46 protein-coding genes (1 of these 46 running past the window's edge) are annotated in these 57671 nt (G+C 64.6%); 26 read left to right on the forward strand and 20 right to left on the reverse strand.

Features of this window, described 5'->3' with window-relative positions:
• Positions 1-425 carry the 5' portion of an LPS export ABC transporter ATP-binding protein gene (lptB, locus tag ACLIMP_RS05550; protein WP_054436622.1) on the reverse strand. The gene continues 361 nt to the left of window position 1, outside the view, so the window shows 425 of its 786 coding nt (coding positions 1-425); the start codon lies at positions 423-425; its stop codon lies beyond the left edge, outside the window.
• A gap of 227 nt (positions 426-652) precedes the next feature.
• Here lptB and ACLIMP_RS05555 point away from each other — a divergent pair, with 227 nt between their 5' ends.
• The 4 genes from ACLIMP_RS05555 (at position 653) to ACLIMP_RS05570 (ending at position 4031) form a co-directional block, all read left to right on the forward strand.
• Positions 653-1090: a hypothetical protein gene (locus tag ACLIMP_RS05555; protein WP_324698059.1), complete on the forward strand. Its 438-nt coding sequence runs from the start codon at positions 653-655 to the stop codon at positions 1088-1090.
• A 131-nt stretch (positions 1091-1221) separates the two neighbouring features.
• Positions 1222-2568, forward strand: a complete 1347-nt coding sequence (locus ACLIMP_RS05560) for a TldD/PmbA family protein (protein ID WP_054436620.1) — start codon at positions 1222-1224, stop codon at positions 2566-2568.
• 87 nt (positions 2569-2655) lie between these two features.
• The gene (locus tag ACLIMP_RS05565; RefSeq protein ID WP_324698061.1) at positions 2656-3060 is read left to right on the forward strand and encodes a hypothetical protein; all 405 of its coding nucleotides are present in this window, start codon (positions 2656-2658) and stop codon (positions 3058-3060) included.
• Positions 3061-3344: 284 nt separating this feature from the next.
• Positions 3345-4031, forward strand: coding sequence for a hypothetical protein (locus ACLIMP_RS05570; RefSeq protein ID WP_324698063.1), 687 nt, complete (start codon positions 3345-3347; stop codon positions 4029-4031).
• A 31-nt stretch (positions 4032-4062) separates the two neighbouring features.
• Here the strand turns inward: ACLIMP_RS05570 and ACLIMP_RS05575 are convergent, their stop codons facing one another.
• Both ACLIMP_RS05575 and ACLIMP_RS05580 read right to left on the reverse strand, forming a co-directional pair.
• Positions 4063-6234: a GumC family protein gene (locus ACLIMP_RS05575; RefSeq protein ID WP_185998061.1), complete on the reverse strand. Its 2172-nt coding sequence runs from the start codon at positions 6232-6234 to the stop codon at positions 4063-4065.
• Between the two features lie 36 nt (positions 6235-6270).
• On the reverse strand, positions 6271-7323 hold the full coding sequence (locus tag ACLIMP_RS05580; protein WP_443478091.1) for a glycosyltransferase family protein: 1053 nt from the start codon (positions 7321-7323) through the stop codon (positions 6271-6273).
• Positions 7324-7486: 163 nt separating this feature from the next.
• On the opposite strand from ACLIMP_RS05580, the gene ACLIMP_RS05585 reads away from it, so the two are divergent.
• Positions 7487-8611 carry a glycosyltransferase family 4 protein gene (locus tag ACLIMP_RS05585; protein WP_443478092.1) on the forward strand — a complete coding sequence of 375 codons (1125 nt, stop codon included), beginning with the start codon at positions 7487-7489 and terminating at the stop codon, positions 8609-8611.
• Here ACLIMP_RS05585 and ACLIMP_RS05590 read toward each other — a convergent pair.
• The 5 genes from ACLIMP_RS05590 to ACLIMP_RS05610 all read right to left on the reverse strand — a co-directional run bounded on the left by ACLIMP_RS05590 (position 8602) and on the right by ACLIMP_RS05610 (position 16095).
• The gene (locus ACLIMP_RS05590; protein ID WP_132469417.1) at positions 8602-9642 is read right to left on the reverse strand and encodes a hypothetical protein; all 1041 of its coding nucleotides are present in this window, start codon (positions 9640-9642) and stop codon (positions 8602-8604) included. The two genes, ACLIMP_RS05585 and ACLIMP_RS05590, sit on opposite strands and share 10 nt — an antisense overlap.
• Positions 9643-9783: 141 nt before the next feature.
• Positions 9784-11127 (reverse strand): O-antigen ligase family protein, encoded by a 1344-nt coding sequence (locus ACLIMP_RS05595; RefSeq protein WP_324698071.1) that lies wholly within the window; start codon positions 11125-11127, stop codon positions 9784-9786.
• A gap of 45 nt (positions 11128-11172) precedes the next feature.
• A complete protein-coding gene (locus ACLIMP_RS05600) occupies positions 11173-12303 on the reverse strand; it encodes a glycosyltransferase family 4 protein (protein ID WP_324698073.1) in 1131 nt (376 codons plus the stop codon).
• Positions 12300-13451 carry a glycosyltransferase gene (locus ACLIMP_RS05605; RefSeq protein ID WP_132469416.1) on the reverse strand — a complete coding sequence of 384 codons (1152 nt, stop codon included), beginning with the start codon at positions 13449-13451 and terminating at the stop codon, positions 12300-12302. The genes ACLIMP_RS05600 and ACLIMP_RS05605 overlap by 4 nt, the downstream gene beginning before the upstream one ends.
• A gap of 181 nt (positions 13452-13632) precedes the next feature.
• Positions 13633-16095 (reverse strand): mechanosensitive ion channel family protein, encoded by a 2463-nt coding sequence (locus tag ACLIMP_RS05610; RefSeq protein ID WP_324698075.1) that lies wholly within the window; start codon positions 16093-16095, stop codon positions 13633-13635.
• Positions 16096-16454: 359 nt separating this feature from the next.
• Here ACLIMP_RS05610 and ACLIMP_RS05615 point away from each other — a divergent pair, with 359 nt between their 5' ends.
• Complete coding sequence (locus tag ACLIMP_RS05615; RefSeq protein ID WP_443478093.1) at positions 16455-17354, forward strand: glycosyltransferase family 2 protein; 900 nt, start codon at positions 16455-16457, stop codon at positions 17352-17354.
• The gene (locus tag ACLIMP_RS05620) at positions 17351-18835 is read left to right on the forward strand and encodes a lipopolysaccharide biosynthesis protein (protein ID WP_443478094.1); all 1485 of its coding nucleotides are present in this window, start codon (positions 17351-17353) and stop codon (positions 18833-18835) included. Before ACLIMP_RS05615 ends, ACLIMP_RS05620 begins: the two co-directional genes overlap by 4 nt.
• A 5-nt stretch (positions 18836-18840) precedes the next feature.
• Here ACLIMP_RS05620 and ACLIMP_RS05625 read toward each other — a convergent pair whose 3' ends face one another.
• The 4 genes from ACLIMP_RS05625 to ACLIMP_RS05640 form a co-directional block, all read right to left on the reverse strand.
• Positions 18841-19773, reverse strand: a complete 933-nt coding sequence (locus ACLIMP_RS05625; protein ID WP_324698081.1) for a glycosyltransferase family 2 protein — start codon at positions 19771-19773, stop codon at positions 18841-18843.
• A 133-nt stretch (positions 19774-19906) separates the two neighbouring features.
• Positions 19907-20077 carry a hypothetical protein gene (locus ACLIMP_RS05630; RefSeq protein WP_324698083.1) on the reverse strand — a complete coding sequence of 57 codons (171 nt, stop codon included), beginning with the start codon at positions 20075-20077 and terminating at the stop codon, positions 19907-19909.
• A gap of 121 nt (positions 20078-20198) precedes the next feature.
• Complete coding sequence (locus ACLIMP_RS05635) at positions 20199-21182, reverse strand: autotransporter outer membrane beta-barrel domain-containing protein (RefSeq protein ID WP_324698085.1); 984 nt, start codon at positions 21180-21182, stop codon at positions 20199-20201.
• On the reverse strand, positions 21182-23332 hold the full coding sequence (locus ACLIMP_RS05640; RefSeq protein WP_324698087.1) for an ATP-binding protein: 2151 nt from the start codon (positions 23330-23332) through the stop codon (positions 21182-21184). Before ACLIMP_RS05640 ends, ACLIMP_RS05635 begins: the two co-directional genes overlap by 1 nt.
• A 698-nt stretch (positions 23333-24030) precedes the next feature.
• Here ACLIMP_RS05640 and ACLIMP_RS05645 point away from each other — a divergent pair.
• From ACLIMP_RS05645 to ACLIMP_RS05655, 3 genes are all read left to right on the forward strand, one after another.
• Complete coding sequence (locus tag ACLIMP_RS05645; protein ID WP_082370278.1) at positions 24031-24804, forward strand: response regulator; 774 nt, start codon at positions 24031-24033, stop codon at positions 24802-24804.
• A 151-nt stretch (positions 24805-24955) separates the two neighbouring features.
• The gene (locus tag ACLIMP_RS05650; protein ID WP_324698090.1) at positions 24956-25897 is read left to right on the forward strand and encodes an intradiol ring-cleavage dioxygenase; all 942 of its coding nucleotides are present in this window, start codon (positions 24956-24958) and stop codon (positions 25895-25897) included.
• Positions 25898-25962: 65 nt separating this feature from the next.
• Positions 25963-29121, forward strand: coding sequence for an autotransporter outer membrane beta-barrel domain-containing protein (locus ACLIMP_RS05655; protein ID WP_443478095.1), 3159 nt, complete (start codon positions 25963-25965; stop codon positions 29119-29121).
• Between the two features lie 93 nt (positions 29122-29214).
• Here ACLIMP_RS05655 and galE read toward each other — a convergent pair whose 3' ends face one another.
• On the reverse strand, positions 29215-30219 hold the full coding sequence (gene galE / locus ACLIMP_RS05660; protein WP_054436580.1) for a UDP-glucose 4-epimerase GalE: 1005 nt from the start codon (positions 30217-30219) through the stop codon (positions 29215-29217).
• A gap of 255 nt (positions 30220-30474) precedes the next feature.
• Here galE and ACLIMP_RS05665 point away from each other — a divergent pair, with 255 nt between their 5' ends.
• Together ACLIMP_RS05665 and ACLIMP_RS05670 are read left to right on the forward strand one after the other, a co-directional pair.
• A complete protein-coding gene (locus tag ACLIMP_RS05665) occupies positions 30475-31488 on the forward strand; it encodes an SDR family NAD(P)-dependent oxidoreductase (protein WP_185998046.1) in 1014 nt (337 codons plus the stop codon).
• A 51-nt stretch (positions 31489-31539) separates the two neighbouring features.
• Positions 31540-32850 (forward strand): UDP-glucose dehydrogenase family protein, encoded by a 1311-nt coding sequence (locus ACLIMP_RS05670; protein ID WP_443478096.1) that lies wholly within the window; start codon positions 31540-31542, stop codon positions 32848-32850.
• Between the two features lie 63 nt (positions 32851-32913).
• On the opposite strand, the gene ACLIMP_RS05675 is transcribed toward ACLIMP_RS05670, so the two are convergent.
• Positions 32914-33876: a PDZ domain-containing protein gene (locus ACLIMP_RS05675; RefSeq protein ID WP_443478097.1), complete on the reverse strand. Its 963-nt coding sequence runs from the start codon at positions 33874-33876 to the stop codon at positions 32914-32916.
• A 69-nt stretch (positions 33877-33945) separates the two neighbouring features.
• Between ACLIMP_RS05675 and ACLIMP_RS05680 the strand changes: the two genes are divergently transcribed.
• From ACLIMP_RS05680 to ACLIMP_RS05720, 9 genes are all read left to right on the forward strand, one after another.
• On the forward strand, positions 33946-34203 hold the full coding sequence (locus ACLIMP_RS05680) for a hypothetical protein (protein ID WP_054436577.1): 258 nt from the start codon (positions 33946-33948) through the stop codon (positions 34201-34203).
• Positions 34204-34367: 164 nt separating this feature from the next.
• Positions 34368-35804: an O-antigen ligase family protein gene (locus ACLIMP_RS05685; RefSeq protein WP_443478098.1), complete on the forward strand. Its 1437-nt coding sequence runs from the start codon at positions 34368-34370 to the stop codon at positions 35802-35804.
• On the forward strand, positions 35801-36931 hold the full coding sequence (locus ACLIMP_RS05690; RefSeq protein WP_324698100.1) for a hypothetical protein: 1131 nt from the start codon (positions 35801-35803) through the stop codon (positions 36929-36931). Before ACLIMP_RS05685 ends, ACLIMP_RS05690 begins: the two co-directional genes overlap by 4 nt.
• Positions 36932-37306: 375 nt before the next feature.
• Complete coding sequence (locus ACLIMP_RS05695) at positions 37307-38143, forward strand: polysaccharide biosynthesis/export family protein (RefSeq protein WP_443478099.1); 837 nt, start codon at positions 37307-37309, stop codon at positions 38141-38143.
• Positions 38144-38196: 53 nt separating this feature from the next.
• Positions 38197-40362, forward strand: coding sequence for a GumC family protein (locus tag ACLIMP_RS05700; protein WP_054436568.1), 2166 nt, complete (start codon positions 38197-38199; stop codon positions 40360-40362).
• A gap of 2 nt (positions 40363-40364) precedes the next feature.
• Complete coding sequence (locus ACLIMP_RS05705; protein WP_221937021.1) at positions 40365-41675, forward strand: hypothetical protein; 1311 nt, start codon at positions 40365-40367, stop codon at positions 41673-41675.
• Between the two features lie 27 nt (positions 41676-41702).
• Positions 41703-42803 carry a glycosyltransferase gene (locus ACLIMP_RS05710; RefSeq protein ID WP_185998040.1) on the forward strand — a complete coding sequence of 367 codons (1101 nt, stop codon included), beginning with the start codon at positions 41703-41705 and terminating at the stop codon, positions 42801-42803.
• Between the two features lie 16 nt (positions 42804-42819).
• Positions 42820-44004 carry a cytidylyltransferase domain-containing protein gene (locus tag ACLIMP_RS05715; protein ID WP_443478100.1) on the forward strand — a complete coding sequence of 395 codons (1185 nt, stop codon included), beginning with the start codon at positions 42820-42822 and terminating at the stop codon, positions 44002-44004.
• Complete coding sequence (locus ACLIMP_RS05720; protein WP_324698108.1) at positions 44004-44996, forward strand: hypothetical protein; 993 nt, start codon at positions 44004-44006, stop codon at positions 44994-44996. The genes ACLIMP_RS05715 and ACLIMP_RS05720 overlap by 1 nt, the downstream gene beginning before the upstream one ends.
• Here ACLIMP_RS05720 and ACLIMP_RS05725 read toward each other — a convergent pair.
• Positions 44963-46234 carry a glycosyltransferase family protein gene (locus ACLIMP_RS05725; protein WP_132469404.1) on the reverse strand — a complete coding sequence of 424 codons (1272 nt, stop codon included), beginning with the start codon at positions 46232-46234 and terminating at the stop codon, positions 44963-44965. The two genes, ACLIMP_RS05720 and ACLIMP_RS05725, sit on opposite strands and share 34 nt — an antisense overlap.
• Before the next feature lie 32 nt (positions 46235-46266).
• Here ACLIMP_RS05725 and ACLIMP_RS05730 point away from each other — a divergent pair, with 32 nt between their 5' ends.
• The 4 genes from ACLIMP_RS05730 (at position 46267) to ACLIMP_RS05745 (ending at position 50673) form a co-directional block, all read left to right on the forward strand.
• Positions 46267-46392, forward strand: coding sequence for a hypothetical protein (locus ACLIMP_RS05730; RefSeq protein WP_255351627.1), 126 nt, complete (start codon positions 46267-46269; stop codon positions 46390-46392).
• 357 nt (positions 46393-46749) lie between these two features.
• Positions 46750-47634 (forward strand): N-acetylneuraminate synthase family protein, encoded by an 885-nt coding sequence (locus ACLIMP_RS05735; RefSeq protein WP_054436556.1) that lies wholly within the window; start codon positions 46750-46752, stop codon positions 47632-47634.
• Positions 47635-47888: 254 nt separating this feature from the next.
• Positions 47889-49145, forward strand: coding sequence for a glycosyltransferase family protein (locus tag ACLIMP_RS05740; protein WP_324698112.1), 1257 nt, complete (start codon positions 47889-47891; stop codon positions 49143-49145).
• Entirely contained in the window at positions 49138-50673 is a 1536-nt protein-coding gene (locus tag ACLIMP_RS05745; RefSeq protein WP_185998035.1) for a lipopolysaccharide biosynthesis protein, read from the forward strand. The genes ACLIMP_RS05740 and ACLIMP_RS05745 overlap by 8 nt, the downstream gene beginning before the upstream one ends.
• 22 nt (positions 50674-50695) lie before the next feature.
• Here the strand turns inward: ACLIMP_RS05745 and ACLIMP_RS05750 are convergent, their stop codons facing one another.
• The gene (locus ACLIMP_RS05750) at positions 50696-52480 is read right to left on the reverse strand and encodes a right-handed parallel beta-helix repeat-containing protein (protein ID WP_324698115.1); all 1785 of its coding nucleotides are present in this window, start codon (positions 52478-52480) and stop codon (positions 50696-50698) included.
• A 159-nt stretch (positions 52481-52639) separates the two neighbouring features.
• On the opposite strand from ACLIMP_RS05750, the gene ACLIMP_RS05755 reads away from it, so the two are divergent.
• Complete coding sequence (locus ACLIMP_RS05755; protein WP_324698117.1) at positions 52640-53053, forward strand: hypothetical protein; 414 nt, start codon at positions 52640-52642, stop codon at positions 53051-53053.
• Positions 53054-53059: 6 nt separating this feature from the next.
• On the opposite strand, the gene ACLIMP_RS05760 is transcribed toward ACLIMP_RS05755, so the two are convergent.
• The 4 genes from ACLIMP_RS05760 to otsB form a co-directional block, all read right to left on the reverse strand.
• The gene (locus ACLIMP_RS05760; RefSeq protein WP_231635786.1) at positions 53060-53356 is read right to left on the reverse strand and encodes a hypothetical protein; all 297 of its coding nucleotides are present in this window, start codon (positions 53354-53356) and stop codon (positions 53060-53062) included.
• Between the two features lie 162 nt (positions 53357-53518).
• A complete protein-coding gene (gene otsA / locus ACLIMP_RS05765; protein WP_054436544.1) occupies positions 53519-54934 on the reverse strand; it encodes an alpha,alpha-trehalose-phosphate synthase (UDP-forming) in 1416 nt (471 codons plus the stop codon).
• A gap of 58 nt (positions 54935-54992) precedes the next feature.
• A complete protein-coding gene (locus ACLIMP_RS05770; protein ID WP_132469400.1) occupies positions 54993-56807 on the reverse strand; it encodes a glycoside hydrolase family 15 protein in 1815 nt (604 codons plus the stop codon).
• Entirely contained in the window at positions 56804-57616 is an 813-nt protein-coding gene (gene otsB / locus ACLIMP_RS05775) for a trehalose-phosphatase (protein WP_324698122.1), read from the reverse strand. Before otsB ends, ACLIMP_RS05770 begins: the two co-directional genes overlap by 4 nt.
• Positions 57617-57671: the final 55 nt, after the last annotated feature.

Consider the following 57671-nt stretch of genomic DNA (forward strand, 5'->3'; position numbering starts at 1 on the left):
AGCAGGCGTTCCAGTTCGCTGGCGCGGACGTGCTTGTCGGGCTCGTTCAGTTCGAGCACGGCGCCGATGTTCTGTTCGACAGTCAGCCCGCGGAAGATCGAGGTTTCCTGCGGCAGGTAGCCGAGACCGAGAACCGCGCGGCGATACATCGGCAGCCGGGTCACGTCGACGCCGTCCATCAGGATGCGGCCCGAGTCGGGACGAACGAGGCCCATGATCGAATAGAAGCAGGTGGTCTTGCCCGCGCCGTTCGGCCCCAGCAGCCCCAGCACTTCGCCCTTGGCGACCGACAGCGAGATATCGGTCAGCACCGCGCGCTTGTCGTAGCTCTTGGCGATCGAAATGACTTCGAGCCCGCCGGCTTCTGCGACGGTCGGGATGTGGTGGGCCGCTTGGTCCTGCGGAAGTTCGGTGGTTCCGGTCATGTTCAGAGCGGTTTACGCACGCTCCCGGCTGTCGGCAAGTCGGCAATTCCCGGATATGGTGTCGATTGGCAGGTTTCCTGCATGGTTCGGCGCAGTCCGGGAACAGTGCACTAATATTGCGCATTTCGGGGGTGTGCTTGAAATCCGGGCCGCTGCGTGGTCTAGTGGACGCACAAAGAGACACGAGGTCGCAACAAAAGACCGGGTTGCTAAGACAGGAAGGCACCATGGACAGGATCGGCAAGCAAGGCGTCGATACGAAGGGCATGATCTCGGCAGCGCTGCCGGACAAGCCGGTGCCCCCGGAAGGCCGTTCGATGAAGGATTGGGCGAAGGCCGACTGGCGCCGCAAGATGAGCGACAACATCGCCTATGCCCTGCTCGTCTATACCGCCCTGCAGATCTTCGTGACGGTCGGCGCGCTCAAGACCGGGGGCGAATCGCTCCTGCCCTATCTTGCACTGGTGATCCTGGTGGTGGCGATCATCCCCGCCTGCCGCCGTTTCGAGGCGCGCTGGAACCGGCTTGACGACGAACAGGCCCATGACCCGGCGCTCGCTCCTTATTATCGTAGGGACCGCATCATGCTGTGGCTGCTGGCGATCGGCCTGCCGTTCGCGCTGACGGGGCTTTTCAAGGGCCTTGCGCTGCTGCTGAAGCACTGAAAGCGCGCGCCGGTTCGCGTGGGCCCCGCCCCTTGAACGGGCTTGGGGAACGATAGCGCATTTGCGCTTGGCGCTCGCGGCGATTAGGGCTGCGCTCCCGCGTCGGTAACGCGGCCAGTGGAGACCCGAAGATGCTCAGCCCCCAGGAAGCGCTCGACCGCGCTCAGGATCTCGTCGCCCGTGCCCGCAAGGCAGGTGCCGACGCCGCCGATGCGGTGTTCGGTGCGAGCTCCTCGGAAGGGATCCAGGTCCGCCTCGGCAATCTCGAGGATGTGGAACGGTCCGAAAGCGAGCATATCGCGCTGCGCGTCTTCGTCGGGCGTCGTTCGGCGAGCATCGGTTCCTCGGACCTGTCTTCGCAGGCGCTCGACGAACTGGCGCAAAGGGCGCTGGCGATGGCCGGCGCTGCGCCGGAAGATGCCTATTCCGGGCTCGCACCCGAGGAATTGCTGACCCGTTCACCCTGGCCCGAACTCGATCTCGTCGATCAGGCTGAGCCCAGCCCGCAGGAACTGCGCGCCATGGCGCTGGAAGCCGAGGACGCCGCACGGGCCGTTGCCGGGATCACCAATTCGGATGGCGCCACCGCCAGTTCCGGCACGGGCGTGTTCGCGCTTGCCACCAGCCATGGCTTCGCGGGCGCCTATGGATCGACCAGCCATTCGATCAGTGTCTCCGTGGTCGGCGGGGAAGGTGCGGGCAAGCAGCGCGATCACGCCTGGCGCTCGGCCCATCACCGCAGCGACCTGCCACCGCCGGCCGAGATCGGCACCCGCGCGGGCGAGCGGACCGTGGCACGTCTCGATCCGGGCAAGCTTTCCAGTGGGCCGATGCCGGTCGTATTCGATCCGCGCGTCGGCGGTTCGCTGGTGGGGCACCTGATCGGCGCCATGTCCGGAAGCGCGATCGCCCGGCGTTCGAGCTTCCTGCTCGACCGGTTGGGAGAGCAGCTCTTCGCGCCCGGCATTTCCATCGTCGAAGACCCGCATACGCTGCGCGGACTGCGTTCGCGTCCGTTTGATGGAGAGGGGCTGCCGACGCGGGCGGGCCATCTGGTAGAGGACGGCAGGATCACCGGGTGGCTGCTGGACAGCGCTTCGGCGCGCCAGCTCGGCCTAGCGCCGACCGGACATGCGGCACGCGGCGGCGGCGGAGCGCCCGGCGTATCCGTGGGCAACCTGCACCTCGAACCCGGAGAGCAGACGCCCGCTGAACTCATGGCCGACATCCGGGACGGCGTGTATGTAACCGAACTGATCGGCCACGGCGTCAATGCCGTCACTGGCGATTACAGCCGGGGCGCTTCCGGTTTCCGTATCGTCAACGGCGAGATCGCAGGCCCGGTTGCCGAGTTCACCGTTGCCGGCAACCTGCTTTCCATGTTCGCGGCGCTGCGGGCGGCGAACGATCTGGAATGGCACCGCGCCATCAACGTGCCGACGCTTAGGGTCGATGGGTTGACGATCGCGGGCGATTGATCGCCGGCAGCGCGCGCGGCTTTCACGACTTTTCAATTCATCGGGTGCTGCTATCCGGTTTTCGACAATCTATCTGGATTTGATTTGATGATCCCTTGGGGTGGCGACAGGGCGCCGGGAAGCCGGCAGGACGGTATCGGCCTGACCGTTGCGGTGGACGAACTGCGCCCGGCCGCGAGCGATGACGGCGTTCGCCGGTTCGAGATGTCCGGGACCGTTGCCGGCGATCTGCCGTTCCTGTCCTGGGACACGCTTGGGGCTGAAGTGGCGATCTTCGTCAACCGCGCGGGCACCGCCTTTGGCCAGGACGGCGCAGTGATCGGCAATGGGCGGCTTTACGAGGACCGGATCGAAATCGACCTCGTCCTGGACCGGGCTGCTGCCGGGGAACTGGCCGCAAGCGTCGAAGGGCCGGGCGGTAAAGCGATCTGGCTGAATGCCGAGCCCGTGACGGAAACGATCTTCCGCATCCTGTCGGTCGGGAAGGGCTGAGCGCGAGCCTTCTGTGCGATGAAACGCGCGGCCCTTGCGAAAAAGAGGTAGCCTCCGGCTCGCAATAGCCGGCACGGCGGCGGCCATGCGGGTTACCCTATGCCGATGTTGTTGCACGAGGTTTGGGGCGGAACGCCTTGATGGGCCCAGCGATTTCTCGCGCCTTGAAGCGGATGCGAAGGGAGCGGCGCTCGCCTGAATCGTACTGGCCTGCGCGCCGACAGGACCGGATCCACCGCCCTTTCCTGTTCCTTCTCGCGCCGCCCGGCGCCGGTTCCACCACGATGGCAAGCTATCTTGCGGACCATGTCAGCCTTGCCGGGCTTCATTCCAGCTACGAAGGACAGCGGCTCGTCAGGGGGCTGATGGATGTCGATCGCTGGTTTCCGGAAAAGTTCGTCGATTTCGAGGCGGTGATAGGGGCCTGGGCTGCGCGGGTCGCGGAAATAGAGCAGTCCCGCCCGGTGGCCTACTTTCTGGAAAAGAGCCCGCCGAACCTCGTGCGCCACGACGAATTGCTGCGGCATTTTTCGGCGGCGCGCGTAGTGGTGACCAATCGCGAGCCCATTGCGAACATCGATGCCCGGCTGCGGCGTCCGCTGCCTTCGGTCTATGACGGTGTGGATCGCCGGGATGTGGTGGGCCATCTTGCCAGGCTGTGGGTCTGGCAGAGCGGGCTCCTGCGCGATGCCGTGGAGCGCGGGGGCTATCCGCTCGTGACATACGAGGCGTTTCGCAGCGACCCCGCCTCGCTGGCTTCCGCATTTGGAATCGAGAACGCAGCGCCGGTTTCCGATGAGCCGGGGGAGGCCTCGGGCGATCGTTCCAAGGGACATGGATCGTCTTCGCAGCGCGCACAGGTCAAGCTGCTGACCACGGTAGAGCGCAGGATCGTGCACGAGACTGTCGCGGCCAAGCCGGACCTGCTGGCGTTCTTCGGCTACGCGGCAGCGGGTTCGCCTTCCGCCTGAGCGGACACTGGCCGGGCCTGTTGCAGCGATCTCAGTTCGACCGGCTCTCACGCGAATAGTAGTACTGGTAATAGGCCATTTCCTCGCTCAGCACTGCCGAGGAGCGGGTGTCCACTTGCGTGAGAATGATGCCGAAGATCCGCGCACCGGCGCGATCGAGTTCGCGGATCGCCGTCTTCACGACCTTGCGCTGTGTGGTCCGCCACCGCACGACCATGAGCGTGAGATCCGCCATCGTGGCGATGGCGCGGGCTTCGGCGACGGGGATGGCCGGTGCGATGTCGAGCACGACGAAGTCGTATTCCTGCCTGAAGCGGTCGAACATGGCGGCCGTGGCCTGGGAATGCATGATGTCCGACTGGGCGGTGAGTTCGGTGTTGAGCGGCAGGACATGGGCGCCGGATGCCTCATCGAGCACGATCACATCCTCGATGCGGGCCTGACCGTTGAGGACTTCGACAAGGCCCGGGCGGTTGCGGAGACCCAGCGCAAGCGTGGTGCCCATGCGGCGCATGTCGCAGTCTACCAAGAGGGTCCGCCTTCCCGCGAGCGCGGTGGACCGGGCGAGGGCGATGGCCGTGCTGGTCTTGCCTTCTCCCGGTATCGAGGAAGTGACGCCCACGGAACGGGCGAGTTGTCCCTTGTGTCCGATCTTCAGCGCCGTCCAGATGGCCCGGACGGATTCGGAGAACGGGGATTCCCGGTGTTCGACCACGAAATCGGGAACGCCCAGGGCATCATTCCTGCGGAAGTCGGGTTCGTCCATCGTCCCGATATCCGGCAGGCTGCTGACCACTTCGTAGCCGGTGAACTCCTCGGTTTCGGCGCGGGTGCGCAGGCCGCGCTCGCGCCATTCCAGCGCCATGGCCAGGAGCACCGCCGCGATGATCCCCGCGATCAGGCCCCCCAGCATGTAGACCAGCAGGTCGGGCGAAGAGGGCCGCACCGGCACCTGAGCCCGGGCGATGACCTGGGCCTTGCTCTTTTCCGTGCCGCGCGTCGCCAGTTCCACCCGGTAGCGATCGAGGAAGGTCTGGTAGAGCTGGCGCGAACTTTCCGCGACGCGCTCCAGTTCGTTCAGGCGCACCGAAGCGTTGTTGCCCGCCAGCAGCCTGCCCTTGGCGCTGCCGATCGCCGACTGGATCGCGCCGACGCGCTGGCTGTCGACGCTGATGTCCGACCTGACGCCGGAACTGGCGCGCGAGACTTCGCGGCTCAGCGCCTGCCGGGCCGTCGTCAACTGGGCCTGGGTCTTGACGCGGTCCGGGTGGTTGGGGCCGTAGACGGACGATTGTTCCGCCAGCTTGACTTCGAGGCGGGACACGTCGGTTCGCAGGTCGCGGATCACCGGGCTGCTGTTGACGGCGGTGCCGTTCTCCCCGGCGTTGGCGCTTGCGCGTCCCTGCGAGGCGGCAAGTTCCGCCTTGGCGGAGGCCAGTTCGGTGTTCAGCGTTGAAAGTTCCTGCTGCGCGATCGTGCTGTCGTTGCTCACGCTCACGAGGTCGGACTTGGCGCGGTAGGCGGCTACGGCGGCCTCGGCCTTGATGACGTCGCCGCGAAGCTGGTCGAGGCGGGTCCGCAGCATGTTGATGTCCTGGCTGCGGGCGGACTGCTCGCTCTGGACGTTGCCGCTGACATAGGCGTCGGCCACGGCATTGGCCACGGAAGCGGCAACCGCCGGATCGCGGGACTTGTAGCCCAGGTTGATCGCATAGGAGAGGCCCTGTCGGCCCACCGTCAGGTTGGACCTGACGATCGCCGTCGCTGCCGGGATCGAAAGCGGACCTGCGATGTCCGGCGCGCCGGCGGCGATGAAGGCGGGGTTCGTGTTCAGCCGGGCATTGCGCACCGCGGCGGTCGCCACTTCAGGGGAGAGGAGCACCTGCACTTCGGTATCCACGGTCGGCGAATCGACAGCGGTGTCCTTGTCGGTCTGCGCCGTCCGCACCAGTTGCTGGTCGTTCCGGTCGAGCGCGAGCACGACGTTCGCGTCGTACTGTTTCACTGCGAGCATGTAGGCCGCCAATGTCGCGGCAAGGGCGCAGCCGATGACCGCCAGCATGGCCCATTTGTGCCGCCAGGCGAGCATCGCCAGCCAGGACAGGTCGATGAGTTTGGAACCATCGGGACCGGACGTGGTCGAAGGGGCTGCGTCCACGCCGCGCAGGTTGGAAACGGGGAGCTTTTCGAAAGCTGCGGACAAGTCGCTCTACCTTCCGGAGGACGTGGAAATCGACTGTCATCTTGGGAGTTTTCTGCCCCCTGAATCCATCAGAAACAGGTAGTAATTCGAAATCTCTGCAACCACTCTCTCGGGCGAACGCCGGGCCACGAAATGCAGCGGCACTGCCCCTGCCACGGCGGCGGCCGCCTGGGCGGCCTCGGCGATCTGCCGGTGCGACAAAGGCTCGTTGATCGCCGTCACCCGCGGCGGCCCCAGTTCGTCGAGAAGGCCCGAGAAGGCGGAGATTCCAGACACCATCACCGGCGTGCCGCGCTCGGCTGCCAGGATGGCGAGGCCGCTGTTCTCGCCCCGGCGATAGGGCAGGAGCAGGATCAGCGTCTCGTTGAGCCGGTCCGCCATCTCCTGGTCGCTGAGCCGGGTAAGCACCCACTCCATTCTCCAGCCGCGCCCGGAAAGGGCGGCGAGCCGGGCCTCCAGCGCGGCGGCTTCGGCGGGGCTCTCCGGCAGGCCGTGGACCAGATAGCGGCGACTGTCCGGTTCAGCGTTCTCCAGCGCGGCGAGCATGTCGTCGAGGCCCTTGTAGCCCTTGATGTCGCCGAGGAATGAGACCGTATCGCGGCGCAGGCCGATGGTGGCGGCAGGCGGCGGATAGGCGCCGGAATAAGTCCAGTGGGGCGCAACCAGAGCCGGAATGCGGGTCAGCACCGGGTGACGGAGCCGGGCCTGCGCGAGGCTGCTCTCCGACATGGCGTGGATACCGTCGAGCAGGGCCATGAACCGCGCCATCCAGAACCTTTCGAGCCTGGGGCGCAACTGTTCGTGAGAGACGGCATTGTGCATGGTCCAGACGATCTTCGCGCCGCGCGCCTTCTGGAGCGCGAGAAACACCGCCCAGGCTGCGATCGTCCGCAAGCTGCGCAGGAGGCCCGGCTGTATGACCTTTTGTGGCCAGTGCAGGTGCAGGATGTCGCAGGTGCCGGTGAAGCGTTCCTTCCAGCCGGGCGATGAAGGTGAATGGCCCAGTCGGCGAAGCTGTCCGATCAGGATCGCCGTGTAGGGATTGCTGTGGCGGTTCTCTTCGCCGGGAAAGCACCAGACTCGTGCCATGAATCCTTCTGGATCGCTGCCATATACCTAATTGCATTGGCTAGTTTCATGGGCGCCGCTGCACAATTGCGATTAAGTCTTAGGGCATGGCCCGCCCGAACCGCGGCGGCGCCGCGCTCTTGGCGATGATGGGCGACACCAGGAAGGCAGGGAACCGATGCGCGTGGACAGGGTGGTCTTTCCGTTCACCAATGAGAAGATCGGCGGCAGCCACGTTTCCTCCTTCACGCTCGGCAGGACGCTTCAGCAGGACTACGGGGTGGAAGTGGTGGTGGCCGCGCCGCGAGACAGCCTGATAGAGCAGGTGGCGCGCGAACGCGGTTTCACCATCTGGCCGCTCGGCGAATCCCCGAGCTTCCGGCACGGCCTGGCGACGGAGGCCCGGTTGCTGCCGCGCCGGCTGTCGCTGCTGTCAGGCCAGCCCGAGGGTACGTTCGTGCACTGCAATGACCTGTCGGCACTCCAGAGCTGGGGACCGGCGGCGCGGCTTCGCGGGATTCCGGTGGTCTACCACAACCGCGCCTTCAACCGTCCGGTGGCCCCGAACCTTGCCGTGATCGCCACGGCCCAGCGCATCATCTGCATCTCGCAGGCCGTGGAGCAGCGGCTGCCGCAGTGGCTCAGGAGCCGGTCGGTTCTGATCGACAATCCCGTGGAACTGGCCGAGGACGTGGATGGCAAGGCGCTCAGGAATGCCTTCGCTGCTTGTCACAGGGTTGCCGGGGAAGGGCCGCTGATCGGCTTCATCGGCAATTTCGCGCACCGCAAGCGGCCGCGCTTCTTCCTGGAGATGGCGCGCGCGGTGCTGATCGAGCTTCCGCAGGCGGCTTTCGTGATCTTCGGCCGCGAGGTCGATGAAACGCAGCAGGACCTTGAAGATTTCGCGCGGCAGCTCGGAATTGCCGACAGGGTCGTCTTTGCCGGTTTCCGCCTGCCGGTGGAGGAGAACATCGCCATGCTCGATCTTCTCGCCATCCCCGCCATCGACGAGCCCCTGGGGCGCACGCCGCTGGAGGCGCTGATACTGGGCGTGCCCTATGTGGCCACCGACGATGCGGGACTGGGCGAGACCGGCCGCCGTTTCGGCGGCGGGTTGCTCGTGCCGTTGGACGCGGGGCCTGAAGCATTCGCCCGGAGCGTTCGCGGCGCGCTGGCGGGTTCGGATCCAATCGCCTTCGCCGATGCACGTGGCCGCGCCAGGGAAACCCTGTGCGCGGCCAGCCATGCGAAACGGGTCATGGAAGTCTACCGCGGCCTGTCTGGCCGGCGGGGATCCGATCAGAAATAGACCCGCTGCCCGACCGTCACGGTGGACCCGGAATAACTGCTGGAACTGTTGAGCACCTGCCCGGTCTTGGAAACGAGCCTGCCGATCCGCAGGTTCACTACACCATCCTCGGCACGGAAGAGCGGAACCGAAGGATCGCCGGATGCGATGAGCACGTCGATCGTGATGGTCCGGGTCTTGGTCTTGGTGCCCTTGCCGATGATGCCCACGAAGCGGTTCGTGCCCAGTTCGACCAGGCCGTGGCTCTGGTCGGTCCATGCCTTGATGCCCTGGCGGCAACCGGCAAGGTAGACATTGTCCACCCTGACCTTGCCCTTGATGTCCAGACAGGCATCGCTGGCATTCAGGACGCGTCCGTTGGAGATCGTCCCCGAATAGCCCGCCTCGGTCGAGATGCCGTCGACGTTCTGATAGTAACTACCGGACTTCATGAACAAATTCTGGAAGTCGAAATTGCTGATCGCAAAGGAGCCGATGTCGTTGGCGTCCTTGCCCTTTAGTGCGATGGCGGCCCATGCATCGTCGCTGTTGATCGACGGGTAGTTCTTGTCGCCGATCCACACGAGATCGCGGAACACCGCCTTGCCGATGCCATTGCTGACGTTGACCAGACCGAGGCCGAGCACCGAATCCGCGCGGGCCGCCGTTTCGGAAACCCGCTGGACCTGGATGTTGGGGACGTTCTCGCCCCGCAGGAGCGGCCCGTAGCGCAGGGATTTGACGTCCTCCATCGCAAAGCCGGTGGCGTTCTTGCCGTTGACGAGAATCTTGCCGTCAACCGCGCAGACCTTCTTCAGGCTGGCGGAAGTCGGCCCGAGGCGCAGGGTGGTCATGGCCTTGCACGAGGTGCCGGAGGAGAGTTGCGGCGCGGTGATTGCGGGCATCCTGAAGGCCGTGGCCGTGGAGGATGCCTGGGCGAACATGACCGGAGCGGCGGCAAAAGGGCTGAACCGGGCGATCGATTCGCCGATGTCGGAACTGGAAAGACCTGCGAAAAGCAGGGAGAGTGCGACGACCGAAGTTTTTATCATCTTTTTACTCAATGACTTGGCGATTTTTTCGGCTCTTTGCGAGCACACGAGAGTATATCTCCGCAGGGATTGCGAAGAACGACGCGCGAAATCTTATCCCGGGCAAGGCGCAGGGCAACGCCGGAACCGGCGGTTATCCGGTCAAACGGGATGGGGCGCAGCAAGATTTGCGACGGGCCGAGGCGCGGGCCGGGTCATGAGCGAGGCGTGGACAGTAAAACCGCAAAGCAGGCTGTAGAACAGCAGCCCCTCGATCATCCAGAACGGCATCGTCGCCATGTTCAGCAGGAAGAAGCCGAGATGCGCCATGATGAGGACGAAGCGGGCCGGCGTGCGCGCGGTCAGCGCCAGCCAGAACATCCACAGCCACAGGAACAGCATCGCCGCGACGCCGAGCAAGCCCAGTTCGTAGAGCGTCGAGATCAGCGTGTTGTGGGCATAGTAGCGATAGCGCCCCTCCCAGGCATTGGCGCCGTATCCGAACATGTGCTGGCGGGGGGTGCTTTCCTCCCAGGCGGTGACGTACTGGCTCCAGAGCAGCAGCCGGCCTGACAGCAGGGCCTGGTCGTCGCGGCTGAATTCGGCGGGCGCCTTGGTGAGGATTTCCGGGTGCGAGGCGATCGTGCTGATGGCATCGAAACGATCGCCGGCCACGATGGGAAGCACGGGAAGGCAGGCCAGCACCAGCAGCCCGCCAAGGATGGTGGCGACGGGGCGCTGGCTCGGCCGGACGGCGGAGGTCAGGACCGAGACCAGCAGGCCAAGAGTGATCGGCGCGGCGGTTATGATGGCGGTCCGGTAGTTGGCGGCCGCGATCCCGCCGATGCAGACGACCGCGATCGCAAGCTTCACCAATCGCCGGAGATCCGGGTTGAGCACGGCCGCGAGAAGCGCGGTGAGCAGGATGATCGAGAAGCTGGCTTCGTGGTTGTAGCCGCCGATGTAGGACGCCGAACCGTCGCTCTCGGTCGCCTTGGCGATGCCCAGGACGAGGCTGTAGGACTGGAGCAAAAGCGGCAGCAGGAAGGTGAACAGGACCCGGATCAGCACCTTGCCGGCGCCGTCAGCAACGAAGGCGTCGTAGGCCGCGAGCGCGATGACGGTGAAGTAGGCATATTTCACCAGGCTTTCCGTGCTGCCGGATGCATCGTCGTTGAAGGTCGCGCTCAGCAGGATCACGAGGAGCAGGGGGGCGATCGCTCCCACTACGATCGGGACCGCGCGGCTTCGGCGCAATTGCAGGATGCCCAGGCCCACGACCAGCACCGAGACCAGCGCGTTCCAGCTCAGCCCCGCAGGCGATGCGGAGAACGAGAAATGGGGCAGTGCTGACATGGCGAGGCGAACGGCGCAGGCGATCACCAGGAACTGCGCGGACCTGCCGATCCTGAGGCACAGCAATGCGACCAGGACGCAGTAGAGCATCATGGTCGGGACCATCAGGAACTGCGGTATGGGAGGGCTTCCGACGGTCAGCGCCAGCATCGAATTCTCCCGGAAGGAAGGGCGGCGCGTGCCAATGCCTTGCCTTCAGCGTGCAGGTTTGAGGGCTGAATCTTGGTGGCTCCTGCTCAGGATTTCACGGTAGCGAACGGCGGTGCGCTGGGCGACTTCGTCCCAGTCCATCAGGGCTTCCACGGGCAGTTCGGCGCGGCGCGGACTGTCGCGGCGGGAAAGGCGCGCAGCCAGGACACCGACATCGCCAACCGGAAAGTAGCAATCGGCCGGAAGGCCAAGGTCGAGGTTCGGCTGGATATCGCTGAGCAGGACCGGGCAGTTGCTGGCCAGCGCCTCTAGCGCGGCGATAGGCAGTCCCTCATGGAAGGAGGGCAGCACGAAGAGCGAGGCATTGCGGAGCAGGACGCCGAGCTGCGCGCGGGGCACCATGCCGAGGAAGCGGACATTGGCCCCGGCCATCTGGGCCAGTTTCTGGGCATACCGATCCGATTTCTTCGCGGCTCCGGCAATGACCAGCGTGCGCGGGTCCCCGCTGCGGGCATGCGCTTCGATCAGGTAGTGGATGCCCTTCTCGGGAACCAGCCGGGCGACGCAGCACAGATAGTTTCCGGGCTGGAGCCCCATTTCGGCCAGCAGGACGTCGTCGGGCTGGGGGCATGGCGGCAGCGCGCTGACGCCGTTGGGGATGAAATCGACATGTTCGGCCCTGCCCGGATAGCGCTCCTTCATTCGGGCGGTGAGCGAGGGGGATACGCAAACGACCGTATTGGCGAACTGGACGCCCAGCTTTTCGCCCATCCGCAGCATCCACTTCGCTCCGCGTCCCCACTTCTCGCGCTCGTAGTCGGCACCGTGATGCGTGAGCAGGACCTTCAGGCCGAGCAGGCGGGCGAGCGGCGCCAGCAGGCCGGGGCCGACCGCGTGGATATGAATCGCCGTCGCCCCGTGGGTGCGGGCGTAAAGGATGCTGAACAGCGTGGAGATGATCGCTTCGCTGGAACGGCCGGTGGGGCAATAGAGCGCCTTGAGCGCAACGCCCCGAAAGCTGGTCATCGCCGGATCGACATAAGGTGCGCGGCAGCAGACCTCGATCTCGGTATCGACCAGCGTGGCGGCGATACGCGGCAACAGTTCCTCGCAGTGAGTCTCGACCCCTCCCATGACGCCGGGGATCCCGCGCAGGCCGGTGACGCAGATCTTCATGTCGCCGCCATCCGGTTCGCGGCGACCGCCTGGATCAGCGATTTCCGGAAATCGCCGACGGCCTGGTCGAGCGAGAACGATTCCGCGCGTCTGGCCGCCGCTTCGGAAAAGGCGGGGCGATCCTGCGCGATCAGCCGGCCCATGCAGGTCGCCATGGCCTGCGCATCGTCCATCGCCACCAGCGCGCCGCCGGAACCGAACACCGCAGGCGCATCGCCAAGCGTGACTTCGAGAATTTCGGCCGGACCCGAGGGGCAGTCCGTCGCCACTACGGGAAGCGCCAGGGCCATGGCTTCCAGCATGGCATTGGGAAAACCTTCGGCATTGGACGTCAGCAGATAGCATCCGGCGCGGGCCAGCACGGCATGGGGATTGGCGAGGAAGCCGGCGAAGCGCACTCTCCTTTCAAGGCCGAGCGAAGCTGCCAGATGCGCGAGTTCCTCCCGCAGCGGGCCCTCGCCCAGCACGATCAGGTTGCCGCGTGCGGGTGCCGTGGCCAGGGCCCGGATGGCCATGGCGGTATTCTTGTTGTCCACGAGGCGTCCCATCGTGACGAAATCGTCGCGCGTGACCTCGATCGCCGGTTCGAGCGCGGCGCGGGCGCGAATGCGGTCCACATCCACGGGGTTGTGGATGACGCGAATCCTGTCGGGCGAAATGGCGAAGTCGGTTTCCAGCGTCCGGGCGACCCCCTGGGACACGGCGATGACCTGCCGGGCCGCCGGGTAGGTCCTGCGGATCAGCAACCGGCTGACGAGGCCGGACAGGCCGTGCTTCAGGTGGGCGGTGGTATTCACCCTTTCGCTGATGACGGTTGCGCCGCCGGTCTGCCGCATCGCCGCCAGCGTCGCGACGTTGGCTCTCGACAGGAACGACAGAGCGACGTCGGGCCGGGAGCGGCGCACCAGCCTGCGCATGCCCCGGACGCTGCGCAGCAGGCCGCCCTTCGCATCGAGGCGTTCGATCGGTACGTTCTCGGGCAGGAGGTAGGCTTCCTCGGCCTCGTTATCGAGCAGGGCGACGGTTATCGCGAAGTCGCTGCGGGGGCCGCTGAGCTGTTCGACCAGCGTGGTGAAGACGCGTTCCGCCCCGCCGCCAGCAAGTGAATTGATGACGAAGAGCGCGCGGAGCGGCGGGTCTGGCCTCATGCGTTCTCCTCTGGCGACTTGCCGGTGGAGCGTAGCGTTCAGGCCCGCCAAGAGCGATTCACCATAATTGGGCAATCGATGCCTCAATAGGGTGGAGAGGGCGATCCAGATGATTGAGCAGAAGGGATATCCGGCGGTAGCGATGCGCCGGATGCGTGGCCCAAGCTCTTCAAATGGGGCATCAATCCCTGCGGATTCGCACTTCGCGCTGCGGGAAGGGCAGCTCTATCCCTTCCTTGCCGAACCGTTCGGCAATGGCGAACCGGACTTGCGAGGCGATGGATGCGCCATCGGTCGCGTCGGGCACGAACAGCAGCAGGCGCATGTTGATCGAGCTTTCGGCAAATGCGTCCAGCGTCACGCTGGGTGCCGGCGACGGAAGCACGCCTGGGTTCGCATGGGCAATCTCCAGCAGGACAGCGCGAACCTTTTCGAGATCGGAACTGTACGCCACCCCAACCGGCACCACCACGCGCGCCAGTGCCGCCCCCAGGCTCAGGTTCTTCACGCTGCCGGTGATGAGCTGGGAATTGGGAATGATGATCTGGTGACGGTCGAAGCTTTCCAGGTGGGTCGAGCGGACGGACACTTTTCGCACGATGCCGGAGAAGTTCCCGACCTCGATCCAGTCCCCTTCGCGGATCGGCCGTTCGATCAGCAGGATCACGCCGCTGGTGAAGTTCTCGACGATGGATTGCAGGCCGAAGCCGAGACCGACCGACAAGGCCCCGGCAACGAAGGCGAGGCTGGAAAGGTCCAGTCCGGTGCTGGCGATGGCGATGACCGCGGCCAGCACGATCCCAGCATAGCCGATCATCGTCACGATCGAGGCTTGTGAGCCCCGGTCCAGCCCGAATTGCGGCAGGATCGAGAGGTTGATGATCCGCTGGGTCCAGCGTGTGGCGACGTAGCCGGCAAGGAAGATGAAGGCGAAGGTGAGAATGTCGCCCGCCGACAGGTTCACCTGGCCGATCGTGACACCGCTGCGCAGCGTGACGATGGCATCGCCGATCTCGCGGCTGTTGTAGCCCCAGGTCACTGCCAGCATCGGCACGGTGCAAAGCGTTATGAAGAGCCCGGTCAGCATCGGCACGAAGTGCAGCGTCGTGCGGTAGCGTTTGAACCGTCCTTCGGCGAGCAGGCCGAGCACCAGCGAGATCAGCCGGTGCAGGAAAATGGCGATGGCGATGACCGCGATCGAAAGCACCGCGTCCGAAAAGATTTCACGCGCGAGGATGATGTAGCCGACAAGCGCGGCGGAGACGCTGCCAATCACCAGCAGCTTGAGAATTCGGCTTAACGGCGATGCAAAGTCTAGCATTTCTGGTGGCTTGCCGCCCGATGCCGTGGCTTCGTCCTGGCCTTCGCGGCCCTTGTGAAGCAGGTTCGCAAGCACCCAGATCAGCCCGCCGCCCAGGATCAGCAGCAATCCCGAAATGAGGTCGATTGCGGTGGCAGACGCGAAACCGGCCTGCTCGAGAGCCTCGACGATGGCTTCCATCGCCATGACCACGCCGATCCAGCGGACCGTCGATACGCCCTTGTCGACAAGGGCCGGCCGCAGCCGCACCAGACGCAACTGGACGAAGGGCGATTGCAGCGTTCCCTTAGCAAGCCACTGGGTGATGGCGACGATCAGCGCCGCAAGCACGAAGATGGTGCTGAGCCGGACCAGTACGGCGATGGTGACGAACGGTTTCAGCACGAGGCCCATGGCGGCGATCGTGCAGCCTATGCCGAAGAACAGCGCGATTGCCGTGGAAACATCCTCGAGCACCACGATCAGCAACCGGCTAGCCAGTTGCTCCACGTTTTCGATCCGCTTTGCCAGCCTGGCGCTCAACACGCGCAGCAGCCATGCGGACGCGAACGGGCCCAGCAGCATCAGTGCCGCTGCGCCCAGCACCCGGCTGGCGAGGCCAAGGAAGCCGATAGCCTCGTAGCCCCGCGCAAAGCCCGCCGCCATGGCTTCGGCACCGCGCCGGGCATCGCCGGCGAAGGTCAGCCAGAGGCGGGGATCGAGCACGGAAGAGGCGCGCTCCGACTTGCGCAGGCGGTCTATCGCCGCGATCCGTTCGTCGAGATCGGAGACGAGGGTTGCCGCGCGCGCCTGTGCCTCGCGGGCGCGAAGGACCGGCCCGAGAGCAACGGAAAGGCGCGCGTCGAGTGCCTTGCGCTGGTCGGTGATGGCGGAGGCTTCGGTCTTGCCGGATTCGGGCAGCGGGCCGAGCGCGGTGATCTGGGCCTGTATGATTCGCGCATCGAGGTTGCTGCGATCGGCAATCCCGCGAGCCAGATCGCGGTCGGCCGCAAGACGGTCGCGCAGGAGGTTCAGTTCGCGCACTTCGTCGTAGTCGTGCCGTGAGATGTCCGTGCGCAAGACGGCCTCGGCATGCCTGGCATCCGCATCGAAGCTGGCCACCGCCTCGCTCGGCGTTTTCCTGACGGGATCGGGAGCAGGCTCGGGAGCGGGGTCGGCCTTGGGGAGCGCCGAGGCGATGGCAGACGAAAGCGCGGGAGGCTGGGTGGCAGGCTGGGCGGCCAGCGCGCTTCCCGCAGCCAGCATAAGGACAATGGCCAGCACGCACCGCGCGATCGCGGCGAGGCCCGCACTTCCGACGGCGATGCGGTTGCGGTCTTTCAACCCTGCGTATCCTTCAGAGTGGCGCGGCTTCAAGGGTACCCCCGCCCAGCGCCAGCGGCGAAGCATGGGCCGGCGCCGGAAAGGCAAGACAATAGAGCGTTTCCTTATGCCCGCGCCGGAGCCGCTGGCAAGGCCCCGGAAGATCGGCCGAAGTTTCCGCTTCGGTTTCGGAGCGTGCTTCGGCCGGGGCGCGGGCGTCGAGGCCATCGTCGTGCCGATCGCCGAACTGCCCGGTATAGTTCAGGAAATTCGGATGGTTGCGGCGCTATTCAGGGTAATGGCGCATCCCGGGGCGGCTGGGTAGAACCTGCCGGGTGGCCGCGATGAATGCGCGGTGGCTTTGAGGCGCGGGGGCTTGTGTGAGTAAGCTGGCCAGGCAGTTCATCTTTGCAGTTCTGCCGCGATCCGTGGCAATCCGGTTGTGGACCGGGCGCCAGTACCGGCGCTATGCGGGCCGATATCCCGAGGGCGAGAGGCGGCCGCATCCGCTGCGGGCCCCGCTGATCGTTTCGCTGACGTCCTTTCCGCCGCGATATCCCACGCTCCACCTCACGCTGCGAAGCCTGCTGCGGCAGGACACCGTGCCTGACCGCATCGTCCTGTGGCTGGCGCGCGGTGACGAGGAATCCCTGCCCGCTGCCGTGCGGGAACTGCTGGACGGGCGGGTCGAACCGCGGCTGGTCGACGACGTGCGCAGCTACAAGAAGCTCGTCTATGCGCTCGGCGCCTTTCCCGAAGCCTATATCGCCACTGCCGACGATGACGTCTTCTACAAGCCTTCCTGGCTGACCGAACTCGTCGATGGACAGGCCGGAACGAAGGGCGTCATCACCTGTCTGCGCGCGCACCGGCTGGAGATGGGGGCGGGCGGGGCGCTGGCCCGTTATGCCGATTGGGGCTGGGACGTTCAGGACGATGCCGCGCACGCTCCGTCCATCGATCTCATGCCCACGGGGATCGGCGGGGTGCTCTATCCGCCCGGGTGCTTCCATCCCGACGTGACGGAGCGCGAACTCTACGAGCGATACGCACCTTCCGCCGACGACTTGTGGTTCTACTGGTGTGCGCGCCGGGCAGGCGCGCTCTACCGGAAGGTGGGACCGCGCTTCGTGCAGATGACCTGGGACTTTTCCCAGGCGAGCCGCCTCTACGACGACAACATGCTGCAGAACGACGCGCAGATTTCCGCGCTGGTCAATCGTTTCGGCAATCCCCTGCTCATGCCGCAGGGCATTCCTGCGGTGGCGGTGTCCGAATGACGAGGGCCGGCAGCGACGATATCGGCCGCCACGCCACGCGGGGGGTGGCATCCACCGCCGCATCCCAGATCGTCAAGGTGTTCGCCACGATGGCGACCACGATCGTGGTCGCGCGTATTCTCTCACCGGCGGATTACGGCATCAGCGCCATGGTGGCGCCGCTTACCGGCCTGATCCTGATCTTCCAGAACCTGGGGTTCACGCAGGCGGTCGTGCAGGCGCGGGATCTCGACCCGGAGCATTCCAATGCCCTGTTCTGGCTGAACGTGTTCGTCTCGGTCGCAGCGGCTCTGGTCATGGTGATCCTGGCACCGCTGGCGGGCTGGTTCTACGGCGATTACCGCGCGGGATATGTGACGGCGGCCACCGGGCTCACCGTCCTCGTCTCGGGGTTGAAGTTGCAGCATCAGGCCCTGCTCAACCGGGACCTTCGCTTCCATACGCTCAGCATCAACGATATCGCCGTGGCCCTGTCGACGTTCGTCTTCACCGCGCTGGCCGCGCTTGCGCTGCGCAATTACTGGGCGATCTGGCTGGGGGCGCTGCTGGGGGCGAGCGTCAGCACGGTGATGGTCTGGACATCCTGCACCTGGCGCCCGCGAATGGGCGCGCGCTTCGCCGGGGTGCGCCATCTCGTGGTGTTCGGAGCGAATCTTACGGGTTTCAATCTCGTGAACTTCTTCGCCCGCAATCTCGATAACGTCATCATCGCCAAGGCCGAGGGTGCGGACGCGGTCGGCCTGTACGATCGCAGCTACAAGCTCATGCTGTTTCCCCTGCAAAACGTGAACCAGCCGCTGAGCCGCGTCATGATTCCGGTCATGAGCCGGCTCCAGGACGATGCGGAACGATATCGGCGGGTCTATGAACGGGCGATCCGCGCGCTTGCGCTGCTGTCCCTGCCGGGCATCCTGGCGGCGGCGATCTGCAGCGATCGGCTCGTGCCTTTCCTGCTGGGATCGCGGTGGAGCGCCGCCAGCCCGATCTTCTTCTGGCTCAGCCTCACCGCGATCGTCCAGACCGTGCCCAACACGACCGGTTGGCTCTACATCAGCAGCGGGAAGACCCGGCGCATGATGTATTGGGGGATTTTCTCCAGCACGATCAGCGTGATCAGCTTCTTCATCGGGGTGCGCTGGGGCGCGGTGGGGGTGGCGGCCGCCTATTTCTTCGGCCAGCTCCTGACGACTCCCGCACTTTACTATTATGCGACCAAGGGCACGCCGGTGTCCCAGCGTTTCCTGTACGAGGCGCAGGTGCCCTCATTGCTTGGGGGCGTCTTTGCCTGGGCGGTGGTTTCGCGGCTGGGGGAAGGTTTGCCTACCGTCGTCACGCTTACGGTTGCGGTCCTGTGCAGCTACGGAGGCACCGTTGCGGCCCATTTCTGCACCGCGAGCGGGCGGCGCGACATGGCGGAGATGATCCGGCTGGCCGCGAACCTGCTGCCGGACCGCTTCCGCCGCCATCCGCAGAAGGGCTGAAGGCATCAGCGCCGCGGCGTGAGCCAGGCAACGGCCTTCCGGTAGCCTTCCAGCCCGAATACCGCCGCGCCGAGCTTGGGAACCGGCGCAAGGTGCGCGCCCTTGCCGCCGAGCGAGAGGCTGCGCTGAAGCGCGCGGCGGCCCTGCGCCATGTCCCCCCGCCGAAAGGCGCTGTCGGCAAGCCAGTAGAAGTATTCGCCGATGATCCGTGCGCGCCTTTCGTCCGGCACCGTGTCCGACGGCCGGCGCAGCAGGCTTTCGGCCACGTCTATGAGATCGCCGAAAGTGGAACGGTTCGCGGAGATGCGCAGCGGCGAATCGTGCTGGACATAGACGCCGCAACCCCGGTCCGAATGTGCCAGCCGCGCGCCTGCGAGCGCGGCCCGGCACACGATTTCACCGTCCTGGTTGCGCCGCACCGCTTCGTCCCACCCGCCGATGCTGCGCACAAAATCGGTACGCCAAAGCACCGCACAGGGCGGTGTCCAGCGCCGACGAACCAGCCACCGGTCCAGCAGGTCTTCGGCGTTGCTATACCGTTCGCGCCGCAGTTCCGCCGAAGGGGCCGCTTCATTGTAGCGAAGCCAGGGGCCGAATGCGACGTCGGCTCCGTTCTCCACGGCGTCCAGCAGGCCGCGGAAGAGGTCGCCCATCACGAAGTCGTCGCCGTCGAGAAACATCACGTAATCGGTTTCGACGAGGGCGAGCCCGCGATTCCGGCTCTTCTGCGCGCCCAGATTGGCCTCGTTCAAGATCACGGAAAGGCGCGTATCCGCGATGGACTGCGCGGCGGACCGGGTTTCCTCGCCCGTGTCGTCAACGACCACGATGACCCGCGTATCGACATGGGGCTGGCCGAACACCGAGCGGACCGTCCGCTCGATGGTATGCCCGGCCTGATAGGCAGGCACGACGACCGTGATGGAAGCCCGTGGCATCGCTGGCGCTCCTGAAGACGGGCAAAGTTGCCGTTCCCGGCGATTATTACGGGTCTTCGCGGCGCGGGACTAGCTGGACGAAGGGGTGAGTCGCTCGTCCTTGTGGCGGCAGGAGCGCAACCGCCGCAGTCGTTCAGTTATGGCGGCGCGGCGGACGATGATCGTCCCGGTCCCGGTGACCGTCGCGGTCGCCGTGTTCGTGCCGGGGCGGATGGTGGCGTCCGGGGCGGTCGTCATGGCAGGCCGACAGCAGGATGGTGGTGGCGGAAAGGATGCCGAGGCCCCAGCCCAGTCTGCGGTACATGTGCTTCTCCTGTGCGTTCGGCGATTTGCCGTTGAGAAACAAATGGATGAACGCCTTGCCGGTTCCCGCTAATGGTTCATTTGCGCGCGGGCGGGCCCGGCATGTTCCGTCGGCTCCGCCGTCAGAATGCCTTTCGTAGCGAGATGCCGCCGGAAATCGTGTTGCCCGCGAGCGCATCGAAACTGCGAGAGGCGTAGAGGTCGAGATGGAGCCTGTCCGCCAGCTTCATGTTGGCGCTGATGCCCACCTCCCACCATCCGTCTGAATAGTGGCGCGAATCCAGCAGTCCGCTGCGGGGGATCTCTTCGAGGCTCTCGAACTGGCCGACTTTGACTTGCGAGACGGCGTTGCTGGTCCAGTTACGGGAAAGCGAGATGCCGGCATAATGGTCGCCATTTTCGCCGAACGCATGATCGAGGCGGACAGTGCTGCCCAGCGTCCATGTCGGTTCCCGGGTTTCCAGATCGACCAGGCCGGTTCCGGTGGGGGCGGGGCGGAGCAGGCGTCCCTGTGCGTAGGAACCGACGATCGTCGGCGTCACGAACCATCGGGGCGAAAGCGGGAAAATCCGTCCGAAGTCACCGCCCAGTGCATAATAGGCGCTGCTTCTGGCTCCCGAACTCTGGCGGCTTCCCCAGTCGGTGCTGATCTTGCCGTAGACCTGACGGCCGTAGCTGGCCCAGCCGTCGACGACCCAGTTGTCGAAGTTGCCGCCTGCGCCAAGCGTGCCGACGTAGTAATCGGACGGGAGCGCGGTGTCGGCCTGGATCAGGGTACCGTGATAGCGCATCACGCCGCCGCGCACGTATCCGCGCCCGATCTGGCGGGTAAGGGACAGCGTCTGCCACGAACCATCGGGGCCGTCGTCGCGGTTGCTCAGCCCGGCGGACAGCGTGATCGTCCAGGGATCGACGGGTTGCGGGGGAGCCGTGTCGGCGGGATCGGCTGATGCAGCCTGCGAAGTGGCGTCGGTCGACGCGAGTTCGGGGGCAGGTGCGGCGGCAGTGTCCTGCGCTGTGGCAGTCTCCTGCGCTGCGGCGCAGCCGGGCAACCACGCTGCCGCAAGGCCTGCGCAAAGCAGGCAGGCCATCGATCTTGCGGGCATCAGGCCGCCTTTCGCAGCGTCGGATCGAAGGCGGCCGGAACCGTGACGCGGGCGGCGAATCCGTCGCCGCCATGAACGAAGCTTACATCGCCGCCATGGGCGCGCGCGATCGAGCGGCACACCGCAAGGCCGAGCCCGCTGCCCTTCTGACCCGAGGTGCGCGCCGTTTCGGAACGATAGAACGGCTCGAAAGCGCGGTCGAACTCGTCTTCCGGAATGCCGGGCCCGGTGTCGACGATTTCCGCCACGGCCTCGCCATCGTGCAGGCTCACGCGGACCCTTGCGCTCTCGCCGTACTTGATCGCGTTTTCCAGCAGGTTGCCGAGCAGGCGGCGGATGCCGACCGGATCGACATCGACCGGAATGTGCAGGTTGTGCTCGATCGTCACCTTGCCGCCTACGAGTTGTGCGTCGGCGACGCTGCCGGCGATCAGTTCCGCGAAATCGACGCGTTCGCGCGGTCCCGGGGTCGAGGCATCGCGGATGAAGGCGATGACCTCGCTGATCATGGCTTCCATCTCGCTCACTTCCTTCAGCAGGCCTTCGCGCTGCTCGTCGGGAACGTCCTCGATGCGGAAGCGAAGGCGGGTGAGGGGAGTGCGCAAGTCGTGGCTGATGGCGCCGACCATCGCGGTGCGGTCATCCACGAAGGCGCGCAGGCGGTTGCGCATCTGGTTGAAGGCATTGGCCGCCCGCCCGATCTCGGCAGGGCCGGACAGCGGCAGGATGGTGGCCGAGGGGTCGCGGCCGAGCTGTTCGGCGGCTTGCGCGAAGTCCTTCAGCGGAACCACGATGCGCCGGGCGAACAGCCATGCCAGCGGGCTGATGATCGCCAACGACAGTGCGAACCACAGCATGACCCGCTTCTGCCAGGCGTTGGGGAACGGCTCCGCGCGCGGCGCTACGGCAAGCCATTGTCCGTCGGGCTGGCGTGCGGCGGCCACGAAATCGCCTTCGATGAACGGCGGCGAGGTGAGCGCGAAGAAGCCGCTGTCGACGTGGCGGAAGGGGATCGGTTGCGGCGTGCCGGGAACGACGGGCAGCGGTGTGGTGCGCGTCGCGGCGGCAGGCGGCGTGGCAGGCGCTGCCGTTGCCACGGTGGTTGCCGGAGCGGCCGTGGATGCGAGCATGACCGGGGGTTGGGGAATCTGGAGAGACAGGGGGCGCGTTGTCGCGACGGGGGTCGGCAGCGGATCGGGCGTGGCGATCGGCAGGGTGGCGCGGGGAATGTCGGTCATCGTGGGCATGGCCGGCGAGAGAAGGCCCGAGCCCAGCCCAGCGGCGCCGCCCGGACCGATCATCCCGCCGGGACGCCCGCCGGGGCCGACGATCTGTCCGGGCTGACCGTCCTGGTTCGGCGTCCTGCCCGGCTGGGCGCCGGCGTTGCCGGGCTGTCCCTGCGAAGGCTGTCCCTGTGAAGGTTGGCCCTGCGAGGGCTGGCCGCCGCCAGGGCGGCCGATGCCGCCTCCGGGGGCCTGCCCACCCGGCTGACCGCCTGCACCGGCGCTTCCGGGGCGGTGGCCACCGGGTGCGGTGGCGGCGGGGATCGCGCCGCCGGGGATGCGTCCTCCCGGACGGGCTCCACCGGGCATGGCGGGAACGCGGGGCATCGAGCCGCCGGGAGGCATTCCGCCGGGGAAGTGGCCACCGGGCATTCCGCTCGGCCCGGGGCTTCCACCGGGGGGAGGGCCGCCGGGAATCGACTGCGCTTCCGCCGAGCCGACCAGAACCGAGGACAGCGAGGCGGGTGCGGCCTTGCCCTGCACCATGGCGAGGGGCGAGCGGGTGTTGCTCGGCACGGCGACGCCGCCGACGGGAAGCTGGGTGTAGAAGGCGAGAATCACGTCCTTGCCCTCGCGGCCAAGGCGGCTGGCAAGTGCGTCGCGCGACGATTCGGAAACGAGCCAGCCCTGTCCGCTCACGTCGGGCGGACCCATCATCGGCTTGCGCTCGAGCCGGTCTGGCACGTCGCTGGCGGTGAGGGCGCTGGCCACCTCGTCGATGTTCCAGCGCGCGGTCGGGCTGGGCGGCAGCAGCACGGTAAGCGCGAGCGTGACGAGTTGGGCGCCGATCAGGGCGCAGACCAGGATGGCGATCATCTGCATCGCCAGGGGAAGGCCGATCCGGTTCGAAAGGCGGGGCAGGTTCATTTCAGGCCCCATGCCACGAATTCGCGGCGATTTCGAGACGTCACCATGTGGCTGCGCGCCGTTCCGCTGCGGGATGGGGAAGAGAGATGCGGAGCGGGCTCGGAAAGGAGGGACACGTCCCTTCCGACCCCGCTCCGCGCCCCCGCGAGCCGGCACAAGGCCAGCCTGCGAGGACGGTCACCTCGGGTCCGTTCCAGCAGCGGTGCCCTCACTCGCGAGGCTGGAAGGAAAACTCTTGTCGCGCGGCGCCGGGCACCGCGACTGGGCTTGAGCGGCCGGTACCATGCGATTGTGTCACTATCGGGTCCGGTTCCGCACCATCCCCGATGCGTGGATATAGTTCCGGGGCCGTCGCAGGACAGGGCGGGTGCGACTACGTGACCTGCCGCTGCGACGGGCCCGGCACCGACCGGCGCCTTGGCGGTGGCTAACCGGACGGTGGTTCCGGCCGTATCGGAGACATGCAGCATCATTGCGGGAGTCGCGGGGGATGCGACGGGGTCCGCGCTGCAGGCCATCCAAGACGGAACCTGACGAACTGGGTTGTTCATGGCCATCTTGTTCGGCGCGGGACTTTGCCTGCGGATTTCACCGGCATTTCACGCCTGTTACGGGCTGTCACAAGCTGTAACAGGGGCTGAAATCCGGGTGGAACGCGGGGTTCCTATTGGCGCACAATGATCCTAGAACGTGCTCCGATGGACCTTCAGACCCGCATCCTCATCGTCGACGACGATGAAGGCATCCGCTCGCTGATCGGCGAGTTCCTGGGCAAGCATGGCTACGCCACGCAGACTGCCGCCGATCCTTCGGCGATGCGCGAACTGCTGGCGCGCGAGGATTTCGATCTCATCGTGCTGGACGTGATGATGCCGCGCGAAGATGGCCTTACCGCACTCCGCCAGCTTGGACCCGATGCGCCGCCGGTCATCATGCTTTCGGCCGTGGGAAGCGACGTCGATCGCATCGTCGGCCTGGAAATGGGTGCGGACGACTATCTGGCGAAACCGTGCAATCCGCGCGAACTGCTGGCCCGCATCCGCACCGTCCTGCGCCGCCGCGCGGCAGTGGGCGGGGTGGCCGAGCGGGTCGTTGCGGCCGCGCCTTTGGAAGCGACGCCGGTCAACGACGTGCATTCCGGGGAGTGTCTGCACTTTGGCGGATGGCGGATGGACCTGGGCCTGCGCCTGCTGTTCGATCCCGGCAACCGGCTGATCTCGCTTTCGGATGGCGAGTTCCGCCTCCTGCGGGCATTCGCCGAGCACCCGCGACGTGTCCTCACGCGCGACCAGTTGCTCGATTGGTCGCGCGGGGAAGACAGCGATCACTACGATCGCGCCATCGACGTCCAGCTTTCCCGCCTGCGCCGCAAGCTTGCCGAAGGCGATGGTGGCGGCGACATCATCCGCACCGTGCGCAATGAGGGGTATCTCTTCGTGCCCTCGGTCTCGGGCGACATTTCAGCCAGATGAGCATCGGCCGCCGGGACGGACCGTGCGGCTACAGAGATGAAATGCATCTGAAATCCGGTGGCAACTGCCGGCTTTCAATCCTCGTCGTGACCTGATCCGCGGCACCGGTCCTCCGGGCGTCGCGCGAATTGCGACACGAGGGGATATTTCAATGGACGACCATGACCGCGGGCTTGCCCATGATCTTCAGACCATCGGGCGGGCATTCGGCGAGAACCTGATAGGACGCCGCCGGGCGCTGGCCATTCTTGCCAGCGCGGGCAGTGTGGCGGGCGTTGCGGCATGTGGAGGGGATGACGGTGCCTCGTCTTCGGGAAGCTCCGGCTCGTCCAGTTCCACGAGTTCCACCAGCAGTTCCAGCACGACTTCGTCCAGCACTTCGTCGACCAGTTCTTCGTCCACCTCGTCGGGCGGAAGTTCCGCCGATACCTGCATCGCCGATCCCACCGAAACCAACGGCCCCTATCCCGCCGATGGCACCAACACGGCAAGCGGTTCGACCTCCAACGTGCTGACCGTGAGCGGTGTGGTGCGCTCGGATATCCGTTCCAGCTTCATCAATTCGACGACGACCGCCGCCGGTGTCGCACTGGAACTGACACTGCAACTCGTCGACGTGAACAACGGCTGCGCGGCGATAGAAGGCGCGGCGATCTATGTCTGGCACTGCGATGCCGCCGGGAAGTACTCGCTCTATTCGAGCGGCGTCACCACCGAAAGCTACCTGCGCGGCGTGCAGGTGACCGACAGCGAGGGGAAGGTGACGTTCACGACCATCTATCCCGCCTGTTACTCGGGACGCTGGCCGCACATTCATTTCGAGATCTTCACGGGCGGCCTGACTTCGGCAAGCACCGGCCGCACGGCCAGTCTCATCTCGCAGCTTGCCATGCCGGCTGCCACCAACACCGCCGTGTTCACCGGCGATACGCGTTATACGGCCAGCATCGCCAACTACAACGCGATCTCGCTGTCGTCGGACAATGTCTTCGGTGACAACAGTTCCGCGCAACTGGCGCAGATGACGCCGACGCTGAGCGGCAGCCTGACGGCCGGATACACCGGCACCGCGCTCATCGGCATCGCCGCCTGAATCTCCGGCGCCGGCCGAGAGGCGGCACCGGATACCGCTTTCACGCTCATCACGAGATTCCAGACATGAACTCGCTTCACACGTCTTCCAGCATCGGCGCGCTGGTCCTTGCCCTCGTCGCCGCTCCCACCCTTGCCGCCACAAAGGTTTCCACCGACACGACCGCGCCGCTGGTAACGTCCAGCGCAGGCGATGTTACCGTGACCGAGGACGGCACGATCACGCTAGCCGGCGGGTCGGCGGTCACCGTCGACAGCAGCAACGCCGTAGACGTCGAAGGCGGGCTCGTGCTCGACGATGCCGACGGTGCGACCGGCATCACCGTAAATGCCGGCACCACCTCGACGATTGCCGTTGGTGAGGACGGTTCGATCGCGGTGACCGAGGACTACGTTCCCGAGACGACCGGCTCGGACAGCGCCTCGGCCAGCAATCGCTACGGCATTCATGTCCTGTCCGGCGCGGCGACCAGCGGCTCGATCCTCAACGCCGGCACGATCACGGTGGAAGGCCAGGTTTCCGGCGGCATCGTCGTGGACAGCGACTATGTGGGCGATATCACGAACACCGGCACCATCAGCGTGATCGGCGACAATTCCGTAGGCATCTCGACGAAGGCGGTGGACGGTGACGTTACCGTGGAAGGCACCGTCTATGCGACCGGCGCCGGGGCGACCGCGCTCTCGGTCGGCGGAGACGTGACCGGCACCGTGACCATTCAGGGCACGGTGGCCAATCGGGCCTCCTACACCGATGACGACAGCAACACCGTCGTGCTTTCACGCGCCGCGCTGCGCTCGGGCACTGCGACGGTGGACATCACCGGCAACGTTGCAGGTGGCATCTATGTGGCTGCTCCGCCGGTCGACAATGACAGCACCAACGACGATGAAGACAATGACGGTGTCGATGACGACGAGGAAGGCACCGGCGCGGTCGTGTCCTACGGCAATGGCCCGGCCATCCAGGTGGGCGGCACCAGCGACATCACGGTCGGCGGCGTTTCCAGCAATTCCGGGACCTATTCGATCGCCATCGACGGAACCGTCAGTTCCAACTCGTACTACAGCAAGACCGACGCCTATGGCCTGGTGATCGGCGGGCAGGGTGGCAACGTCACCCTGACAGACGGCATCGGCGTGACCGGCACTCTCAGCGCCACGACATACGATTCGGCGGCGACCGCCCTGCTCATCAACAAGGGCAGCACTGTCACCAGCCTCTACAACAGCGGCTCGATCGCGGCGGGCATCACCTCGCAGGGCGACGGTTCCTCCACCGCGGTCCGCGATCTTTCCGGCACGCTGACCACGATCGACAACACCGGTTTCATTTCCGCAACCGGCTCCGACACCGACACGACGACCGCGCTCGACCTGTCCGCGAACACGACCGGCGTGACCATCAGCCAGTACCTCAACGATGCGGACGCCGAGACCAGCGCGGAATATCTCGAAGACAACGACACGGATACCGATCCGACCATCTATGCAAGCATCACCGGGAACATCCTGCTTGGTTCCGGCAATGACACGCTCAGTGCTTCGACCGGCACGATCACCGGCGATACCTATTTCGGCAACGGCGATGACACGCTCAGCCTGTCCGGCAACACCGTCTACACCGGCGATGTCTACTTCGGCAGCGGTAGGGGAACGGCATCGCTTGCCGGCACGTCGAGCTTCGTGGGCACCATGGACTTTGCCGGAAACGACGGCACGCTGTCGCTTTCCGGCACTTCGGTCTATTCGGGCAACTTCAGCAATGCCGACAACCTGACCGTCACGGTCGGCAGCGGTTCCAAGCTTACAGCGAGCGAGGCGGAGAACATCAGCTTCGGCAACCTCATCGTGAAGTCCGGCGGTATCCTGGGGGTCTACGTCGATCCCCAGGAAGGTACGAGTTCGCTCATCAACGTGGCGAACGCGACGCTGGAAAGCGGGACCAAGATCACGGCCACAGTCACCGACCTCGGCGATGCCGAGGGCACCTACACGGTGCTGACTGCCAGCAGCCTCGATGTTCAGGGCACGCTGGACTCGACCGAGACCGACCTGCCGTTCATCTACAACGGCGAGGTTTCGACCGATGACAACAGCGTCTATCTTACCATCGAGCGCAAGACGACCGCCGAACTCGGCCTGACGCGCAGCGAAGCATCGGCCTGGGATGCGATCTACTCGACCGCACAGAACGATGATTCGCTGACGGCGAGCCTGCTCGACGTGGACGATTCGGCAACGCTCCAGACCCAGGTCTCGGCGCTGCTTCCCGATCATTCGGGCGGCGTATTCGATGCGGTGACTCACGGCGACCGCATGGCCGCGCGGCATCTTTCGGACGAATCGTCGATGTTCTCCATCTCCGACATCGGCGGCTGGTTCGAGCCGGTCTACTGGCGCACCAGCAAGGATGCGGGGTCGACCGCGGGCTACAAGGCCAGCGGATGGGGGCTTTCCAGCGGCGTCGAGCGGCGCACTTCGCTGGGCTACTTCGGCGTGTCCTATGCGTGGTTGCAGGGCAGCGTGACGGACAACGGCGGCACCGGGAATCTCGATGTGGGCCAGCATGACCTTGGCCTGTTCTGGCGCAATGCCAAGGGGCCGTTCATGGCGTGGGCGCGTATCGGCGCCTCGCGGATTTCGGTGGATTCGACGCGCACTTTCACCGGCACCATCGACGATACCGACTTCACCTATGCCGCGGACGGCAAGTGGAGCGGCTGGCTGTTCTCGGGCCTGGCCGGCGCGTCCTACCGCTTCGACATGTCGCGCCGTTTTAATCTCAAGCCCAAGGTCGAACTCGAGCAGTTCTGGCTGAAGGAGAACGGCTACAGCGAAACCGCCGACACCGACGCCATGGCGCTGACCGTGGCAAGCCGCACCAGCAAGGCCACCACGGTAACGCCGACACTGACGGCCTCCTACTCGCTGGGCACGATCTCTCCCGACTGGCACCCGCTGACGTTCCAGGTGGAGGCGGGCCGCCGCGAACTCGTCTCCGGCAAGCTCGGCAGCACGACTGCCTACTTCAACGGCGGCGACACTTACGATGCCGGCGATGCCTTCACGATCACGCCGGAAAGCCTCAAGGGAGCCTGGGTCAGCGAGGTCTCGATGCTGGCGGGCGGACTCGACTTCACGTGGAAGATCACTGCCCGCATGGAACGCACCAGCGACGCTACCGATCTTTCGACCCGCGCGTCTCTCAGCATCGCGTTCTGATCGGGCGTTGGCTGCCGAACGGATTGCGGCGCAAACCGAAAAGGCCCCGGCAGGACATCCTGCCGGGGCCTTTTTCGTTCATCCCCTTTTCGTTCATCCTTCGCGAATCTGGTCCAGCTTGCGCTCCCACGCGAGCGCGTGTTCGACGATGGTGGGCAGGTCCGCGTATTTCGGCGTCCAGGGCAGTGTCGCCTTGATGCGGCTATTGTCCGAAATGAGCGAATCCGGATCGCCCGCGCGGCGGCCTTCGAGGCGGCGGTCGATCGTGAGGTTCGTTACCCGGTCCACCGCATCCAGCACGTCGAGGACGGAGAAGCCCTGGCCATATCCGCAGTTCATCGTCAGCGACCGCGCCGGATCGGCGATCAGCGCTTCCAGCGCAAGGACGTGGGCATTGGCGAGATCGGATACGTGGATGTAGTCGCGCACACCGGTGCCGTCGGGAGTATCGAAATCGGTGCCGAATACGGCGACATGGCTGCGCTTGCCCAGGGCGGCCTCCACGGCGACCTTGATGAGGTGCGTGGCGCCCGCCGTGGACTGGCCGGTGCGGGCCTGTGGATCGGCGCCTGCGACATTGAAGTAGCGCAGCGCGCAGAAGTTGAAGCGGTGCGCCCGCGCGACGTCGCCCAGCATGATCTCCGTCATCAGCTTGGACATGCCGTAGGGATTGATCGGCAGCTTCGGGCTGTCCTCGGTAACGGGCGAAACCTCGGGAATGCCGTAAGTGGCCGCGGTAGAGCTGAAGATGAAGTGCGGCACGCCCGCCTTGACCGCGGCATCGATCAGCGCCCGGCTCCTGGCCGTGTTGTTGTGGTAGTACTTCAGCGGATTCTCGACCGATTCCGGCACGATGATCGATCCGGCGAAGTGCATGACGGCCTTTGTACCCTGTTCGGCGAAAATCCGGGCCAGCAGGTCGGCATCCTCGATGTCGCCTTCGTAAAGCGGGACGCCTTCGGGAATGGCGAAACGGAAGCCGGTCGTCAGGTTGTCGATCACGGCGACGGGCCAGCCGGCGTCCTTGAGCGCAAGAACGGCGTGGCTGCCGATATAGCCGGCACCGCCGGTGACGAGAACGGGGGGTCTGGAAGTCATGGTCTCGCTATGTCCGACGGCAATAGGGACTGGAAGGCAGTTTGCAGCCTTTTCGGAGGGATATGCCGCGCGTCACGGAGCGTCAAACGAAACGTCGAGGGGAACGGCGCCATAACGGTGCAACATCCGGAGACGAGAGCTGTCGGTGCAGTTCCCCGGCGCAGGGCCCTTGGCAATCGTTGCTTCATGGTTGATCTCTAGAAGGTGGGCGCCACCCCGCTCCGCCCAACCGCTGCCGTACCGACTGGAGTTTCGATGCTTTCCCAATCCGCCATTCTCGTGACCGGTGCCGCCGGTTTCATCGGCGCCGCCGTTGCCGAAGCCCTGATGGCGAAGGGAACGCCGGTGATCGGTATCGACAACATGAACGATTACTACGCCGTCTCACTCAAGGAAGCCCGGCGAGACCGGCTGGCTGCGCGCTTCGGCAATCTGTTCACGTTCCACCAGCTCGATTTCTCGGACATGGACCGGCTGACGGCGACGCTGGAACCCTACCGCTTCGAGGTGATCGTTCACCTCGGCGCGCAGGCAGGGGTGCGCTACTCACTCGAAAACCCGCAGGCCTATGTCGCCTCCAACCTTGCCGGGCACGTCAACATGCTCGAACTGGCGCGTGCGCGCCAGGTTGCGCACATGGTCTATGCCAGTTCCAGTTCGGTCTACGGCGGCAACGCCAAGCTGCCCTTCGCGGTGGAGGATCGTGCCGATCATCCCGTCTCGCTTTATGCGGCCACCAAGAAGGCGGACGAGCTGATGAGCGAGACCTATGCCCACCTTTTCCGCATCCCGCTGACGGGTCTGCGCTTTTTCACCGTCTACGGTCCATGGGGCCGGCCGGACATGGCGCTGTGGAAGTTTGCCGAACGTATCCTCTCGGGCCGCCCTATCGAGGTATATAACCAAGGCGAGATGTACCGGGACTTCACCTATATCGACGATATCGTCGGCGGGGTGCTGGCCTGCATCGACCGTCCACCCGCCGATGACGGGCAGGAAAAGGCGGGTGGGAGCATCAAGCCCCATGCGCTGTACAATATCGGCAACCACCGCAGCGAACATCTCATGCGGCTTATCGAGGTGCTCGAAGAGGCATGCGGGGTCCGCGCGGAACTGCAGTTGCTGCCCATGCAGCCGGGTGACGTCGAGGCGACTTATGCCGACATTACAGCACTTACGAGCGATACTGGATATACGCCCAGTACTCCGATCGAGGTGGGTGTGCCGCGCTTCGTTGACTGGTATCGGGGCTATGTCCGCACGCTTTGATTCCATCGAACCGGCGTGTAAGGGCGCCGTGAGCTGCAAGGTGGTGTTTACATGAAAATTGCGATGGTTGGTTCTGGCTACGTCGGACTGGTTTCAGGCGCCTGTTTCGCCGATTTCGGTCACGACGTCGTATGCATCGACAAGGACCAATCCAAGATCGATCGCCTGCATGAATGCGTGATGCCGATCTATGAACCGGGGCTCGATGCCCTGGTCGCCAGCAATGTTAAGGCAGGGCGCCTCTCGTTCACGACGGACCTGGCCGAAGGCATCCGCGATGCCAAGGCGATCTTCATCGCCGTGGGCACGCCCTCGCGGCGCGGCGACGGCCATGCCGACTTGTCCTTCGTCTATGCGGTGGCACGCGAAATCGGCGAGCATCTCGCCAACGATGCCGTCGTCGTCACCAAGTCCACCGTGCCGGTCGGCACCGGCGACGAAGTGGAGCGCATCCTGCGGGAAAGCGGTACGACGCATCGCTTCGCCGTCGTCTCCAACCCGGAATTCCTCCGCGAAGGCGCGGCCATCGGCGATTTCAAGCGGCCCGACCGCATCGTCATCGGCGCCGAGAACGATTTCGGCCGCGAGGTCATGCGCGAAGTCTACCGCCCGCTTTTCCTCAACGAATCGCCGCTGCTGTTCACCAGCCGCCGTTCGTCCGAACTGACCAAGTATGCCGCGAATGCCTTCCTCGCGGTGAAGATCACCTTCATCAACGAGATGGCCGATCTTTGCGAGAAGGTTGGCGGCAACGTGCAGGACGTGGCGCGAGGGATCGGTCTCGATGGCCGCATCGGCTCCAAGTTCCTGCATGCCGGCCCGGGTTATGGCGGCTCGTGCTTCCCGAAGGATACGCTGGCCCTGCTCAAGACGGCGGAAGACTACGACAGCCCCGTCCGGATCGTCGAAGCCGTGGTGAAGGTGAACGATACCCGCAAGCGCGCCATGGGCCGCAAGGTGGTCGAGGCGCTCGGCGGCGCCGATGCGGCGCGCGGAAAGCGCGTCGCGCTGCTCGGCCTGACCTTCAAGCCCAACACCGACGACATGCGGGACAGTCCGTCGATCGCGGTTGCCCAGACCCTGTTCGACGCCGGGGTATCGGTCGTCGCCTTCGATCCGGAAGGCATGGAGCAGGCCCGCCCGCTGATGCCTTTCGTCGAGATGGTGGGCGATCCCTATGCCGCCATCGCTGATAGCGATGCGGTCGTCATCGTTACCGAATGGGATGCCTTCCGCGCACTCGACCTTGGCAGGGTCAAGGATCTCGCCAAGGCGCCGGTCATGGTCGATCTTCGCAATATCTACAAACCGGAAGACATGCGTTCGGCCGGCTTTACTTATCTGTCTGTCGGACGCGCCTGAATTTACTGCGAATTCGCAAGTGCGAAATGGAGCGGCGCGCAGGGTGCCGCTCCATTTCGTGTTTCAGTCGGGCTGCAGTGCGGGAATCGCCGAAACCGGGCAGCTTGCGGGCGCGGGGTGCGCCTGCATGCGGCGGATGCGTTCGGGCACGTTGCGATGGCTCGGATCGCGGAACCAGCGCAGCCAGTCGCGCTGGTTGAAGCGTCGCCAGAATTCCAGACCCTTTTCAATATCATAACCGGCGCATGATGCCAGTTCCACGCCGAGAATATCGGCGCGATCTTCCATGCTTCGGCGTTGGCCGATGCTCTTGGCATCACGGTCCAGCGCGATCACGTGGCCAAGCTCGTGCCCGGCTACGAGCGCGATCTCGTCATCCGTCTTGGTAAAGTCCACGAAGCGGGCGGTTACCGCCAGATTGTCGTCATCGGAATAGGCATCGATCCCGCCTTCGGTCTTGAGTACGAAGCGCACGCCGCAGCGCCGCAGAGGGGTTAGGCTCGCGCGGACTTCCTCGCCTTTGCGGTGCAGCAAGATCATGGCAGGATGATCGGCCGGCAGGGCCGCCAGCATCTCCTCGACACGCTCCGCCATGGTCCCCTTCGCATCGGTTGCATCGCGCAGCGTGGCCATCTGCGTGTCATCAATGGCGACGATCTCGTCAAACTCGCGGATTCCAGCCCTTTCTGCCGGGCTTCCGGCCGCGACGACCGCCACCTGCGGCAAGGCGGATAGCCCGAGGCTTGCGGTGAGCAGTGTCCGGTCGGCCTTGTTGTAACTACCTAGATCATCGATAGTCAGTCCCGTGGCGGAGGCTTCGCGGGGGCAGGTCTGACCTGCCGCCTCGTGCAATCGCCACTCCACGTTAGCCAGCCTTTTCATGACCGTGCGCAATGCAATCGGCCATGATTCGGTGTCGGCAGCAACGGCAGGGGGAACCGCAATGACAAGCATGAAACCGGCCAATGCTGCAGACGCGGCGAGTCGCTGCGCTTTCGGAACTAAGTGTTTGTGCTTGTGTTTCATTGTGCAGCGCGATATAGGGCGACAAGCCTAGTCGGTCTACAGATCGAGCAATAATAGGAGACAAAACACATGAAGTTTGGCTCTCTCGTGGCCGGTATTACGGCTGCTACGATGGTCCTCGCCCCGGTTGCTGCCCAGGCGGGCACCTCGGCTTCGGCATCGGTTGTGAAGCCGGTTTATGGCAGCCGCACCACGACTTCGGTTGACAAGAAGCAGAAGGCGACCGCTGGCGCCTACGTGCTTGGCGCTCTGGCGCTCGGCGCTGCTGGCTTTGGTCTTTACAAGGCCATCGACAATGGCAACGATAAGTCGAACGGTTCGAACTGATCGACCTGTCGACTAAATGAAAGCCTGGTCATCAACTCGTTGGTGGCCGGGTTTTTATGTATATGCAGGATCAAACATCTCGCCGACGCATCCGTAAGGCCCCTTCAAGGCACGTCAGCTCGCGTTCACGGAGAGATGTTTCTCGCCAGGGCGCGCTGAGCCAGTTGCTCGATGTCGCGGTCAGGCCAGATGCCCAGCTCTGCTTCCTTCTTGCAGCCGGAGTGCTGCTGGGTGGCGGAGGTCTCGGTGCGGCCTCGCTGAATTTCCTGATCCAGCTCGTTTCCCTGCTGATCCTCGCCGTCAACGGGCCGCGCGTGATCGAAGCGATCCGAGCCGCCCCCCGGCTGTTCTCCGTCCTCTTTGCCGCAACCGTACTGCTGCCGCTGTTGCAGCTGGTCCCGCTGCCGGCATCCATCTGGGCGCATCTGCCGGGGCGGGAGATCGTTACCCAGTCCTTGTCGCTGGTGGGCGCGCAGGACCAGAGCGCTCCGGTCTCGCTCGCGATTTATCGCACGGCCATCGCTGCCAGCGCCCTGATTCCCGCATTTGCCGCCATTGTGCTGGCCATCAATCTGAACGGTGCTCAGGCTCGCCGGGTGCTGGGCTGCGTTGCCGTGCTGGGCGGCGTGAACGTCCTGTTCGGCCTCGTGCAGCTGTCGACCGCCAACAGGGTCGGCAACTTCTACGCCAATGCCCGTCCCGACCAGCTCTACGGCACCTTCGCCAATCACAACAGCACCGGCCTTTTCCTGTGCCTGTCGCTGGTGGCGCTGGTGGCTGCATTCATCGCTCGGCCGGTGGACCGCGTACTTGCCCGGCTGATGCCGGTCGTCGCTGGTGCTCTGTTCCTGGTCGTGGCGGTCGTGCTCACGCAGTCGCGCTCGTCGATGGGTATTACCGCGCTTGCATTGATCGTTCTGGTGTTCCCGTTCTTCCGCGTCCTGCGCGTTCCGCTGGCAAAGCTCCCGCGCAAGGCGCTCGTCGCGATCGCCGGGGCTGTGCTCCTGCTGGCGGCAGTATTGGGTGCCATCGGTACGTCCACGATCGGTAATTCGCTTGGCCGGTTTTCCAGTCTCGAAGACGCGCGCGCGCTCATCTGGGAGGATGCCTTCAGCGCGGCGGGGCGTTACTGGCCGGTCGGCGCGGGCATGGGGTCTTTCGACGAGGTTTTCCAGGTCGACGAATCGCTGGAGAACATCCGCTCCGGCCGGGCGCGCCGCGCCCATAACGACTATCTCGAAATCGCGGTCGAGGCGGGTGTTTTCGGTCTCGGGCTGGTCGCCTGCTGGATGCTCTGGTTTGTTGTCCGCATCTGGAAGGGGCGGCGAGAGCCCGATGCCGCCTTGCGGTTGGGCGCCGGCGGCGTTCTGGCGTGTATCGCGCTTCAATCCGGGGTCGACTATCCGCTGCGCAACATGGCCATGATCTGCGTTGCGGCAGTGATGGCGGGGCTGCTCGCGCGGCCGGCATCGGTTCTGGAGGATTCCCCCTCGCGCATTCGTCGTTCGCGCAGGGAAATGGTTCCTGGCGTCTCGGGTGGCCCGGTCTGGCAGGCCGAGCAGCGCCCGGCGTCGGAACCCGGCCAGGATATCCCGGCGTGAAGAAGGTGCTCGGCCACACCGTGTGGATCGCAGCGCTTGCGCTGGTGGGCGTGGTTACTGCCGGCTTTCAGGCGGACTACCTCAGTCGCTACCGGTTCGGCCTTGCCGACGATATTCCCGATGCTTTCCGCTACATGTCGCTGGAGGTCAGCGGATATCAGGCGATGCAGGACCAGGGCGCCGCGGCAGCAATGCCGATCGCGCGCGAACTGGTTCGTCGCCGTCCCGTACCGTCGGAAAGCCTCTCGCTGCTCGGTGTGGCTGCATCGGCCCGGCAGGATGAAGCGCTGGCTTCCGAAGCGCTGGTCATGGCAGCCGGAAGAGGGTGGCGCGATCGTGTTGCGCAGCTCAGCATGGTCATGTTCGCCCAGTCGGCAGAAGCCCATCAGGTCGCGGCAGAGCGTGTGGCGGCGCTCTGGGGGGCGGGCGATGCAAGTGACGCCGTTTATGCGGCGACCCAGGCAGTCCTGGCCGAAGATGGATCTCGGGAGGCACTTGCTGCAATCCTCGGCAGCAATCCGCTTTGGCGAGGAGACTTCGTGAACTGGGCGGCAGGTGCCGTTGAGCCTTCGCTCTACTTGGACCTGTTACACCGTGCCCGCGCGCATGGCGCGCGTTTCGATTGCCGCAATATCCAGGGCGCCGCAGTCAGGTTGCTCCGCGGTGGTTCTGCGGAAGCTGCGGAAAAGCTCTGGTACGGATCGTGTGGGGCCGATGGCGAATCCACGAGCTTCGCATTCTCGCGGCCCGTCGGTGCAGCCAAGCGGGAAAGTCCTTTCGGCTGGAGTTATCCGAGCGATGGCGGCATCGATCGCCAGTTCGTCGATGAGGGGCGGTCGGTTGCGATCCGGTACGAGAATGGCGAGAATATGTCGCTGCCGCTCGCCTCGAGGTTCTCCGCCCTGAAGCCGGGCCCTCATGACGTCTCGGCTCGCTTCACCGGAGAGGCGCCTGCCATACGCATTGCCTGCAACAACCCCGGCAACGGCGCGGGCCTGATCATTCGCCTGCAACTCTCGGAAAGCCCTGCGCGGTTCGTGATCCCTGCGGGCACCTGTCCTGCACAGGCCGTCGATATACTGGTGCCGAGCGGGAGCGGTACTGTTTCCTCCATCGTGGTCGAGTGATCCGACCCCTTCGCCGGTCTCGGGGCCGGCGAACTTTTGTGCGGGTTCGGCGGCGAATTCCGCACTGCACAATCGTTTGTTTGACCGTGCCGACGCAAGGCTCGCACGGCACATGGTGTTTCTGCGGGGGGTATGGCTCGGGCGCATCGGCGCGCTGCATGATCTATCCCGCAGTAAAACGCGGTTTTACAATCCATTATAAGCAGGCCGCCATTCTGGGCGGCTATATTGCGCTGCACTCCAAATCGGGTTAGGCACAATTACGAACGAGACAAGCCGGGGATCACATCGAATGCAAGCAAGTCGGTCGGTGCGTTCCCGCCAGGTTTCGGCGAGGGACGGAACTCGTTTCACGTGCCGTCCGAGCATCGAGCCATGATCCTGTTCGGGACGAATGTCCTGACACGTTCCATTCCGAGGAAACCCGGAATTGTCATCCCATCAAGTAGAACGCAGCCGTCCGGGCCGGGCCAGATGGTCCACGGCCGGGCTGTCGCATGGAGACAGGCAGTGTTGCCAAGAATTCTGACGTGTGTGGCTGGCGTTGGGTTGGTCGCAGGTTGCGCCGCGCCCTACAAGGCTTCGCCCACGATCCCGGCTGCCGCCGAAGCCTACGCCATGATGAACGGCGCGGCGGAACAGGTTAAGAGCGGCCCCTATCGCATCAGCCCGGAAGATACGTTGAGCGTCAACGTGTTCTTCGAACCCGATCTTTCGGTTGCCAATGTCAAGGTCGACCCCTCGGGGCAGATCGCCCTTCCGGGCATTGGCCCGATGAAGGCCGAGGACCTGACCACGACGGAACTGGCGAACGCTATCGCAGGGTCATTGCGGGGGCGCCTGCTGCGTGACCCGCAGGTTGCCGTTTCAGTGACGAGTTCGGCACGTCAGCGTGTCGTGGTGACCGGTCAGGTCCAGAAGCCGGGCGTGTACGAGATCAGCCTCGATACCACGCTGATCGAAACGGTTGCCCGTGCGGGCGGCGAAACGGAGATCGCCAAGCTCGACGAAGTGATCGTCTTCCGCACGATCAATGGCCAGCGCATGGCGGCCCGCTTCGATGTCGCCGCACTCATGAGCGGTGAACAGCCGGATATTCCGATTCTGGGGAATGACGTGGTTGTCGTCGGCTATTCGTCGTCGCGTGCGTTCTGGCGAGACCTGAGGCAGATGGTCCCGGTCTTCGCGCTCTTCCGGCCCCTGGTGATGTGAAAAAGGTCTCGATAGAGATGAACAATCCATATCCGTCCGCACCGGAAGGGGCGATGAACATCAACGACCGCTTTGCCGGGGCATACGATGCCGCCGGCTTCGGCGGCGTCGATCTGAACCTCAATGCGATCCGCGCCGCCATTATCCGCAATCGCTGGATCCTGATCGGCACGGCCATCGCCTGCCTTCTCGTCGGCGTGCTCGTGGCCATGCTTTCCACGCCGATCTATGAGGCGAAGACCACCCTCCAGATCGAGCAGCAGGCGCCGCAGGTTCTCGGCAATTCCGGCCAGTCTTTGGACGAATCCGGCCGGGACGACAGCTATATCGAAACCCAGGTGAACCTGCTTTCCAGCCGTTCGCTGGTCGAACGGGTGGCCCGCGCGCAGAACCTCTTCCGCGATGCCACGTTCTTCACGCGGATGGACCGCGATCCCCCGACGAGCGCTCCGGGAAGCGAAGGCTGGCAGCGTGCCGTCATCGACATGCTTCAGTCCAACCTTTCGGTTGAGCTGATACCGGGCACCCGCCTCGTCGAAGTCCACTTCACCAGCCCGGACCCCAAGCTGGCGCAGATCATCGCCAACGAGTTCGGCGTCCAGTTCATCAACAGCACGCTGAAGCGTCGCTTCGACACTTCGGACTATTCCCGCAAGTTCCTTCAGGACCAGATCGAACGTACCCGGGTCCAGCTTGAACGCAGCGAACGCGCGCTCATCATTTTCGCCCAGCAGGCTGGCATCACCGAAGTTGATAGCGGTGGTTCGGGAAGTGCTGCGGGTGGATCCGGCAGCAAGTCGCTGACCGATTCGAACCTCGAAGCCATCAATGCTGCCTACGCCAAGGCTTCGACCGACCGCATCCTTGCTGAGCAGAAATGGCAACAGGCCTCGCGCTCACCGCTTCTGCAAATCCCCGATGTGCTCTCCAATTCGAGCATCCAGGGCATGATGAGCAGCCGCGGCGAGAAGGCTGCCGTCCTCCAGGGCGAAATGCAGCGCCACGCGGAGGCCTATCCCACGGTCATCAAGGCAAAGGCTGAACTCGCCGCGATCGATGCGGTGATCAACAATGCCGCGGAGCGTGTGCGCGGGTCCATCCGCGACCAGTACCAGATCGCTGTAGACCAGGAAAACAGCCTCAAGAGCAGCGTCGAGGAGATGCGCCAGAAGAGCCTGGCCGAGCAGGGACGCGGCGTGCAACTGTCGATCCTGCGCCGCGATGCCGATACCAATCGTGCGCTTTATGATGCCCTGCTGCAGCGTTATCGTGAGATCAATGCTGCTTCGGGCGTCACGATCAACAATATCTCGGTGATCGACAAGGCGGAAATTCCGCGTTCGCCGGTCTGGCCCAAGCCGCTGTTCAACGCGTTGATCGGCGCCATCATCGGCGTCGTGCTCGGTGTGCTCATCGCGCTCGTCCGTGAACGGCTTGACGACAGCATCCGCTCTCCGGACGAAGTGGAGCGCAAGTTCGGGCTTCCGCTGCTCGGGCTGCTGCCGCTTTCCAAGGCCGGCAGTGTGCGCGACGAACTCAATGATCCCGGTTCGGCGTTCTCTGAATCGATCTACTCCATTCGCACCTCGCTCCAGATGGCGACGGCGCACGGCCTGCCGCGCACGCTGGCCATGTCCAGCACGCAGCAGGGTGAAGGCAAGTCGACCACCTCCATGGCGATTGCACGGGAGATCGCACAGTCGGGCTCGCGTACGCTGCTGATCGACGCCGATTTGCGACGTCCATCGCTTCATGCGCTGTTCGACCTGAAAAACGACCAGGGGTTCTCCAACTACCTGACCGGCCAGGCTCCGTTCGACGGCCTGATCGTCCAGACCGATACGGCGAACCTGTCAGTGCTGCCCAGCGGACCGCTTCCGCTCAGCGCGCCGCGCCTGCTGACTCATGAAGTTCTCGTGCCGGCGCTTGCCGAACTCGGGAAGTATTATGACGTCATCATGCTTGACTGTCCGCCGGTCCTCGGCCTGGCCGACGCTCTTCAGCTGACCTCCTGCGTCGAGGCAACGCTGTTCGCGCACGAAGCGGGCAAGGCTAGCCAGCACCAGGCCCAGACCGCCCTGCGGCGTCTGGCCCGTGGCGGCGCGAACCTGATCGGGGTCATCCTGACCAAGTTCGACTTCGATCGCGGTGGCCATTCGTCTTACGGCTACACGCAGTATTACTATCAGTACACGGCGGGTGGAGAAGGAAAGAACTGAGCGTGGCCTCGGCAAGCATGCCTGTATCGGTGCCGGTGCCTTTTTCGCGTGGCGCCGGCAGCAACCGTAGTGCCGGAACGTGGAGTTCCCTGAGCGGCGCGCGCAAGTTCGTTGTTGCGCTCGCCGTCCTGCTGATCGTGTTCAATGTCGCGATCCCCAAGGGCGGCATCAAGGCGGGCGATCTGCCGATCACCTGGGGCTACTTGATGTTGTTCCTGCTGGTGCCCGTGGGGTTGATCGGGGCATTGCGCAGGCCGATGCCGCTTGCCCAGCCGCTTCTGCAGGTCATCCTGTTCTTCCTGCCGGTTGCCCTGCTGATCCTCGTCAAGTCCGTGGTCTACCACCTCACGTTTTCGGCGCTGGCCGTGCATGAAGTGCTGTTCTTCTTCCTCCCGGTCGGCGTCCTGGTGATCCTGGGGCCTTACCTCGAGGAAGTTCCTGCGGACATCATCGCCACCACCCTGCTGTGGTGCGTACGATTTGCCGTGATCTGGGGGATCGTGAATTTCGTCCTCTACCCGATCATCAAGGACATCATCCAGATCCCATACCTCACCGTCAACGCGGCGGATTATGGTGAGATCTACGGAAAGAACAACCGGCGCGGCATCTTGATGAAGCTGGTGTCGACCTACAACAACGGCAATATCTTCGGCGCCTGCATGGTCATGCTCGCACCGATCTATTTCCTGTTCGAGAAGCGACGCCTGTTGCTCGCCTTGTTCATCATTGCACTGGTCTGCACACTGAGCCGCACCGTGTGGTTCGGCATGGTGGGCGTCACCGGGATCATGATGCTGACCGGCCAGATCAAGGTTCGCAACCCGCGCGTCTGGATCGGTCTCGTCGTTGCGGGCGGCCTGCTGATCATGCTGCTGCCGCTGATGGGGTGGACGCCGGAAAAGCTCGTCGATTCCAATCTCGGCGGGCGTGTGAAGACCTTCACGAATTTCGAAATGACCGTCCTGGGCGGCAAGACGCTGATGATTCCTGAAGTGATCTATTTCGGCTTCCTGAATTCATTCGGCCTCGTCGGCACCTTTTTCGCCGTCTGTGCATTCGCGGCCGGGCCGGTCTTCGGCTTCCTGCATCTGAAGTCGCTTTCGCCCCTGCGCAGGGCCGCTACCGCAGGCGCGCTGGGCTATGTCGTTCTCGCGGCGATCGACGGGTGCTTCGTATTCCCGCCGGTGCTCGCGCAGTTCTTTTTCGTGACGAGCCTGATCTATCGCCGTGGGTTGAGGCCGGAGCGGAAGTCCTTCTCGCTCGACAACGGGGTGAGGCAGTCATATCCCGCTCGCTCCGGGCTTTCCTGAGCCGGCGGGATCGGTCTTCGCGCACCCATGAAAGTCCTTCACGTCACACAGAAGCTGCCGGGTGGCCCGGCGAGCTATCTCGGCGAACTGCTTCCCTATCAGCGCGCGGCTCTGGGCGATGCGAATGTGTCGCTCGTCGCCTGCGGGGATGAGCTTGGGCACTTGCCCGGGTTTCCGCGATCCTCTGTCCATGCTTTCGACAGTTCGGGGCGTGGGCCGGTTGCGCTTCTGGGGTTCATGCGGACGGCGATGTCCGCGCTTCTTGCCGAGCGGCCCACTGTCGTTCATCTCCACAGCACGTTTCCGGGATTGCTGCGCCTTCCCATCGCCGCGCTGCCGGCATCGCGGCGCCCGGCCGTCGTCTACTGCTCGCATGGCTGGGCCTTCAACATGGACAGCGCGAACTGGAAGCGGGGCTGCTATGCGGGCGTCGAGCGCCTGCTGGCGCCGCTCGGCCAGCGTACCATCGCGATTTCCGATTTCGAACGGCGGTCCGCCCTGTCCCGCGGCATTCGCGCAGAGAACATGGTGGTCGTCGAGAACGGCGTGAGCGCGGCGCCGCCGGAGTTGCTCCTGCCCGCCGCAGACATGCGATCCGACGTCCTCAATCTTCTTTTCATCGGCCGTCTCGATGAGCAGAAGGGCTTCGACGTGCTCGAAGCGGCGATGGCCACGCTGGTGGACCGGCCGGTGCATCTCCACGTCATTGGCGACCGCGTGGTCTCCAACGGGCAAAGCCTGGTCTCCAGCCTGCCCAACGTCACCCATTACGGTTGGCGGGACCGCAGCCAGGTGCCGGGCTTCATCGAGAAGGCCGACGTGGTCGTCATGCCCTCGCGTTGGGAGGGCTTCGGCCTGGTGGCGATCGAGGCGATGCGGCAGGGGCGGCCGGTTCTGGCCAGCCGGGTCGATGCGCTTCCCGAAGTCGTCGGCGAGGCGGGCATGCTCGTGCGCCCGGGCGACCCCGAGGCGTTGTCCTACGCCATTTCGCGGCTCGACCGTGCCGAATTGAAAATGCTGGGCGAAAAGGCCCGGCTCCGTTTCCAGGAGCGCTTCACCAGCGAGCGCATGAATGCCGAAATCCTGCGTTGCTATCATGAGGCGCTTGGCGCCCGGCGCAGGGCCTGACCAAGGAGCAGAACCTATGCAGACGCTAGCCATTATCCCCGCTCGGGGCGGCTCCAAGGGAATCCCGCGCAAGAACGTGCTTCCGCTGCTCGACAAGCCGCTGATCGCACACACGATCCACGCCGCCCTGCTGGCGGAAAGCGTCGATCGGGTGGTCGTCTCCACGGATGACGAGGAGATCGCCTCGGTTTCGCGCGCCTATGGTGCCGAAGTCATCATGCGGCCGCCTGAACTCGCCTCCGACATGGCGAAGTCGGAAGACGCGCTGCTGCACGTGCTGGATCACCTCGATCAGACGGAAGGCTACCGGCCCGACCTTCTGGTGTTCCTGCAATGCACGTCACCGCTCACCAGCAGCGGGGATATCGACGGAACGGTCGGCAAGCTCATCGAGGAGCAGGCCGATACCGCATTGTCGGTCGTGCCGTTCCACTATTTCCTGTGGCACGGCGATGAGCAGTCCGGCGCCGATGGTGTGAATCACGATAAGTCCTTCCGCCTCATGCGGCAACAGCGTATGCCCGAGTTCGTTGAGACCGGCTCGGTCTATGTCATGAAGGTGCCGCAGTTCCGGGACGTTCAATTCCGGTTCTTCGGTCGCACCGCGATGCACGAGATCCCGGTCGAGCATTGGCAGGAGATCGATGAGCCTGCCGATTTCCGCATCGCCGAGGATCGTATTCGCCGCTTGCGCCGCGATGCCGTGGGTGCGGGCCTGCCGGCCCGGGTCCGGGCGCTCATCATGGACTTCGACGGTGTCCATACCGATGACCGTGTGCTCGTTTCGACATCCGGCGAAGAAGCGGTTTCCTGTTCGCGTTCGGACGGGATGGGGATCGAACTGCTGCGCAAGGCAGGCCTTGCCATGACGGTGATCTCCAAGGAGCAGAACAAGGTCGTCGCCGCGCGCTGCGCCAAGCTGCAGATCGAATGCACGCACGGGGTCGAGACCAAGCTTCCGCTCATGCTGCGCTGGCTGGCGCAGAAGGGCATTGCACCGGAAGAGGCAGTTTATGTCGGCAACGACGTGAACGACCTCGAATGCATGGCGGCGGTGGGATGCTCGGTTGCCCCGGCCGATGCGCATCCGCGCGCGCTTGCGGCGGCGGGGATCGTGCTTGAGCGCTCCGGTGGCAGGGGCGCGCTGCGGGAACTGGCGGAACTGCTGCTCGACAAGGGCTGTGTGGAGGCTGCCCAGTAATGACGGTCACCGCCGTCCTGCCGCGTTCATCACTGCATCTGGCACTGCTCGATGCGAACGATCCACGGATCGACCATGTGCTCTACCGGGACAGCCATCTGCGCGAGGATATCGAGCGGCGCTACCCCGGTAAGGCGGTCTATCTCGGCAGGGAAGGGCGGCTGCCTCGCAATCCCCGGGGCGCCATGCGGCAGATCGCGGAAAACCGGGCCTATTACGGCCGGGTCCGCGAAATGCTCGAACCCTTGGGGATTGAACGGCTCATCCTGTTCCTGGAAGGCGAGCCGCTGGAGCGGATGATCGCGGACTGGTTCGAAGGCCCGATCGAACTCTGGGAAGAAGGCCTTTCCCATTACATCGATCTGACCAGCCCGCTCTGGTACGCGGCGCGCGGTGCGGCGCAGATCGTATCCGGTTTCTACCCGAGAGGGGCGCTGCGCCGCCGCGCGGATCGCGGCCGGATGATCGTGCGCGACCGTTTCGAGCGGCGCAATCTCGCGTGGGACTATCCGGTTCTCGCCGCGCCCGAGGATGCCGTGCTGTTCATCGGTTCGCCGCTGGTCGACGACGGAATACTGACGCGCGACCAGCTTGCCGACGGGCTGGCGCAAGTCGCGCGGATTGCCGGCGTGCCGCTCCATTACCTGCCGCATCCGCGTGAGGACAGGTCGGGGCTGCTCCCTATGCTGGCGGGTATCGACAATGTCGCGATGGCGCCCGATCCGCATGGATTGACCCGCCATGTGACGCAGCACGGCTACCGGGCCTTCGTCGCCCCGGTCTCCACCGCGCTGCTCGATCTCGGAGCTTTCGACAACAGTCTGTTCGTGCCCGCGCTCTTCGGCGAAAAGCGCATGGATCAGGCCCTGCGCTCGTGGTCGGCCAATCCGGTGAAGGTCGCGGCCGACGTGAACGAGGCCGCGGCGTTCCTGTCATCGCGGAAGGCCGCACCCCTCCATCAGCTCCGGGCGGAAGCCTCGCCCGCAGGCTGAGCCTGCTGCTCGATCAGCCAGCGGGCGACCGTGGCCGTCCCGGTACCTTCGAGAGGGCCGAGTTCCGCGCGGATCAGCGCTTCCACATCCACTCTGTCGTCGCCTTCCAGATGGGCCGTGAGCGCGGTGACGACATCGTCTGGCTGGTCGGCGACGGCAAAACCCACTTCGGTCATCGCCAGGGCCTTGGCGGCTTCTCCCTGCTGGGCGAAGGCGGTGGGCGCGAGCCGCGCCACGATCACCGGGATGGCGCAGGCTGCCGCTTCCAGCAATGCCGAAGAGTAGAACCCCACCACAGAGTCGCAGTCTATGAAGTGATCGTATAGCGGCCCCTCGGCCATCTCGCTGGCGATGCCGTGCTCTGCCATCAACCGGGCCATCCGTTCCCGTTCCGCCTGTTCGGTTCGGGGATGAAGGCGCAGGCCGACAACGAGGTCTCGGCCGCGCGAGAATGCTGCGAGGCCCTGTGCGAGCATGGTCTCGGCGCGGTCTACCTCCTGCCGCGAAACTTTGCCGTCACTGCGGAATGGTTGGTGCAGCCACAGAACCCGGATCGGCTTCGCGGCAGTGTCGCGGTGTTCTTGCCGTGCGCGGGCGGTGGCGGCGATCCGATCGAATCGCGGCGAGCCGACCACACGGATCTTGTCGGCATCGACACCGCGCCGGACAAGCTCATCCGCGCGGCCTTGGGCCGTGATGAACAGGCGATCGAAATCCTGCCCTGTAAGGTCGCGCCGGGGGACGAGTCCGGCCTGGTGCAGGATGCGGGCGAGCGTTCCGCGCAGCCCGCGTCTGGCTTCAGCCCTCTCGCGTCCATTGAGGGGCAGGCTGAACGGCCCTTCGTCGATCATGGCGATCCTGATGCCCAGGGCGGCGGCGGCCTTGAGCAGGGCCTGCTCCGGGAAGCCCCAGCAATGCGAGAGCAGCAGGACGCGGGTGCCGCGGCGGGTGAGTTCGGACTCGAAATAGCGCTGCATCCGCGCGAAGGCGCGCGTGCCGCCGGAGACCGCTACGTTCGGTCCCGCAGTCTTGAACCATGCGCGAATTCCGACGTCGCGCGGGGTCGGCTTGATGACTTCGCCCTCCGCATCCTCGTAGCGGGCGGTGCCGCGCAGGTCGAAGGCCGACATGTCGAAGACCGTCAGCGCCATCGAAGGCGCCATCTCGCGGACTTCACGTGCCAGCAGCTTCAGCGTCTCCGGATGTGATCCGCTGGCGCCGGCGAGGGCAATTGTCATTCAATCATTCCTTCCAACGGGATCGAGGCGGCGTGCGCATCGAAATCAAACTGCTCGCAGATGCAATAGGCGCGGCGATTCAGTTGAAGAAGCCCTTGCAGCATCCGATCCGCCGAAAGGCGCTATTGGAAAGGCAGGGCGATTCCTCCGGCCGTTAGGTATTGATGATGGCTGTTTTTCCCTGTTTTGCGTCATACCTGTGCGGTTTTCGATGGGTATTTTAATGAAGCTGCAAACGCCTCTCATGACGACGTGACGTGCAGCAATTGAGACGGGAGAAGAGCGATGCTGCAGGTCAACGCCGGGCTTTACCGGGCGAAAAGTTCTTAATTCCACCTAAATTTGAGCAGACCTAATCGGCAGAAATAGGCGATATTAAATGGAGTTGTTGTGATTTACTGTTATCTGGTTGTCTCGAAAGGGGATTGTGCGTCGCACAAAAATGGATTTGCGCCTAGGTATGTTCCCTGATAGACCTTTTTGGGTAATCATATCGCTCAAAGAAGGGCTATTTCATGAGTGTGAAGATCATCGCCGAGGTTGGTTGCAACCATAAGGGAGATATGGAAATCGCCAAGGAGCACATCCGGATCGCGGCGGTTTACGCCAAGGCCGATGTGGTCAAGTTCCAGAAGCGCACCAATCGCGAACTTCTCACCGAAGAGCAGTACAATGCGCCGCACCCGAACCCCGCGAATTCTTACGGCGACACTTACGGTGCTCACCGCGAATACCTCGAGTTCACGCCCGAGCAGCACCGCGAGCTGATGGAAGAGTGCAAGCGCAACGGCATCGAGTACTCGACCTCTGTATGGGACGTGACCTCGGCCCGCGAAATCGCCGCGCTGAACCCCTCGCTCATCAAGGTTCCCTCGGCCTGCAACCTGCACTTCGAAATGCTCGAAGTTCTCGCCAACGAATACTCGGGTGAAATCCACCTGTCGTTCGGCATGACCACGCAGGACGAAGAAGAAAAGATCGTCCAGTTCTTCGAACAGCACGGCCGTGCGAAGGACGTGGTGATCTATTCGTGCACTTCGGGCTACCCGGTGGCCTTCGAGGACATCTGCCTCGGTGAAATCACCCGCCTGATCGAATCCTTCGGCGATCGCGTGAAGTCGATCGGCTTCTCGGGCCATCACCTCGGCATCGCCGCCGACATTGCCGCGCTGGCTCTCGGCGCGGAGTGGGTGGAACGCCACTTCACGCTCGACCGCACCTGGAAGGGCACCGACCACGCCGCCTCGCTCGAGCCGGACGGCCTTCGCCGCCTCTGCCGCGACCTCAAGGCCGTGGAAAAGTCGCTGGCCACCAAGTCGACGGAAGTTCTCCCCGTCGAGCAGGTCCAGCGCGACAAGCTCAAGTGGCGCCCGCGCCCGAAGCCCGCTGCAGCGGCCTGAGCTTAGCCAGCTAGAAAGATGGGCGGCGCCTTCGCGGGGGCCGCCCATTTTCGTGAGCGGCACTGCTTCTCGCTCGCGGGGAGCACGAGCCAGGCCCGACGCACGCTGATGTCTCCTCGGCACTGCGTCATCGGCCTTGCTACCAGGGCCAATCTATCTCTTCATTGCCTCGGCTCGTGTTCAAGCTGTTTCGCGTTCGGGACAGCGTCGAACCCGAGCCTGTCGCGGTGGTGCCAAGCGGAATGGATGTGAAGTTGTCTGACAAGACCAGCGGTCCGACCATCTGGTTTCTCGTCGTTGCGGGTTCGGCCAGCACGACTCTGGCGCTCGTCGCCAAACGCATATTGCATGACCATCCCCATGCCAGAATTGTCGCGATCGACAGTGAGGCGTTCAACACCCAGACGCGGTCGAAGGTTGTCTGGGATGCACCGGGCGAAGTCCTGCGATTGGCTCCCGAAGACCTCGGGCTCATCAACTTCTCCAAACGGCGGGCGCTGCCCGGCCGGGTGAACCTCCTGCTGAATGGCGGCCAGTTCGCTTTCGACAGGCTGGTCCGGCGGATTGAGAAGGATCTGGCGCATGTCAGGCCCGATCTCGTCGTGACCTGCAACGACACGTTCTATGCGCAGCGCGCGTTCCTCAGCGCGGCGCGCAAAATGGGTGCGGATACGGTGCTGGTCCAGGAAGGGCCGTTCACGATCGTGCGTTCCAAGGAAGCCGGGCCGCGTCCTGGGCTGATCCCGAAGATGGCTCTCGCCGCGCGCAAGCTGGGCCTGATCCCGCCGACGATGCCTTATGGCGCTTACGGTCATTCGATGGTCCTGGCCACTTCGCAGGACTATGCGGGCCGCTTCGTGGCGGCAGGCGTCGCGCCGCACACCATCCGGTTTATCGGCGTGCCCCGGTTCGATCCGCTGCTCCAGATCGCGCGAAGCCGATCCGACCCGCCGCGCGTCATCTATGTGTTCCAGCCATTCGTTGCGCAGGGGCGAGTGGCGGGAAGCGCCGCCAGGGCAACGCTGGCCGAGATGGCGAAGGGTTTTGCAATCGCTTACGAGCGAATGCCTTTCACACTCGTGACGAGGCCGCATCCCCGCAGCGACCATGAAACCTTCGGGCATTTCGAAGGCTGTCTCACGATCCCCTACTCGCGTTCGGCCGGAGGGCCGCTGGACGAGGAAGTGGCCGGTGCCTCGTGCAGCGTCGGGCACTACTCGATCGGTCTGCTGGAAAGTCTTATGATGGGCGTGCCGGTCGTCAGCATGCCCATCCCGATCGAGGCGTTTACGGAGCGGCTCGAGGGCGAAAAGCAGCTCTGGTTCGATGAAGCTGGCGTGCCTTATGCTCGAACGGCCGATGAATTCGCTGAACTGTTGATCGACGCATTGACACACGGCGTACCTTCCACGACCGACGTCACTGCCGAAACCGGCCCGATGGACGGCAAGGCGACCGACAGGGCCGCCGAGGCAATCGCAAAGCTGCTGAAAGATCGATCCGATGGCTAAGACGGCGTTGCATCACAGGATGCTGATCTATCTCGGCCTGGGCTCGTTGCAGAGTGCGCTATCGCTGATCCTCCTGCCGGCCTACGCCCATATCCTGCCCGTCAGCGAGTTCGGCCTGCTGGCGCTTGTGCTCTCGCTCGAGCAACTTTTCCTGTTGCTCATGGACTGCGGGCTGTCCGGCGGTGCGGTCAGGACATATCACGACAAGGCACGCCAGGACCTGCCTTTCATGACCGGCCCGGTCCTGATCGGTTACTTCCAGCGCTTGTCGCTGGGAATATCCTTCGCGGCGATGTTCGTTCTTGCCGGCGTGCTCCTTGTTCTGGACCAGTTCTTCCCTCAGCCGGAACTCGTTGTCTCTGCTTTTGCCATTACCGTCGTTTCCGCATGGCTGCAGCGCATCAACACTTTCGCGGCGACGACCTATCGCGCTCAGGAAGATGCCCGCTCCTTCGCGGTTCTTGCGCTGGCCCGAATGATCGGCCTGACGACGCTGACGTTGCTCCTGATCTTCGTGTTCAAGGTCGGCTTGCTGGGAATCCTTGCCTCGCGGATCGTGATTTTCGGCGGGACCGCACTGTACGAATCGCGCAACGCCTGGAAGCTGCGCCTCACGGGTGAAGAGCACCGCCGGACCAAGGAATTCGTGCGGGATTCGGTCAAACGCTTTTCCGTTCCCATGCTTCCTTTCGATCTTCTCGCCTGGGGCCGCAGTCGTGGCAACCGGTTGGCGGTTGCCGGCGCCTTCAACCTGACGGCTCTCGGTATCTGGAATGCCGCAGCGGCGCCGGGACAGATTCTCACGCTGGTGGGGCAATCGTTCAATCGCGGATTCGAGCCGTTCTTCTACCGCAAGGCCAATGAGGAAACCGCCGAGGCCGAGGCTGTCGTTCGTGACATGGGCGCAGGCTATCTCGTGGTTCAGGCCGTTCTGGCGCTCGGCGTCATCGCGGTGATGCCGGAAGTGTTCCGCATCCTGTTCCCCAAGGATTACCACAGCGCCAGCCTCTATGCTCCGCTTGCCCTTACGGCTGCCTTTGTCGAGGCGACGCAGAGCCTTTCGATCCGCGCGCTGTTCGCGTTCGGGGCGGTCAGGCTGGTTCCCGTAGTGCTTGCCGTCGCGACCGGATTGGGGCTTTCCACGATGGCCCTGCTGGCGCACCTGTTCGGCCTGACGGGCGCCATGGCGGGACAAGTGATGATGTCCGTCTACGGGTCTGTCTTCGCGTGGTTCCTTGTGAAGCGTCTCCACCACACGCGCTTCTTCCCCTCCAGGGCCGCGATCATGCTCACGACGGTCGTTACCGGCGCCAGTCTCCTGCCGTTCGCGATGCCGGAGTTCTGGATGAGCGCCGCAAGCATTCCGGTAAGGGGCCTGATCTTCGGCGGGGCCATTGTCGGCATCGCCTGGCTCTTCGCATTGCGGCACCCGGAATTTGTCCTGCTGGTCCGGGAAAGGATAAATCAGGACAAGGGCAAGATAATCCGGCGTGGGGGAGGGGCGACCTCCACCGGGCCGCAAGGCTGACGCCCGGAATCGCTGCCGTCGTTCACGGCGTCGGCAGCAGTCCCCGGGCCATGAAGTTCGGGGTGATCGCGCGGCCTTCGCCGGTCTTGTTCCCGTCGAAGCGCGAGTTCGGCCGCTTGAGTACCGGGCTGACCACCACGCCGCCAACGGTATTGCCGCTGATCTGGGCGTTGCCCTGGATGTTGCGCTTCACGCTGACGACGAGGGGTAGCGCGCGGGCGGCCGAAGCGTTCACGGCGTTGTTACGGATGGCAAGGTCGATCCGGTTGGAGGCGACGGTATAGCCGATCGCCACGCTTTCCGCAGGCAGCGCGGTGGCCAGTTCGACCCGGTTGCCCGAAATCTCGCCTTTCGGCGCGGACCCGCCGATCAGGACCATTGGCTTGTTCCCCGGCCGGTCGAACAGCAGCACATTGTCCTTGATGACCAGCCTGTCGGTGGCGCGGTAGGTCCAGTCGACCGTCACGTTGCGCAGGCGGTTGCCCTGGAACACCATGCTGCCGAAGTAACTGGGCGTGCAGACGCCGAGTTGGCCGGGGCCGGAATAGACGAACTCGTTGCCGATGAAGCTGACGGTGATCGCATCGAGGCTGGTTGCGAAGCCGCCGCTTTGCAAAGCGGCCATCGACAGGCCGCGCTGGGCCCCGATCTTGGACATCTTCTCGCGCCGGATCGTTTCCGGGATCGTGCCGTCCTGCTCGCCGTAATTGTTCCTGAAGACGATGTTCCGGGCGACGTAGAAGGTGGAATAGCAGAAGTTGCCGGCGTTGGTGACGCGGTTGTCATAGGCGATGCAGTCCATGCAGCCCTCGAAGTCGACGCCGACATCAGACATGTCGCTGATGCGGTTACGGGCGACGACGACCTTCTGGCCGTTGTTGCCGTAGACCCCGCCATTGGCCCCGCGCATCGTGTTGTCGGCGATGTAGACCTCGCTGACGCGGCGCAGGAACTGCGGCATTCCGCCCTGGTCGTGCTTCGCGCCGCCCCCCCACCAACTGATCTTGGCGTATTTGCCCTCATTGCCCACGGCAATGACGCGCCGCGCCATGTTGAAGCGCAGGATCGAGCCCTGGTAGGCGCCGTAGTCCACCGTGTTGTCGGAGATGTAGATGTCCTCGTTGAGGTCGTCGAGGCTGTTGGGCGAGAATCCGGCGAGGACGGCGGGATCGACAGTGACGGAACCCTTGGCGCGGTCATAGCCGCTGCCGTCCATCCGCAGGTGGCCTACCGAGGCAAGGCCGATCCCGTCGGCCGTGCAGCGCGTGACCTTCAACCCCCGGATGTTGACCGCGCGCAGCATCACGGTCTTGGAACGCTGGGAAGCGATGGTCGTCGCATGAATGCCATCGACGACGATGTTTCGCACGAAGCTGGCGGGATCGTTGCTTTCGGGGCTGACGGAAAGGGGGGAGCCCGTTGGACCTGCCCAGATCAGGTGCGGCCCCTTGCCCTGGCCGAATATCCCGAAACCACGGGATATCGCGACCGGACGGGTGAGGCGCATCGGGCCGGAAATCATGACTGCGGGCGCGCCGCCGGCGATGGCACGCTCAAGGGCGGCGCTGTCGTCCGTGGTTCCGTTGCAGGCTGCGCCGAAACGCCTGATGTCCAACGCGCGGGCGCGAAGCGCGGCGATATCGCTCTCCAGCCGCGATTGCGGGGGGGCCCAGGCCGGCCAGTCGCCCGGCTGCGAGGCGGCGAAAGACGAAGTGGGGCGCCACAAGGACGCCGCGCCCAGCGCCAGAGCGGAGACGGCGAACAGAGAGCGGCGGTCGACGGCGAAGGGGTTCGCGGGATGGGCCATGTCGAAAACTCCTCGTTTCCTGTTGCGCTGCAATATTCACGGTCGTTTAATCGCGTGGCCCGCAACGCTGCATGAACGGCTGTGGGCGGCGGGACGATCGACTGCCCGTTCTTCGCCCCAACTTTGCCTTCAACAACGACCTATCCGGGAAACGCCTGCTTGAATCACATCCTCGCCCTCGTTGCCGATTGGGAAAGCCTGAAGAATCTGCTGGTTCCCAAGGATCAGGTGATCCGTGCGGTGATTCACATCCACGGCGGGATGCTGCTCTTCCTGTTCCTGGCATTCGTGTCGCGACGGGGTATCGCCAGTGGCTGGGCGCTGGCGCTGCTCTGGGTGGTGGCGCTGGGCACCGAGGGGGCCGACATCATCTCGATGTGGCCGATCGATCGTCCGTGGAAACTTCGGGATACCGGTTACGACCTGTTCAACACGCTGCTGTGGCCGACGGTCCTCTATATCGGCGCTAGTCGCTTTGCGGGGCGCAATGCGGGCGAGACGGTGATGGACAAAGACATGGGCGAAGGTCGCGAGGAGCCGGTTGCGCCTGAAGCGATAGAAAACCGGGAATAGCCGTGGTCAGCGACCGCGGAAATGCTCCACGATGCGGGTGTCGAGCGGTTCCTTGAAGCGAATTTCGAGGTTGCTCGTGTCCTTCTTCGCCACCGTTGCCGGCAGGGGACCGATCGCGCCGATCCATAGCGAGAAATCGCCATCAAGCGCGCAGGGAAGCGCTTCCGCTTCCAGATCGCAGCCAAGATCGGCAAGGTCCGAAATGCGGACTCGCGCGGAACCGTGCGCGCCGATGCATTCCCCGTAGAGAATCATGCCCATCCTCATCACGCTGCCCGGATCGTCCGGGCTCCTTGTTGTCATTCGTGCGATCCCCGGCATTCTTCCGGGGATCAGCGGGATCGGTATCCCGCACACTCTCCTATAGCCCGTTTAAAGGTCAGATTGGTTGCAGGCGAGTGTCGTTTTGATGATGGCAGCCGATTTCATGACGGACGCCTGTTCTTATGGGTTAGGCCGAATGCTTCAGGCGACTTCGTCCTGCGGCGTGGGGGTCTTGCCCCTGGCCTTGCCATAAAGGGCGCCGAGGAAGTCTTCGCGCCAGCGCTGCACGTCATTGTCGCGCACAGAGGCAAGGAGTTTCGCATGGCGCTTCTTGCGTTCGGCCAGCGGCATTTCGAGCGCCTTCTTGATGTTTTCGGCGACATGCTCGATCGAGTGCGGGTTCACCAGCAGCGCATCCTTGAGCTGATGCGCGGCGCCGGCGAACTGCGACAGGATCAGCACGCCGGGGTTCTCCGGATCCTGCGCCGCGATATATTCCTTCGCCACGAGGTTCATCCCGTCGCGCAGGGGAGTGACAAGGCCGATGTCCGCCGCGCGGTAGAACCCGGCGAGCTGATCGCGCGGGAAACCCCGGTTGACGTAACGGATGGGCACGAACGCCACATCGGCATAAGCGCCGTTGATGTGCCCGGTCTTGCGTTCGAGGTCTTCGCGAATCTGCTGGTAGCTGGCGACGTCCCCGCGCGATGGCGGTGCGATCTGGAGCAGCACGGCATCGCCGGCCTGATCGGGGTAATCCGCCAGGAAGCGCCCGAAGGCCTCGAAGCGTTCGCCCAGGCCCTTGGAATAGTCGAGCCGGTCCACGCCGATCAGGATCTTGCGACCGCGCACACTGGACTTGAGCCGGTCGTGGGCTTCGCGGGCTTCCGGCCCGGCGGCGGCTTCGGTGAACTCGGCAAAGTCTATGCCGATCGGGAAGGCGCGGGCGATGACCTTGCGGCCCTTGTACTCCACCGAATTGTCGAGATTGACCTTAAGGCCCATCTCTTTCTGCACGTAGTGGAGAAAGCTTTCGAGCCATTCGGTGTTCTGGAAGCCGATCACGTCGTATTCCAGCATCGAGGCAACCAGACGTTCGTGGAAGGGCAGCGAAACCAGCAGACGGGTGGGCGGCCAGGGCGTGTGGAGGAACAGGCCCATCCGGTTCCTCACGCCTTTTCCGCGCAGCAGCGATCCGAGCGGAAGCAGATGGTAATCATGGACCCAGACCAGGTCCTCTTCCTCGATCAGCGGCAGGACGGCATCGGCGAAACGGGCATTTACGCGTTCGTAGCCCTCGCCGAAGTTGCGGTCGTACTCGGTCAGGTCGATGCGGTAGTGGAACAGCGGCCAGAGCGTGCGGTTGGCGTAGCCGTTGTAATATTCGTCGATGTCCTGCGGTTCGAGATCGATCGTAGCCGTGGTGATGCCGTCGTTGCGTTGCATGTCGAGGTGGCCGGTGAACTCCTCGGTTTCCTGCCCCGACCAGCCGAACCAGATGCCGCCATGTTCGCGCAGTGCCGAATTGAGCGCCACTGCCAGTCCTCCCTGCGCCCCGGCGGCTCCCGCTGCCTTGGGAACCGATACCCGGTTGGAGATGACGATCAGTCTGCTCATTTCAAATCCCCTGTGCCGCGCCGACCAGATGTGCGGAAGACGCGTTTTGCGGGGCCGGCTATCGCCAGTCCCGCCAAGACCGGGACAGCTGCCCGGCACAATTGATGATACCTACTAGCGAATAGGTCTGCGGAAAGTTCCCCCACAGTTCGCCGGTTTCGAAATCCATATCCTCCGAAAGGAGGCCCGATCTGGTGCGATGATCCAGCATCGCCTCGAACAGGCGGCGCGCCTCCTCGTCCTGGCCGCTGCGATGGAGCGCCTCGATCAGCCAGAAGGTGCAGATGTTGAAGGCGGTCTCTGGCAGGCCGAAATCGTCCTCGCTGTCGTAGCGAAGCATGTGTTCGCCCCGGCGCAGCGCCTTCTGCACGGCCTGGAGCGTGGCGCGGAAGCGCGGGTCTTCGGCCTCGACATAGCGCAGCTCGACCATCTGCAGCAGGCTGGCATCGAGCTGCGAGCCGCCGAAGCTGGCGGCATAGTGACCTCCCGCGCCGCTGTCGTCGAAGTCCGGTGCCTCGATCTTGTGCCAGGCGTGTTCGTCGATGTGCTTGCGCACCGTGGCCGCGCGTTCGCGCCAGATTGCGGCCCGCTCGTCGAGCCCGAGGAACTCGGCGGCATTGGCCAGACGGTCACAGGCGGCCCAGCTCATGACGCTGGAATAAGTGTGGACGGCCGTGCGCGTGCGCAGTTCCCAGAGGCCGGCGTCAGGCTGGTCGTGCGTCTGCCAGGCCAGTTCGCCGACCTGTTCGAGGCTGGCGAAATCCTCGGGCGTGGCGATACGCAGCAGGCGCTGGTCGGAAAAGGCCTGTATCGCGGGCAGGACGATCTGGCCGTAGCAGTCGTTCTGGACCTGATAATAGGCGGCGTTGCCGACCCGGACCGGCCCCATGCCGCGATAGCCGGAAAGGTCGGGAGCTTCCCATTCGATGATCTCGCGCGCGCCGCTCACCGCGTAAAGCGGCTGGATCGCACCGCCCTCGGCATCGTCGACGATGTTGCGCAGATAGGCGAGATACCGCTCCAGCACGTCCAGTGCGCCGAGATGGTTGAGGGCCTGCACCGTGTAGTAGGCGTCACGGATCCAGCAGTATCGGTAGTCCCAGTTGCGCTGGCTGCCGGGCGCTTCCGGGATGGAAGTGGTGAGCGCGGCGACGATCGCACCGGTTTCCTCATGCTGGCAGAGCTTGAGCGTGATGGCGGCGCGGATCACCGCGTCCTGCCAGTCGAGCGGGGTGGCGAGGCCGCGCACCCACAGCCGCCAGTAGTCGCCGGTGTGGCGCAGCATCGATTCCATCTCGTGTTCGACATCGCCGCTGAAGGGTTCGTCGGGGCCGAGGAAGAAGTGTAGCGTCGTTTCCAGCCGGAAGTAGCGTTCGTCGAGAACGTAGCCGATCGGGGCATCGGTGGTGAGGCGCAGGGTGTTGCGCTCCACCAGGTAGCGGATGTGATTGGAGCCGCGCGTGATGGCGGCAAGCTGGGCGCCGTAGCCGCTCATCGGCGTGAGCACCGTGCGGATGCGCGGCGAGCCCGCCACCGGACGGACGATACGCGCATAGGCGACCGGCCGATACGTGCGGCCCGATCGTTCGAAACGCGGGCAGAAGTCGATCACTTCCACCGCGCCGCCCTGCGCATCTTCCAGCCTGGTGATGAGGATCGGGGTATTGCGCGAGTAACGCTGGGTGACGGAGACCTGGTTTTCCAGTTCGAAGCGCCAGGTTCCCGCGTCCTGGCCTTCCGGGCCGCGCAGCAGGGCACAGAACGTCGGGTCGCCGTCCACGCGGGGGACGCAGCCCCAAACGAGCGCGCCGCTGGTGTCGATCAGGCCTGAGACCTGGCAATTGCCGATGGGCCAGAGTTCGAGCGAGCTCATGTTCGGCTGTTCTCCTGGTCGTGATCGTGAATGATGGTTTCGAGCCACGCGTGCACCGCGCTGACGCCGCCGAGCCGGGCATGGGCGAGCGTTTCGCGCATCGGCCCCGCAAGGATGCCGTCTCCGCCGAGGCGGGCGACGGCTGCGAAGGCGTCCTCGTCAGTCACGTCGTCGCCGATGAAGACGGGGCGAGCGCCGAGGAAGGGCGGCATCTGCATGAAGCGTGCGACGGCGCTGCCCTTGTCGGAACCGGGCATGGACAGCTCGATAACCTGCTTGCCGTGCTTCGTCCTGAGCCCGAACTCCCTGCCGGTCTCGTCGGCGCAGGCGAGCAGGCCGGGCAGGGCTTCGGGGTGGCGGCGGTAATGCACGGCGATGCTGAAGGGCTTGGGTTCGACGAGGAGGCCGCCGTTGTCGGCCGCGAAAGCGGAGAGACGGTCGACGACGGCCTTTGGCAGCGGCTCGGCAAGGGGAAGGATTTCGCGGCTGCCTGCCGGTCTGAACTCACCGCCGTGCGAACCTGCCGCAGCGACATCGAGATGGCCCAGCATCTCCTCCAGCGATTCCAGCGAACGGCCGGTGATGAGCGCGAGCCGGCCGTCCAGCCGATCGGCCAGTCGCGCGATCAGGTCGGGCAGATGCGGAGAGACGATCACGTCGTCGGGATGGTCCGCGATTTCCACGAGCGTGCCGTCGAAATCGAGGAACAGAGCCGTGGGCACGGCCGCGCCAAGCGGCAGAGGAGGGGGCAGATCGCGCGGAAAAGCGCCATGTTCCGCCAGCGAGGGACATTCGCCTGGATCGGTCATTATGGTCAGTCTTGCACCTTCGGAAGAGGATGGCCACCCGAAAAGCGGCCGATCC

Source organism: Novosphingobium aeonii, assembly GCF_052279045.1.
GTDB lineage: Bacteria > Pseudomonadota > Alphaproteobacteria > Sphingomonadales > Sphingomonadaceae > Novosphingobium.

What these genes read in the sequence shown, in the direction of transcription:
- ACLIMP_RS05555 (WP_324698059.1), top strand. Translation starts at nt 653, where the DNA reads ATGGACAGGATCGGCAAGCAAGGCGTCGATACGAAGGGCATGATCTCG.
- ACLIMP_RS05560 (WP_054436620.1), top strand. Translation starts at nt 1,222, where the DNA reads ATGCTCAGCCCCCAGGAAGCGCTCGACCGCGCTCAGGATCTCGTCGCC.
- ACLIMP_RS05565 (WP_324698061.1), top strand. Translation starts at nt 2,656, where the DNA reads ATGATCCCTTGGGGTGGCGACAGGGCGCCGGGAAGCCGGCAGGACGGT.
- ACLIMP_RS05570 (WP_324698063.1), top strand. Translation starts at nt 3,345, where the DNA reads ATGGCAAGCTATCTTGCGGACCATGTCAGCCTTGCCGGGCTTCATTCC.
- ACLIMP_RS05580 (WP_443478091.1), bottom strand. Translation starts at nt 7,323, where the DNA reads ATGGCACGAGTCTGGTGCTTTCCCGGCGAAGAGAACCGCCACAGCAAT.
- ACLIMP_RS05590 (WP_132469417.1), bottom strand. Translation starts at nt 9,642, where the DNA reads ATGATAAAAACTTCGGTCGTCGCACTCTCCCTGCTTTTCGCAGGTCTT.
- ACLIMP_RS05595 (WP_324698071.1), bottom strand. Translation starts at nt 11,127, where the DNA reads ATGCTGGCGCTGACCGTCGGAAGCCCTCCCATACCGCAGTTCCTGATG.
- ACLIMP_RS05600 (WP_324698073.1), bottom strand. Translation starts at nt 12,303, where the DNA reads ATGAAGATCTGCGTCACCGGCCTGCGCGGGATCCCCGGCGTCATGGGA.
- ACLIMP_RS05605 (WP_132469416.1), bottom strand. Translation starts at nt 13,451, where the DNA reads ATGAGGCCAGACCCGCCGCTCCGCGCGCTCTTCGTCATCAATTCACTT.
- ACLIMP_RS05620 (WP_443478094.1), top strand. Translation starts at nt 17,351, where the DNA reads ATGACGAGGGCCGGCAGCGACGATATCGGCCGCCACGCCACGCGGGGG.
- ACLIMP_RS05625 (WP_324698081.1), bottom strand. Translation starts at nt 19,773, where the DNA reads ATGCCACGGGCTTCCATCACGGTCGTCGTGCCTGCCTATCAGGCCGGG.
- ACLIMP_RS05630 (WP_324698083.1), bottom strand. Translation starts at nt 20,077, where the DNA reads ATGTACCGCAGACTGGGCTGGGGCCTCGGCATCCTTTCCGCCACCACC.
- ACLIMP_RS05635 (WP_324698085.1), bottom strand. Translation starts at nt 21,182, where the DNA reads ATGCCCGCAAGATCGATGGCCTGCCTGCTTTGCGCAGGCCTTGCGGCA.
- ACLIMP_RS05640 (WP_324698087.1), bottom strand. Translation starts at nt 23,332, where the DNA reads ATGAACCTGCCCCGCCTTTCGAACCGGATCGGCCTTCCCCTGGCGATG.
- ACLIMP_RS05645 (WP_082370278.1), top strand. Translation starts at nt 24,031, where the DNA reads ATGGACCTTCAGACCCGCATCCTCATCGTCGACGACGATGAAGGCATC.
- ACLIMP_RS05650 (WP_324698090.1), top strand. Translation starts at nt 24,956, where the DNA reads ATGGACGACCATGACCGCGGGCTTGCCCATGATCTTCAGACCATCGGG.
- ACLIMP_RS05655 (WP_443478095.1), top strand. Translation starts at nt 25,963, where the DNA reads ATGAACTCGCTTCACACGTCTTCCAGCATCGGCGCGCTGGTCCTTGCC.
- galE (WP_054436580.1), bottom strand. Translation starts at nt 30,219, where the DNA reads ATGACTTCCAGACCCCCCGTTCTCGTCACCGGCGGTGCCGGCTATATC.
- ACLIMP_RS05665 (WP_185998046.1), top strand. Translation starts at nt 30,475, where the DNA reads ATGCTTTCCCAATCCGCCATTCTCGTGACCGGTGCCGCCGGTTTCATC.
- ACLIMP_RS05670 (WP_443478096.1), top strand. Translation starts at nt 31,540, where the DNA reads ATGAAAATTGCGATGGTTGGTTCTGGCTACGTCGGACTGGTTTCAGGC.
- ACLIMP_RS05675 (WP_443478097.1), bottom strand. Translation starts at nt 33,876, where the DNA reads ATGAAACACAAGCACAAACACTTAGTTCCGAAAGCGCAGCGACTCGCC.
- ACLIMP_RS05680 (WP_054436577.1), top strand. Translation starts at nt 33,946, where the DNA reads ATGAAGTTTGGCTCTCTCGTGGCCGGTATTACGGCTGCTACGATGGTC.
- ACLIMP_RS05695 (WP_443478099.1), top strand. Translation starts at nt 37,307, where the DNA reads ATGATCCTGTTCGGGACGAATGTCCTGACACGTTCCATTCCGAGGAAA.
- ACLIMP_RS05700 (WP_054436568.1), top strand. Translation starts at nt 38,197, where the DNA reads ATGAACATCAACGACCGCTTTGCCGGGGCATACGATGCCGCCGGCTTC.
- ACLIMP_RS05710 (WP_185998040.1), top strand. Translation starts at nt 41,703, where the DNA reads ATGAAAGTCCTTCACGTCACACAGAAGCTGCCGGGTGGCCCGGCGAGC.
- ACLIMP_RS05715 (WP_443478100.1), top strand. Translation starts at nt 42,820, where the DNA reads ATGCAGACGCTAGCCATTATCCCCGCTCGGGGCGGCTCCAAGGGAATC.
- ACLIMP_RS05720 (WP_324698108.1), top strand. Translation starts at nt 44,004, where the DNA reads ATGACGGTCACCGCCGTCCTGCCGCGTTCATCACTGCATCTGGCACTG.
- ACLIMP_RS05725 (WP_132469404.1), bottom strand. Translation starts at nt 46,234, where the DNA reads ATGACAATTGCCCTCGCCGGCGCCAGCGGATCACATCCGGAGACGCTG.
- ACLIMP_RS05735 (WP_054436556.1), top strand. Translation starts at nt 46,750, where the DNA reads ATGAGTGTGAAGATCATCGCCGAGGTTGGTTGCAACCATAAGGGAGAT.
- ACLIMP_RS05745 (WP_185998035.1), top strand. Translation starts at nt 49,138, where the DNA reads ATGGCTAAGACGGCGTTGCATCACAGGATGCTGATCTATCTCGGCCTG.
- ACLIMP_RS05750 (WP_324698115.1), bottom strand. Translation starts at nt 52,480, where the DNA reads ATGGCCCATCCCGCGAACCCCTTCGCCGTCGACCGCCGCTCTCTGTTC.
- ACLIMP_RS05760 (WP_231635786.1), bottom strand. Translation starts at nt 53,356, where the DNA reads ATGACAACAAGGAGCCCGGACGATCCGGGCAGCGTGATGAGGATGGGC.
- otsA (WP_054436544.1), bottom strand. Translation starts at nt 54,934, where the DNA reads ATGAGCAGACTGATCGTCATCTCCAACCGGGTATCGGTTCCCAAGGCA.
- ACLIMP_RS05770 (WP_132469400.1), bottom strand. Translation starts at nt 56,807, where the DNA reads ATGAGCTCGCTCGAACTCTGGCCCATCGGCAATTGCCAGGTCTCAGGC.
- otsB (WP_324698122.1), bottom strand. Translation starts at nt 57,616, where the DNA reads ATGACCGATCCAGGCGAATGTCCCTCGCTGGCGGAACATGGCGCTTTT.